We start from the raw sequence: 57,671 nt of genomic DNA on the forward strand, positions 1-57,671 counted from the left end.
AGCCAACTCCAGACCCGAAGCCCGATCCCGGGCCTCTCGACCTGTCAGTCGACAAAGGGGTTATCACACAGCCTGGGCCCATAGCTGACCTACCGCAAGCATTGCGGCGTAGTCCGCTTCTGCCTCAAGGCAGACTTGCGGACTATCGGCTTCATTGCCCCGCCGACCCGCGCTCAGGCGCCCTTCCGCACACAATTCCTCACGTTGTCTGACGGGCAAAACACACCACATACAGGTCAAGGCGTAGGTCCGCAAAGATTCTGATTGACCGAATTCGCATATTCGGTTAAACCGCAAACCATCCCGGCCCGCCAAAGGGGCGTTTCGCGATCGTCACGATACGCAGGCCGGGATGCGATGGACGCGGCAGCGCCGGCGCGTGACGGGATGGCAGGGCGGGCTACGCCTGTGAGCCATCGCGATCCGCGCAATCGACACGGCGCGGTCACAGCGTTTCTTTTCGGCTTCGGAGGCGAGCACGCGCGAGCTTTCGAATGCTTGGGGAGGGACGTCCGCGGACGGCAAAAGCGTGTGGTCCTGACGCCCGGGGTCTGTGCGTCAAGGCTTGCGGTGGTGTGAGCTGCCCGACCGGGTGCGCGCATCGATCATCCGCAAGGCGACGGGGGCAATAGTGCATCGCTCCCCGGGGAGAGCGCGCCATAAGCCGTAAAACCATTGCGCAGGGAAGGCCGGGATGTCCCGGCATCACCTGTGGTCACCCCGCGTGCGTCTCTCGCGTGCGGACCCTGGGTGCCAGCCGGCGCCCGGCCTTCCCTGCGCCCTTTCTTCTCGATGAGGGCGAAACGGACAGCAAAGCTCGGGCGCCGGCGCCGCGAGACCGCGAACGTGTGTGCGGACCCGTTAGCAAGGCGCATTCTCGCCCATGATCGGTGATGTTGCCGCGCCGCCCCCAACTTCACCTTGCGCTGCGGCAAAAAACTTGCACACTCGGCTGAGCCGGGCAGTCAAGCGAGCTCGAACCAGGGGAGCGAGCCATGTCCCTCCAGACATTACCTTCCGACGCCGCCGATCAGCGCCCCAATCGCCCGGAGGACGTCCAGGCGCTGGAGGCGGATGCCCGGCTGAGGGACGACATTCGCCTGCTCGGACGCATCCTGGGCGACACGGTGCGCGACCAGGAGGGCGCCGAATTGTTCGACCTGGTCGAGCGCATCCGCCAGACCTCGATCCGGTTCCACCGCGACGAGGACCGGCTCGCCCGCCGCGAGCTCGAGCAGATCCTCGACAGCATGTCGACCTCCGAGACGGTGCGGATCGTCCGCGCCTTCAGCTATTTCTCCCACCTCGCCAACATCGCCGAGGACCAGAACAACATCCGCCAGATGCGCGCGCGTACCGCGGCCAAGAACGGCGGCTCGGGCGTGCTGGCGGACACGCTGGCCCATGCCAAGGCCGCGGGCATCGGCCCCGATGCCTTGCGCAACTTCTTCAAGACCGCGCTCGTCAGCCCGGTCCTGACCGCGCACCCGACCGAGGTCCGCCGCAAGAGCACCATGGACCGCGAGATGGAGGTAGCAAGCCTGCTCGACCGCCGCGAGCGCGTCGCGCTGACCGCTGACGAGGCCGCCGCCAGCGACGAGCAGCTCCGCCGCGAAGTGCTGACGCTGTGGCAGACCAATCTCTTGCGCCGGACCAAGCTCACCGTGCTCGACGAGGTCGCCAACGGCCTGTCCTTCTACGACTACACCTTCCTGCGCGAGGTGCCGCGGCTGATGAACGTGCTGGAAGACCGGCTGGAGGAGGGCGGCGAGCAGGCGACGAGCGAGCTCGCCTCGTTCCTGCGCATGGGCAGCTGGATCGGCGGCGACCGCGACGGCAATCCCTTCGTCACCGCCGACGTGATGCGTGGCACGCTGCGACTGCAGTCGAGCCGCGTGATGCAGTTCTATCTCAACGAGCTGCATGTGCTCGGCGCCGAGCTGTCGATCGCAGCCCATCTCGCCGACGTCTCCGAGGAGCTGCGCACGCTGGCGGAGCGCTCGCCGGACACCTCGCCGCACCGGAGCGGCGAGCCGTATCGCCTGGCGGTCTCCGGCATCTATGCGCGCCTGACGGCGACGGCCGAAGCGCTGGAGGTCGAGATCACCCGCCGGCCGGTCGGCAAGGGCAGGCCTTACGAGAGCGTCAGGGAGCTGCAAGCCGATCTCGACGTGCTGCACCGCTCGCTGATCTCCAACAACGCCCGCGTCATCGCCCGCGGCCGGCTGCGGCTGCTGCGCCGCGCGGTGGACTGCTTCGGCTTCCACCTGGCGCGGCTCGACATCCGCCAGAACTCGGCCGTGCATGAACGCACCATCGCCGAGCTGATGGACGCCGCCAATCCCGGCATGTCCTATCTTGCGCTCGGCGAGGACGCGCGCATCTCGCTGCTCACCAACGAATTGCGCTCGACGCGCGCGCTGGTGTCCCCGTTCGTCAAGTACAGCGACGAGACCATGGGCGAGCTCAACGTCTTCCATGCCGCCGCGGAGGCGCATGCGAAGTTCGGCTCGGACGCGATCCCCCAATGCATTATCTCGATGTGCAAGGGCATGTCCGACATGCTCGAGGTCGCGGTGCTGCTCAAGGAGGTGGGCCTCGTCCATCCCTCCGGGCGCAGCGCCATCAACATCGTGCCGCTGTTCGAGACCATCGAGGATTTGCAGGCGTCAAGCGGCATCATGGACCGCATGCTGTCGCTGCACGATTACCGCCGCCTGGTCGACAGCCGCGGCAGCGTGCAGGAGGTCATGCTCGGCTACTCCGACAGCAACAAGGACGGCGGCTTCGTCACCTCGGGCTGGGAGCTCTACAAGGCCGAGATCAACCTCGTCGACGTGTTCGAGCGCCACCACGTGCGCCTGCGGCTGTTCCACGGCCGCGGCGGCTCGGTCGGCCGCGGCGGCGGGCCGAGCTACGACGCCATCATCGCGCAGCCCGGCGGCGCGGTGAACGGCCAGATCCGCATCACCGAGCAGGGCGAGATCATCTCGTCGAAATATTCCAACGCCGAAGTCGGCCGCAACAATCTGGAGATCCTCGCGGCGGCGACGCTGGAGGCGAGCCTGCTGCATCCGCGCCAGAGCGCGCCGCGCCGCGAATACCTCACTGCCATGGACGAGCTCTCAAGTCTCGCCTTCAAGGCCTATCGCGGCCTCGTCTACGAGACCGACGGCTTCGTCGATTACTTCTGGGCCTCGACCGTCATCAACGAGATCGCGACGCTGAACATCGGCAGCCGCCCGGCCTCGCGCAAGAAGACCCGCGCGATCGAGGACCTTCGCGCCATTCCATGGGTGTTCTCCTGGGCGCAATGCCGCCTGATGCTGCCGGGCTGGTACGGCTTTGGCAGCGCGGTCGAGCAATGGATCGCCGAGCATCCCGACAAGGGCATGCCGTTCCTCAAGGAGCTCTACAAGGAATGGCCGTTCTTCCGCATGCTCTTGTCGAACATGGATATGGTGCTCGCCAAGAGCTCGATCGCGATCGCCTCGCGCTATGCCGAGCTGGTGCCGGATGAAGGCTTGCGCGAAAAGATCTTCGGCCGCATCCGCCGCGAATGGCATTCATGCATCGAGACGCTGCTGGACATCATGGGCCAGGACCGGCTGCTACAGGGCAACCCGCTGCTCGAACGCTCCGTGCGCCACCGCTTTCCCTATCTCGACCCGCTCAACCACGTACAGGTCGAGCTGCTCAAGGAGCACCGCGCGCAGAACCCCGACGAGCAGGTGCTGCGCGGGATTCAGCTGACGATCAACGGCATCTCGGCGGGGCTGCGCAATACGGGTTGATCGGCGAGTTGCGAATGGCGAGTAGCGAATAGACCCCTATTCGCCATTCGCCACTCACTATTCGCTACGTCAACAGAAATGCGCCCCCTGCGTCTCCACATAGACCGCATAGAGCGACTGGCTCGCGGTCATGAACAGGCGGTTGCGCTTCCTGCCGCCGAAGCAGACATTGGCGCAGGTCTCGGGCAACAGGATCTGTCCGATGCGCGCGCCGTCGTTCGGTGCGAACACCTGCACGCCGTCATAGCCCGGTCCGACCCAGCCGGCGCCGACCCAGATGTTGCCTTCGGTGTCGACACGCAGGCCGTCGGGGAAGCCCGACTTGCCGTCGAGCTTCATGTCGATCAGCCGCTTCGGGTTCGACAGCTTCGGCCCGTCGATGTCGTAGGACCACACCACGTTCTCCGCCTGCGGGTAATGCGTGATGCCGGTGTCGCAGACATAGAGCTTCTTGTAGTCGTGAGAGAACGCGATGCCGTTCGGCTTGAACGGCTCGTCGGCGACCTTCGCAACCTGTCCGGTCTGCGTGTCGAGACGATAGACCGCTTCCTTCTGATAGGGCTGGAGCGAACCGGTATTGGCGAGCTTGCCCTCGTAGATGCTGATTGCGCCGTAGCCGGGATCGGTGAACCAGATCGCCTTGTCGTTGGGATGCACCACCATGTCGTTGGGGCCGTTGAGCGGCTTGCCGCCGGCCTGCTCGGCCAGCGTGGTCACCGAACCGTTATGCTCGTAGCGGACGAGGCGGGTGCGCTCGGCGCTGATCTGGCGGCCCTCGGTGTCGAACGAGTTGCCGTTGGCCTCGTTCGACGGCTTGTGGAACTGCTCGGAGATGTGGCCGTCGTCGTCGAGATAGCGCAGCTGCCGGTTGGCGGGAATGTCGCTCCAGACGAGATATTGTCCTTGCGCATTCCACGCCGGTCCCTCCGCCCACAGGCAGCCGGTGTAGAGCCGCTTGATCGCGGTGTTGCCGACCTTGGCCTTGAAGCGCTTGGGGTCGATGGCAATGATGTCGGGGTCGGGATAGCGCTGCGGCTCGGCACTGGCGCCGAAGTCGCGGGCGTCAGCTCGCGAGGCGAGCAGGGCCGTTGCGGCCACTGTGGCCGCGCCCTTGAGGAGAGTGCGGCGGCCAAGACCGCCACGCTCGCTTGCAGTCGTATCGTCGGAGTTGGTCAGTATTCTTGTCATGGTTTCCTCCCAAAGTTTTGTTGGGAGGCCACCATCCGCCTGCAATCAGCGTAAAGCGGAGCGATCTCTGATCGAGGTAACCAGAGATCGCAGGGCAGGGATGCCGGAAATGCGGCTGGACGGGATCCTTACACGGGATCCCAGGGGAAAATGTCGGCGGAGCGATCGAGCTTGTAGAACGAGCCCTTCAGCGCCGGCATGCCGTGTTCGGCGATCGATTGCGGCGTCCAGCCTTCGCTCCGATGCACCGAGCGCAGCGGGCGGTTCTGGCTGAACAGGAACAGCTCGTTCATGCGCGCGCCGAAGATTTGCCCGCTGACGTCCTTGGCGGCGTCGGAGAGCAGATAGGCGCAGACCGGCGCGATCTTCTCCGGTCCCATCTGCTTGATCTTCTCGACGCGTGCCTTCTCGGCTTCGGTCTCGGTCGGGATGGTGCCGATCATGCGGGTCCAGGCGAACGGCGAGACGCAGTTGGAGCGGACGTTGAAGCGGCCCATGTCGAGCGCGATCGACTTCGACAGGCCGACGATGCCGAGCTTGGCGGCGGCGTAGTTGGCCTGGCCAAAATTGCCGATGAGGCCCGAGGTCGAGGTGAAGTGCACGAAGGAGCCGCTCTCTTGTTCGCGGAAAATCCGCGCCGCGGCGTGCGAGACGTAGAACGAGCCCATCAAATGCACCTTGATGACGGCCTCGAAGGCTTCCACGCTCATCTTGTGGAAGATCATGTCGCGCAAGATGCCGGCGTTGTTGACGACGCCGTCGAGCCGGCCGAAATGATCGGTCGCGGTCTTCACGATCTTGCTGGCGGGGATCGCTTCCGCCACCGACTCGAAATTGGCAACCGCCGTGCCGCCGCGCTTCTTGATCTCCTCGACCACCTCCTCGGCGGGAGAAGCGCTCGAGCCGGCGCCGTCGGCGGCGACACCGGGATCGTTGACGACGACCTTGGCGCCTTCCGCCGCGCAGAGCAGCGCGATCTCCCGCCCGATGCCGCGGCCTGCGCCGGTGACGATGATGACCTTGTCTTGCAGTGATTTTGTCATGGTAGCCTCTCTATGTTGTCTTCACGGCCGCAGCTAACCCAGTTCGTCATGCGCGGGCTTGACCCGCGCATCCATCTTCAGAAGAGGATGGATTGCCGGGTCAAGCCCGGCAATGACGGTTGAGCACTGTCGCGCCGCTTTACCTCTCGTTCGTAAACACGATCGTGCCTGATGCTGCGAACATGCCGCCGACACCATGGCACACCGAAATCTTCGCGTTCGGCACCTGCGCCGGCGCGATGCCGCGCATCTGGCGCACGCTCTCCTGGAGCGCGTACATGCCGTACATGCCCGAGTGCATGTAGGAGAGGCCGCCGCCATTGGTGTTGAGCGGCAGCTTGCCGCCGGGGCGCGTGTTGCCATCCGCGATGAATTTTCCGGTCTCCTCATGCGGCAAGAAGCCGAGGTCGCCGAGGCCGAACAGCGGCAGATGCGCAAAGGCGTCGTAGATCATGAGATGGTCGACGTCCTTGTGCGCGATACCGGCTTCCTTGAACGCCAGCGGCCCCGCGGTCTTGAACGCGCGCGAGGAGTTGAAGGTCTCCATCTGGCTGACCATCGGCGTTTCCACGCTCTCGCCGGTGCCCATGATGTAGACGGGCTTGCGCGGAAAATCCCTGGCGCGGTCGGCCGAGGTCAGGATCAGCGCGCCGCCGCCGTCGGTGACGAGGCAGCACTGCAAAAGTCGGAACGGATAGGCGATCATGCGCGAGTTGAGGACATCGGCGACCGTGATCGGGTCCTTCATCATCGCGCGCGGATTTTTCGCCGCCCATTCCCGCTGCACCACCGCGACCGAAGCAAGCTGCTCATGGGTGATGCCGTAGGTCTTCATGAAGCGCAGCACGGGGATCGGGAACATGCTGGGCGGACCGTAGACGCCATAGGGCGCCTCGAACTGGCCGTTGAGGCTGTCCGCCGGCGTCGAGCGCGGCAGCTTGCCGATCATCGACTTGCCGCTTTCGGCATGGGTGATCAGCACGGTCTTGCACAGGCCGGCCTCGATCGCCGCGGCGGCATGACGAACATGCAGCATGAAGGAGCAGCCGCCGACCGAGGTGCCGTCCACCCAGGTCGGCTTGATGCCGAGATAGTGGCAGACCTGCTGCGGCGTTTCGACCGCGGTGGCGAAGCCGTCGATGTCGGACAGCTTCAGCCCGGCATCGGCGATGGCGTTGAGCGCCGCGTCCGCGTGAAGCTGGAGCTGCGACATGTTGGGGACGACGCCGAGTTCGGTGGTCTCGGCCGCGCCGACGACGGCAACCTGGTTGCTGCGCATGGCTTACCCCTTCGCCGGACGGAAGACGGGAAGGGTGATCTTGTCGTCGAGCTCTTGGAAGGCGACCTCGAGCTTCATGTCGAGCTCGAGCGCCTCCGGGGTCTGCGGGCAGTCGATGATGTTGCTCATCATCCGCGGTCCCTCGGCAAGCTCGACCACGGCGATCGCATAAGGCGGCGTGAAGCCGGGCGCGGCGGGACGGTGGTTGATCACGTAGCTGTAGAGGAAGCCCTTGCCGCTCGCCTTGAAGATGCTGATCTTGCGCGAGGCGCAGGACGGGCAGAACGGGCGCGGCGGGAAGTAGACATGCGCGCAGGCGTCGCAGCGTTGCAGGCGCAATTCGCCCGCTTTCGTGCCGTCCCAGAAATGCTGGGTTTCCGGCGTCGGTTTCGGTCGCGCGCGCTGCGGTTCGGCCATGTCGGAAAACCTCCCAAGGGACAGGCTTTACGCCGTCCGTTTCGATCTTGATGCGACAATTGACCATGGCGCGTCAACGGTCCAGCAATGCGCATGCATGCCATCATGCGCACAGTGCTTGTGTCGAACTGAGCCGGCGCTATAGATTGCCCGCGCAATATTCCGTGAGACAGACATGCCCGATTTTCCGACACTGGCGACGCTCGCCGAAGACCTCGAAAGCGGCCGCACCACCTCCCGCAAGCTGGTCGAGGCCTGCATCGCCAGGATCGCCGATCCCTCAGGCGAGGGCCAGCGCACCTTCATCCATGTCGACAAGGACGCCGCGCTCGCGGCGGCGGATGCGATGGACGCCTTGCGCAAGGTCAAGGCGGCGCCGTCGCGCTATGCCGGCATCCCGATCTCGATCAAGGATCTCTTCGACATCAAGGGACAGACGACCCGCGCCGGCTCCCGTGCGCTCGACGATTCCGATCCGGCGGAGCACGATGCGGCAACGGTGGCGCGCCTGCGCCAGGCCGGCTTCGTCCTGATCGGCCGCACCAACATGACCGAGTTCGCCTATTCCGGCATCGGCATCAATCCGCATTACGGCACGCCGAAGGGCGCCTGGAACCGGGCCGAGGGCCACGTGCCCGGCGGCTCGTCCTCGGGCGCAGCGGTCTCCGTGCTCGACGGCATGGCGCACGGCGCGCTCGGCACCGATACCGGCGGCTCCTGCCGGATTCCGGCCGCCTTCAACGGCATCGTCGGCTACAAGCCGACGCAGCGGCGCGTGCCGCTCGACGGCGCGGTGCCGCTGTCGTTCTCGCTCGACAGCATCGGGCCGCTGGCGCGATCGGTCAGCTGCTGTGCCATACTCGACGCCGTGCTCGCGAACGAGCCGATCGTTGCGCTGAGGCCTCGCCCGGTGAAGGGCATGCGGCTGGCGGTGCCGACCACGATCGCGCTCGACGACCTCGACAAAGCCGTGGCCGAGACGTTCGAGCGCGCGCTGAAGTCGCTTTCCGACCACGGCGCCATGATCGAGCGCATCGAGATGGCGGAATTCCACGATATCGGTCCGATGAACGCCAAGGGCGGCTTTGCGGCGTCCGAGAGCTACGCCTGGCACCGCTATCTCATCACGTCCAAGGGCGACGTCTATGATCCCCGCGTTTCCGTGCGCATCATGCGCGGCGAGGCACAGAGCGCGGCCGACTACATCGACCTCCTCAACGAGCGCCGCTCGCTGATCGCCCGCGTCAATGCGCGCATCGCGCCCTATGACGCCTTGGTGCTGCCGACCACGGCCAACACGCCGCCGAAGATCGCCGACCTCGCCGACGACAAGGCGTTCACCACCCAGAACCTGCGCGCGCTGCGCAATTGCACCCTGATCAACATGATCGACGGCTGCGCCATCTCGCTCCCTGCGCATCGCGAGGGCGACGTTCCCGTCGGCCTGATGCTGGCGGGTGCGGGCGGATCGGACCGCCGTATCTTCGAGCTTGCTGCCGGCATGGAGGCCGTAATTCGTGTTTGACCTGACTTTCACCGTCGACGCCCAGGACACCACCACGCCGCTGACGCTGGCGATCGACCGGATGGTCATCGCCGGCTGGACCGGCCGCGATCCCGTCGCGCGGGACAAGCACATCGCCGAGCTCGAGGCCGTCGGCATTGCCCGTCCGGCCTCGACGCCGATCTACTACCGCGCCTCGGCGCGGCGGCTGACCATGGAAGACCGCATCGAATGCTGCGGCGGCGACTCGTCCGGTGAAGTCGAGTTCGTGCTGATCGGCTGGCAGGGCCGCGTCTTCGTCGGCTGCGGCTCCGACCACACCGACCGCAAGGTCGAGGCCTACAACGTCACCGTCTCCAAGCAGATGTGCGACAAGCCGATTGCGGCGACGCTGTGGGAGCTCGAGGACGTCATCGGCCATTGGGACAGGATGATCCTGCGCTCCTACGCCTGGATCAAGGGCGAGCGCGTGCTCTACCAGGAGGGCACGCTGGACGCGATGCTGCCGGTCACCGACCTCATCGCGCGCGGCTTCGATGGCAAGAAGCTCCCCGACGGCTGCGCCATGTTCGGCGGCACCTTCGCCGCCAAAGGCGGCATCCGCCCCGCCGACCGGTTCGAGTTCGAGCTGGAGGATCCCGTGCTGAAGCGGATGATCAAGCACGGATATGACGTGGTGACGCTGCCGGTGCTGGGCTAGGTTCCATCCGGAAATCGGGTGGTTGTCGCGCCCGCGATCTGCGACACCTACCTCCGTCATTCCGGGGCGCGACGAAGTCGCGAGCCCGGAATCCATTCATCCGCGGTCTCTGCGGCCCGATGGATTCCGGGCTCGCGCCCAAGAGGGCGCGCCCCGGAATGACGGATGTGGATAGGATGATCGCCATGGCTGTCGCCAAACGTATTGCCGCAACTGATTTGGGAACCGACCTCACCGCGCACGTCGAAGCCCTCGACTGGCCTCAAATCACCTCCGAGCTCGACTCCCAGGGCTGCGCCGTGCTGAAGGCCCTGCTGACGCCGGACCAATGCCGCGCTGTCGCCGCGCTCTATCCGGACGACACGCACTTCCGCAGCCGCATCGTCATGGGCCGCCACGGCTTTGGCCGCGGCGAGTACAAGTATTTCTCCTATCCGCTACCCGACCTGATCGCGCAGCTGCGCCCGGCGCTCTACGCGCATCTGCAAGGCGTCGCCAATCGCTGGAACGAGGCGATGGGGATCGACATCCGCTACCCCGCCGCGCATGCGGCGTTCCTGAAGCGCTGCCACGAGGCGGGGCAGGCGCGTCCGACACCGCTGCTGCTGCAATACGAGACTGGCGATTACAACTGCCTGCACCAGGACCTCTATGGCGAGCACGTGTTCCCGATCCAGGTCGCGATCCTCTTGTCCGAGCCCGGCCGCGATTTCACCGGCGGCGAGTTCGTGCTGACCGAGCAGCGCCCGCGCATGCAGTCCCGCGCCGAAGTGGTGCCGCTGTCACAGGGCGACGCCGTCGCCTTCGCTGTGCATCACCGCCCGGTGCAGGGGACGCGCGGCACTTATCGCGTTAACCTCCGTCATGGCGTCAGCCGCATCAGGTCCGGCCAACGCCATACGCTAGGTGTGATCTTTCATGATGCCAAATGAGCACAGGAATTGACGGCGGATTTGTTTGATGGCGTCGCCGAGGCGCAGCCGTCACGCGAGGAGATCGCGGACGGCGCCGTGCTGCTGCGTGGCTTCGTCAAGCCGATCGAGAGTGAGCTGATTGCCGCGGTGCGTGCGATCGTTGCACAGTCGCCGTTCCGGCGGATGACCACGCCCGGCGGCTATCAGATGTCGGTGGCGATGACCAATTGCGGTGCGCGCGGCTGGATCACCGACCACACCGGCTATCGCTACGACCCGGTCGATCCGCGAACCGGCGCGCCATGGCCCGCGATGCCGCCGGTGTTTTGCGATCTGGCGCGCCGGGCTGCGGAGCAGGGCGGTTTCAGGGGCTTTGCGCCCGATGCCTGCCTCGTCAATCGCTACGAACCCGGCACGCGGCTGTCGCTGCATCAGGACAAGGACGAACTGGACTATGCGGCACCGATCGTCTCGGTCTCGCTGGGGCTGCCCGCGACCTTCCTGTTCGGCGGCATGGCGCGCAGCGACAAGCCGCGCCGCTTCCGGCTCGTCCATGGTGACGTCGTGGTCTGGGGTGGCCCTAACCGGCTCGCCTATCACGGCGTGGCGCCGCTCGCCGAGGGCGAGCATCCGCTGCTCGGGCGGCAGCGCATCAATCTGACCTTCCGCAAGGTGCTCTGAAGCATTTCCTCGAACCTTGCCGTCGTCTAAGCTTCAGCGAGGGGGAGGCGGCGACATGACCACTGCACAGGTCTCGACTGGCGCGAGCGCAAACGTGGCTCGCACGGGACTCTATCTGGCCGTGCTGCAACTGGTGTTCACGCTGGGCCGGACGACCTACGTCGTCTACCTGCCAAGGCTCGCGGCGGATGTCGGCCTCGCGCCGGCGGCGGTGATCCTCATCCTGATGCTGGACCAGGCCATCTTCACCATCGCCGATACCGCGATGGGAATTGCGGCCGACAGGATCGCGCCCGTCGTCGGGCGGCTCGGCCTGTTCGTCGGCGTGCTGGCGGCGATCTCCTGCGCGGCCTTCGTCGCGCTGCCTTTCGTGGCCGGGACCGGCGCGGGCGCGCAGGTCTGGTTGATCGCGCTGATCGTGGTCTGGTCGATCACGTCGTCGGCCCTGCGCGCGCCGCCGCTGACCTTGCTCGGCAAATACCGCGCCCGGCCGCAGGTGCCGTTCCTCGCCGCGCTGGCCATGCTGGGTTATGGCGTTGCCGGCGCCGTCTCGCCCTATCTCGGCGTGGTGCTGCGCGAGCACGACGCGCGGCTGCCCTTCGTGATCTCCGGCGCGGTGCTGCTGCTCACGGCGCTCGGGCTGTCGCGGATCGAGTACGATGTGGCGCGCGACACCACCTCGCCGGCGCCGGCCGAGGCGGCCAAGCCGCTGGGCCTGGTGCCGCTCGCCTTCATCGTCGCGATGGTGGCGCTCGCGCTCGGCTATCAGTTGCACTTCGCCATGAACAGCGCGCCGTTCTATCTGCGGTTCGCCAAGCCGGACGAGCTGCAATGGCTGATGCCGGTGTTCTGGATCGGCTTCAACATCGCGATGTTTCCGGCGAGCCTCGTCGTCAAGCACCGCGGCGGCCTGATCGTGATGGGCGCCGCCGGATTGCTTGGAGCGGTCGCGATCGCGGCGGCGGAGCTTGCCGGCAGCCTCAACACGCTGATCGCCGCGCAGTTTCTCGCCGGCGCCGCCTGGGGCTGCATGCTGATGAGCGCGATCTCGGCCGCGCTGGCGATCGGCTCGACCGGTGCGGAGGGAAAGGTCACCGGCCTCGTGTTCTCGGCGTTGGCCCTCGGCACCTTCGCGCGGATGGCCGCGGTCGCCGGCGGCTTGCAGAAGATGCCTGATTACGCGCCGCTGCTGCACTGGGCCCCGGTCGCCTGCTGGTCGGTCGCAGGCGCGGGCCTGTTGGTGATCGCGGCGGCGCGGCTTCAGGGCGCGACCGGCCTCAAGGCTTCGGCGGGTGGATGAACGCCCACGGGCTGATTTCGGAGTCCCGCGTCACCTCGACCGAAATCAGATACGGCCCGCCATGGGCGAGGGCCTTCTCCATCGCCGCCCTGAACTGATCGGGCGCGGTGACGCGCGCAGCCGCGACGCCGAAGGACTCCGCGAGCTTGACGAAATCCGGGTTGACCAGATCGGACGCCACCACGCGGCCGTCGAAGCGCTCGCGCTGGTCGCGGCGGACATTGCCATAGGCGTTGTTGTTGAACACCAGCGTCACCACGCCGATGTTGAACTGCACGGCGGTGGCAAGCTCCTGCACGCCGAACATGAAGCCGCCGTCGCCGGTGATCGCCACCACCGGCTTGTCGGGATTGGCCACCTTGGCGCCGAGCGCGGTCGGGAAGCCCGAGCCGAGCGTGCCCTGATAGCCTGACGTGATGAAGGTGCGCGGCTCGTAGATCGGAAAGCCGTACCAGGAGGCGAAGCCGACCTGCGACAATTCATCGGTGACGATCGCGTTCGGCGGAAGCACCTCGCGCAGGACGTTCAGATACGCCATCTGCGGCTGGATGCGCTGGATTTCGGCTTGCGCCGTCGCAGTGGCCTCGCGGATCGCGGCGCGGCGGCCGGCGGTCTTGCTGTAGCCGGCCTTGCTGACGGCCGCGGCGAGATCGGCGGTTGCAGCCTTGGCATCGGCGACGATAGCGGTGTCCGAGATGAAGCGCCGCATCTCGACCGGATCGATGTCGATGCGGATGCTCTTCAGGCCGTCGGGGCGATAGGGCCAGCGCGACATGGTCGGCAGCTCCAGCCGCGAGCCGATGCCGATCATGAGATCGGTGTTCGGCCACAGCTTGTAGGCGGCGGCCATGGTGAGGCCGAGCTCATGCGCATTGGAGACGATGCCGCGGCCGCTGCGGAAGGCGACCACGGGCGCATCGATCATCTCGGCAAGCTCGAGGATCTCCGCACGCGCCTCGATCGCGCCGCTGCCGACGAAGATCATCGGCGCCTTGCTGGCCTTGATCAGCGCGGCCGCCTGCCTGATCAGATCAGGATCAGGCAGCGGCGCGGGCAGCGGCTCCAGCACCTGTGCAGCCGCCGTGTCGGCGCGCTGGGTGAAGATATCCCAGGGCATCTCGACCGAGGCGGGACCGCGCCGCCCGGAGGTCATCTCCTGGAAGGCGCGCGCCACGGTGGTCGGCGCGTTGCCCGGCGTTTCGATCCGGTCCGCCCACTTCACATAAGTGCGCAAGGTCGCGAGCTGGTCCGGCATCTCGTGCAGATGGCCGCGGCCCTTGCCGAGGAATTGCGTCGGCACCTGGCCGGTGACGCACAGCACCGGCTCGTTGCAGCCGTACGCCGTGAGCAGTGCCGCGCTGGCGTTGAGCACGCCGGGGCCGGGCACCACGCTGAACACGCCGGGCCTGCCGCTGGAGCGCGCATAGCCGAACGCCATGTAGCCGCAGGCCTGCTCATGCCGCGCGCCGATCACCTTGAGCTGCGCCTGATGGAAGGCGTCGAACAGGCCGTAGATTTGCGCGCCGGGCAGGCCGAACACGGTGTCGACGCCATGGGCGACAAGGCCACTTACGATCGCTTCGCCGCCGGAGAGGGTGGTCATTCTGCTATTCCATTTCAATCGTTGGTCAGGCTTCGTCGACGACGCCGTTACGCAAGCGTCCGATGCCTTCGGCCTCGACCTCGATCACGTCGCCCGGCTTTAGGTACCGCGGTGGATCGAACCGCGCACCGGCGCCTGTCGGCGTGCCCGTGACGATGACATCGCCGGGGACGAGCGTTGCGAAGGTCGAGATATAGCTGATGAGGTAGCGGAACGGAAACATCAACCGGCTGGTACGGTCGTCCTGCCTGAGCTCGCCGTTGACATGCGTGGTGAGCCTGATGTCGGCGATCTGGGATTCCTGCGTGTAGGGCACCAGCCACGGGCCGAGGCTGCCGCTGGAATCGAAATTCTTGCCCTGCGTGACGTTGAACTTGGCGTGGCGCAGCCAGTCGCGCACCGAGCCTTCGTTGCAGAGCGTGAGGGCCGCAATGTGGTCGAGCGCGGTGCTTTCCGGAATGTGCCGGCCGGCCTTGCCGATCACCAGCACGATCTCGCCTTCATAATCGAGCTGCGCGGAGGCACGCGGGCGCACCAGCGGCGTATCATGGCCGACGAAGGAGCGGGGCGAGCGCATGAACATGCTCGGATATTTCGGCGCGTCCTGGCCGTCCTTGTACTCGGCGTTGCGGTCGGGATAGTTGACGCCGATGCAGATGATCTTTTCCGGCGCAGGCACCGGCGGCAGAAAGGTGATGTCGCTAGTCGCATGATCCGGCGCGCGGCCGGCCGCTTCCTCGGCGAGGCTCGCAAGCTTGCCGGCCGCGATGACTTCGCGCAGCGTGGGATAGTCCTTGGCGTGGCGCGGGGAGAGATCGACGAGGCCGCCCTCGAGGACGGCGCCGTAGCTGGTTTCACCCTTGACGGAATAGGTGGCGAGGCGAGGGAGCTTCATGCGCAGCTCATTACTTCTTTGTCGTCCCGGCGAAGGCCGGGACCCATACCGCGGAATCTATCGATTGAATAAGGTCGGAGTACCGAACAACGTGTCTTCGCCAAACTCCTCCCTGTGGTTATGGGTCCCGGCTTTCGCCGGGACGACGGGTGGAGTGGGTTTTCGAAACTCACTAACATCAATCCGCCACCAGCACGTCGGCCACGAATTTCGGCTCGCGCACGGCCTGGCCGGTGAAGGGCGAGCCCTGCTCGAACCAGGAGCGCGGGGCAGGTGCGCCCCACAGCGTCTGGCGGCGCGGATCGCGCAGCGACCAGCGCAGCGGCTCGTGGTCGTGATCTCCCGTGAAATAGTCGCTGGTGTAGAGCTCGAGGCGGTGTCCATCAGGGTCGCGGACATAGAGGAAGAATGCGTTCGAGATGCCGTGGCGTCCGGGGCCGCGTTCGATGTTCTTCACGAAACCGGAGGACGCCATGACGTCGCAGAGATGGATGATGTTCATCGCCGTCGGCGTCCAATAGGCGAAGTGATGCAGCCGCGGGCCCTTGCCGTTGGTGATGGCGAAGTCGTGGACGTTGCCCTTGCGATGCATCCAGGCGGCCGCGATACGACCGTTTGGCCCGTCCTCCTCGGCGTATTCGGTGAGGCGGAAGCCGAGCCGCGCGTAGAACTCGACCGTGTCCTGCACCTCGGCCGCGAAGACGTTGAAATGATCGAGCCGTTGCGGATGGCAGCCCTTGTAGAGGTCGAAGCGGCGAAGCAGATGCGGCCGCCGGTCCATCGTCGCGTAGAGCTCGATCTGGAAGCCGAAGGGATCGGTGAATTGCAGGGTGCGGCCCTGGAAAGCCTGGTCGACGAAGGCGTAAGCGAGGCCGTTCTCGGAGAGGAACGCGGCGGCCTTGTCGAGGTCTTTGTCGTTGCCAACCTTGAAGCCGAGCCGGGCGCAGGCGGGAGCAGCCGCCTTGCGCAGCACCAGCGAGTGATGCTGATGCTCTTCGGCCGCGCGCAAATACACGACCTTGTCGTCGGCATCCTCGACATGCAGGCCGACGGTGGTCTCGTAGAACGCGCGGCTGAGCTTCAGATCGGTGACGTCGAGCACGACGTGGCTCGAACGGATGATGTTGAAGGGCGGCTCGAAGACGTGTTGCGGTACCGGCATTGGCGTTTCCCCTCTTTAGGCCCCCGTCATTCCGGGATGCGCCGCAAGGCGCAGACCCGGAATTTCGAGGTTCCGGGTTCGACGCTTCGCGCCGCCCCGGAACGACTGTTTCCTCAAATTCCCAGTTTCTGAATCTTGTGCGTGCCCCGCGCCAGCGAGACGTGCTTGGTTTCCATGTAGAAGTCGAACGAATAGTCGCCGCCGTCGCGGCCAATGCCCGAGGCCTTCATGCCGCCGAACGGCGTCGGCAGATGGCGGACGTTTTCCGAGTTCAGCCAGATCATGCCGGCCTCCAGCGCGTCGGCGACGCGCAATGCGCGGCCCACGTCGTTGGTCCAGACATAGCCGGTCAGGCCATAGCGGATGTCGTTGGCGATCGCGATCGCATCCGCTTCGTCGCGGAAGGGCAGGACGGTGAGGAAGGGGCCGAACACCTCCTCCTGCGCGACGCGCATCTTGCCGTTCGCGCCGGTCACCAGTGTCGGCTCGACATAATGTCCGCCGCCCGGTCCGTCATAGGCCTTGCCGCCGACCGCGATCGTCGCGCCGTCCTTCCGCGCGACGTCGAAATAGGAGCAGACCTTGGCGAGATGCCGCTCGTGGATCAGCGGCCCGATTTCAGTCGAGGGATCGAGGGGATGGCCGACCTTCAACGCCTTCACGCGCGCGGTCAGCTTCTCCACGAATTTCTCCGCGATGCTTTGCTGAATCAGCAGGCGGCTCGACGACGTGCAGCGCTCGCCATTGAGCGAGTAGATCATGAACACGACGGCATCGAGCGCGCGGTCGAGATCGGCGTCGTCGAACACGATCACCGGGTTCTTGCCGCCGAGCTCGAAATGCACGCGCTTCAAGGTCGGCGCGCCCTGAATCATGATCGCCGAGCCTGTCGCGCTCTCGCCGACGAAGCCGATCGCCTTGATGGCGGGATGCTCGGTCAGCGCCTTGCCGGCTTCCTCGCCGAAGCCGTGCACGGTGTTGAGGACGCCGTCGGGCACGCCGGCTTCCTTGACGAGCTTCGCCAAAATAGCCGCCGTCACCGGTGACCATTCGGCCGGCTTGTGCACGACGGTGCAGCCGGCGGCCAGGGCAGGGGCGATCTTCCAGGTCGAGAGCATGAACGGTGTGTTCCACGGCGTGATCACGCCGACCGGGCCGATCGGCACGCGGGTCGAGACGTTCCAGTGCTCGTCGCTCGGCGTGTTGAGGCCGTCTCTGGCCTCCGCACATTTGTCGGCGAAGAAACGAAAATTCTCGGCGGCGCGGATCGCGGCCTTGGCCATGAAGCGATAGGCTTGGCCGGTGTCGATGCATTCCAGCACGGCGATGTCGTCGGCATTGTCCTCGATGGCATCAGCCACGCGATGCAGCAGCTTGCGTCGCATCGCAGGCCCCATGTCGCGCCAGGACTTGAAGGCAAGCGCAGCGGCGGTCGCCGCAGCGTCGATGTCCTCGGCATTGCCGCGGGCGACGCTCGCGAGCACAGCGCCATCGACCGGTGACTTGGTCTCGAAGGTCTCGCCTGAAATCGAGGGGACGATCTTGCCGTCGATCATGTGGCCAATCCCGTCGGCGCGCAGCTTCTTCAGCAGTGGCGCGACGCGGTCGCGGTTGGCCTGGAACACATCGGCTTTCGGGGTGGGCTTATCCATGGGCGGCCTCCACTTTCAGGGCGTCGTGGATGTTGTTGCGCTTCCAGCTGGTGTCCTTGTCGTTGATCTGCATGTCGAACGACAAGGCGAACTTGCTGGCGGCGAAGACGGGATCGAGATGCCGGGAGAGGGCCTGGAAGACGTGCTCGCCGGCTGTCTGGCGGGTGGGGAGGTCGCGGCCCTCGCCGATGCGGAGCACCATGTCGAGAAAGCCGTAATCCTGCCTGTTATCCGCAATCGCATAATGCTCGCACCTGACAGCGCGAACGCGGATGCCGCCGAGCGGGAAGATGCCGGTCTCCACCGCTGCCTTGCGCACCACCTCGCACACCGCGCCGATGTCGAGACGGCCATCGAGATTGGCCGAATATTCGATCGTGAAATGCGGCATGGCGGTTTCACTCCCTGTCTTTTTGTTCGCCTAGGCGAAGTAGCAGCTCACCGAGCCGTAAGCGCCATAATCGGCCTGAATTGTGTCGCCCTTGCGGGTCTCGATCGGACGGATGAAGGAGCCGGCCAGCACGACCTGGCCGGGCTCCAGCGCATGGCCGAGCGGCGCGATCTTGTTGGCAAGCCAGGCAACGGCGGTGGCGGGATGATTGAGCACGCCGGCGGCAAGGCCGGTCTCTTCCAGCTGGCCGTTCCTGAAGCAGAGCGCGCCGATCCAGCGCAAATCGGCATCCAGCGGGCGGATCGGCCGCCCCCCGAGCACGATGCCGGCATTCGCCGCATTGTCGGCGATGGTATCGTAGATTTTTCGCGTGGCCTTGGTCTTGGGATCGACGCGCTCGATCCGCGTATCCAGGATCTCCAGCGCCGGCACCACGAAGTCGGTGGCGTTGAGCACGTCGAACATCGTGCAGTCGGGGCCAGCGAGGCGCTTGCTCATGACGAAGGCGAGCTCGGCCTCGACGCGCGTCGCGATGAAGCGCTCGGTCGGAATGATCCCGCCGTCGGCGAAGAACATGTCGTCGAGCAGCACGCCGGAATCCGGCTCGTCGATGTTGAGCGCGCTCTGCATCGCCTTCGAGGTCAGGCCGATCTTGTGGCCCTTGACGAGGCGCCCCTCGGCGATCTTGACGTCGACCCAGGCCTTCTGAATCGCGTAGGCGTCAGTGATGGTGATGTCAGGGAAATCCTGCGAGAGCTGCCGGATCTGCGTGCGGGTCTTCTCCGCCTGGTGCAGACGCCTCGCGCAAGCTTGGATATCGTCGTTGGAAAGCGCCATCTGTGATCTTACAAATCGTGGTGCGGGGAGATACTTAACATGTTAAGTGAATGCGTCAAACAGAATCTGGCCTTGCTGCACTGCAAACATTTTGCGGCTTGAAAGGGCGTCATGACGAAGAGACCCGCCGATCCCGCCAACGCTAGCGCGCCTGCCGCACGGCAGGTTCCGATGCGCGACTTCTCGCGCTCGCTGCCGATGTCGCTGCTCAGGGCGCGCGAGGCAGTGATGCGGCAGTTTCGTCCCTCGCTGCGCGAGCACGGCCTGACCGAGCAGCAATGGCGCATCCTGCGTGCGCTGGCGGCCATCGAGGCGGCTGAGGTCACGGAACTCGCGCGCACGGCGTTCCTGCTCGGCCCGAGCCTGTCGCGCATCCTGCGCGATCTAGAGGCGCGCAATCTGATCGAGCGCAAGACCGCGAAGGCGGACCAGCGTCGCAGCATGGTCTCGATCTCGAAAGAGGGGGTGAAGCTGATGGCCTCCGTCGCGCCGACCTCGGAGGCAATCTACGCGGAGATCACCAGCCGCTTCGGCGCCCGCAAGCTCGCCGAATTGCAGGAGATGCTCGGCGAGCTCGAACGGAGTCTCGCGGGGCTTGGCGCCGGCAACGAGGCAAGTGCCGAGGAGTGAGGGCCGGGACCCGATCGTGCCGGACTTTGCGACCAGGGTCGTCGCCGAGGGCAAGGTGCCGGTGGCCGGCCGTGGCGGCAAGAAGCTGCCGAAGGGCGCGCTGATCGGAACCGGGGCCACCTCGGGCGTCCGCCGCTTCGCCAACGGCTTGCTGGCGTTCCATGTCGATCCCAAGGTGGTCGATACCTCCCATGTGTTCGATGCAGAGGTCTCGCGCTATGTCGACTTCATCCGCGCCACCAGGCCGGTGTCCGGGGGCGATCAGGTGCTGATTCCCGGCGATCCCGAGCGGAAAACCAGGGCCGAGCGCACCCAAAACGGCATCCCCTTGCCGGATGACACCTGGGCGGCGATAGTGAATACCGCCCGCGAGGTCGGCGTCAGCGAAATCAGCATCCAGAGGGCGACCGCATAGGTCTTGCGTCATTGCGAGCGTAGCGCGGCGCTCCGGTTCGCGGTAACAGCGACGTCGCGCTGTCGCGGCGCTCGTCATGGTGACGACGGTCCAAACAACAAAGAAGGAAGGCAACGTGGCGAACAAGGTCAAGGAAATCTGGAAGTCGGGCAAGGCCGTGGTCAACGCGTGGCTCGCGATTCCCTCCGGCTTCTCGGCCGAGATGATCGCGCAATGCGGCTTCGACAGCGTCACCGTCGACATGCAGCACGGCGTGCAGGACTATCTGTCGATGGTGCAGTGCTTCCAGGCCATGGACAAGCATCCGGTGACCCCGATGGTCCGCGTGCCCTGGAACGAGCCCGGCATCATCGGCAAGGTGCTGGATGGCGGCGCCTATGGCGTGATCTGCCCGATGGTCAACACGCCGCAGGAAGCCAGGAACCTCGTCTCCTATTCAAAATATCCGCCGCAGGGCGTGCGCTCCAACGGCCCGATCCGCGCCGGCATGTACGGCACCGCGGGTTCCTACCAGAAGACGGCGAACGCCGACACCATTCTGCTGCCGATGATGGAGACCAAAACCGCGGTCGAGAACATGGAAGCGATCCTCGACGTCGAGGGCATCGACGGCGTCTATATCGGCCCGTCCGACCTCGGCTTCTCCTACGGCCTCGAGCCCAAGCTCGACCGCACCGAGCCTGAGATCCTCGCGATCTACGACAAGATCATCAAGGAGTGCGGCAAGCGCGGCCTCAACCCGGGCATCCATTGCAGCGGCGCCGAAGGCGCGGCGCGCGCCATCAACATGGGCTTCAAGCTGGTGACGCTCTCGAACGAGGTCGGCCTGATGACGACCTACGCCAAGATGCAGGTCAACGCGACCCGCAAGGATTCCGCCGGCAAGGCCTAAGAAACTCGCGAATGGCGAATGGGGAGTAGCGAATATAAGGCTACTCCCTTTTTCCATTCGCCACTCGCTACTCACTATTCGCCCAAGGAGAGACACATGACCATCAGCCCCGTCATTCGCCTGCATCCCGATGATGGCGTGCTGATCGCGCGCGCGAGCCTGCCGCCGGGAACATCGGTGGCCGACGGCGTGACCACGGTCGAGCGCATTCCCTCCGGCCACAAGGTCGCGATCAAGCCGATCGCCGTGGGTGAGCCGATCAAGCGCTACGGCCAGATCATCGGCTTTGCCACGGTGCCGATCGCGCCGGGCCAGCACGTGCACACCCAGAATTGCGGCATGGGCGATTTCGCCAAGGACTATGCCTATTGCGCCGACGTCAAGCCGACGCCGAATTTCGACCTGCCGGCGACGTTCGAAGGCATCCGTCGCCCGGACGGCCGCGTCGCCACGCGAAACTATATCGGCATCCTCACTTCCGTGAATTGCAGCGCGCATGTCGCGAGCCTCGTCGCCGACGTCTTCAAGAAGAACCCCTTCACCGGCGACAATCCGCTGGCCGATTTCCCCAATGTCGACGGCGTGGTCGCGCTGACGCACAAGACCGGCTGCGGCATGACGCAGAACGAGCCGCTGGCGCTGCTTCGCCGCACGCTCGGCGGCTACGCGCGCCATGTCAATTTCTCCCACGTCATCGTGCTCGGCCTCGGCTGCGAGGTGAACCAGATCGGCGGCCTGATGGAAGAGCAGAAGCTCGCCGGCCGCCTCCGCGCGATGGACATCCAGGAGGTCGGCGGCACCCGCAAGACGGTGGAGGCGGGCATTGCCTTCGTGCGCGAGGCGCTGGCCGACGCCAACAAGGTGAAGCGCGAAACGGTGCCGGCAAGCGAGCTTACCGTGGCCCTGCAATGCGGCGGTTCCGACGGCTATTCCGGAGTATCCGCCAACCCGGCGCTGGGCGCCGCCAGCGACCTCGTCGTGCGTCACGGCGGCACCGTGATCCTGTCGGAGACGCCCGAGACCTACGGCGCCGAGCATCTGCTCACCCGCCGCGCCGTCAGCCGCGAGGTCGGCGAGAAGCTGGTCGATCTCATGCGCTGGTGGGACGCGTACACCGAGCGCGAAGGCGCCGAGATGAACGCCAATCCGAGCCCCGGGAACAAGGCCGGCGGCCTCACCACCATCTTGGAAAAGTCGCTCGGCGCGATGGCCAAGGCCGGCACCACCAACCTCGTCGAGGTGCTGCGCTATGCCGAGCCCATCACCAAGAAGGGTTTCGTGTTCATGGACACGCCTGGCTACGATCCCGTCGCGGCAACCGGGCAGGTCGCCGGCGGCGCCAATCTGGTCTGCTTCACCACCGGCCGCGGCAGCGTGTTCGGCTGCAAGCCGGCGCCCTCGATCAAGCTCGCCACCAACACGCCGATGTACAAGCGCATGGAAGAGGACATGGACGTCAACTGCGGCACCATCCTCGAAGGCGAGGAGAGCGTCGAGCAATGCGGCCAGCGCATCTTCGAGCTCATCCTCAAGACGGCCTCGGGCCAGCCGACCAAGAGCGAGAGCTTCGATTTCGGCGGCGCCGAGTTCGCCCCCTGGGTGCTGGGCGCGACGATGTAGTCGCGTTTGGCGCGCGGCGCAGTGCAAACGCAAATCAAAAGCCGTCGGAAGCGGTGCCCGCGACGATATCGGCAACCCGTGTGGTTGGCCGAGATGCAACGATCGTTCGCTACGTAATGATACGGAGGCGGGCGCCTCGCGCAGGCGTTTCCGGGATTACGTCTGGTTAACACTGTTGCCATAGACAGGGGGCGTTGCGCTCCGCAGCGTTGCGGACCGGCCTTTATCCGAGGATCGAACCGATGCAAGCGATACGTCCCACTGGGGTGGAAAATCTCCTCGGTGAGGAGGAGCTGATCGTATCGAAGACCGATCTCAAGGGCCGCATCACCTACGCCAATGACATTTTCCTCCGCATGGCGAAATACAGCTATGCCGAGCTGATGGGCGCCCCCCATAGCCTGATCCGCCACCCCGACATGCCGCGCTGCGTCTTCAAGCTGCTCTGGGACACGCTTCAGTCCAGGCAGGAGATCTTCGCCTACGTCGTCAATCTGGCGAAGGACGGCAGTCATTACTGGGTGTTCGCCCACGTCACGCCGACGTTCGACGAGCGCGGCAATATCGTCGGCTATCACTCCAACCGTCGCAAGCCGGATCCGGCGCAGGTCGAGCGCATCAAGCCGATCTACAAGACGCTGTGCGCGGAAGAGGCGCGGCATGCCAATGCCAAGGACGGCATGCATGCGAGCTTCAATGCGATGGTCGGCCTGCTCAAGCAACAGGGTGTCGGTTACGATGAATTTGTGCTCTCTCTCTAAGGCACAGGGAGCGACCGCGCTCGCGTGTGTTCTCGCCGTCGTTGCGTTCGTCCTCTCGCTCCTGGGCGTGGCCGGAATCTCCGGTGCGGCACTGCCTGGCGCGACGGTCGTGCTGCTCGGCCATGCAGTCTGGTGCCAGCGTCGCACGGCGGTGGCCGTCGATGAGGTCGCGGATGTGTGCCGCAAGGCGGCGCGCGGCGATCTCGAGGCGCGCATTTTGAGTGAGCGGCAGGCCGGGCGGATCGGCGCGATCCAGAAGTCGGTCAACGACATGCTCGACATCACCGATGCCTTCCAGCGTGAAGCCTCGGCGTCGATGGACTATGCCAGCCGCGGCAAGTATTTCCGCAAGATCCTGGCGCGCGGATTGCCCGGCTCGTTCCGCCGTTCGGCCGCCGTCATCAATTCCGGCACCGACAGTCTCGGCCGCAGGGTCGTCGAGATCGCGGACCTCGCACAGCAGTTCGGCACGCATCTCGACCAGGTGGCCGGCACCCTCATGGGGGCCGCGACCGATCTCGAAACCGACGCCGGCCAGATGGCGGCGGCGGCCGAGAAGACCAGCCGGCAGACCTCCGGCGTGCTCAGCGCGTCCGATCATGCCTCGCGCAACGTCGCCACCGTCGCCAGCGCCGCGGAACAGCTTGCGTCCTCGATTTCCGAGATCGGGCGTCAGGTGACCGGCTCGACCGCGAGCACCGGACGCGCCGTGAACGAAGCCAATCGCGCCGGCAGCGAGATCCGCACGCTTGCGGATGCAGCGATGCGGATCGGCGACGTCGTCAAGCTGATCAGCGAGATCGCCGAGCAGACCAACCTCCTGGCGCTCAACGCCACGATCGAGGCGGCGCGTGCGGGCGAGGCCGGTCGCGGCTTCGCGGTGGTGGCCTCCGAGGTCAAGAGCCTCGCCAACCAGACCGCGAAGGCGACCGAGGAGATCAGCGCCAAGGTCGGCGAGATGCAGCAATCGACGACCAATTCGGTCGCAGCGGTCGAGGCGATCGCGCAGACCATCGCCGAGATCGACGGAATCACCGCGTCGATCGCGACCTCGATCGAGCAGCAGGGGCTTGCCACCCGCGAGATCGCCCGCAACGTCCAGGAGGCGTCGGCCGGCACCTCACAGGTCTCCTCCAACGTGACAGGCATCAGCGAAGCCGCCGCCGACACGGGGCGGGTCGCGAGCCGCGTCAACAGCGCCTCCGAGCGCGTCCATGGTGAGGTCGAGACGCTCCGGCGCGAGGTCACGCAGTTCCTGCAGCGGCTGACGTCGGCGGCGTAACGTCACCCCACACGAGGTCGTCATGCCCGGGCTTGTCCCGGGCATCCACGTTCTTGCGACCGCAAAAGAAGGTCGTGGATGGCCGGGACAAGCCCGGCCATGACGCCGTGGGGGCTCTAGAGCGCCAACTCTCAAGTCTTATGCGATTGCCCCCGGACGACCGGGATACTTCCTAGGCACCCTCTGCCCGTTGTTAGTGCTTGATCGCACTGACGTCAGGTGTTCTGCTCAAAAAAGCTGCTGGAGCACCGCACCCCGTGTCGATCTACGTCGCATTACACCACGTCACGCACTACAAATACGACCGCCCGATCGATCTCGGCCCGCAGACGATCCGTCTGCGGCCGGCGCCGCACACACGCACGCCGATCCTGAGCTATTCGCTCAAAGTCACGCCTGCCAACCACTTCGTGAACTGGCAACAGGACCCGCAGGGCAACTGGCTGGCGCGCTACGTTTTTCCGGAGAAGACGACCGAGCTGAAATTCGAGGTCGATTTCACGGCGCAGATGACCGTGGTCAACCCGTTCGACTTCTTCGTCGAGCCCTATGCCGACAGCTTCCCGTTCGAGTACCCCAAGGACCTGAAGACGGAGCTGGCGCCCTATCTCGAGACTGTCAAGCCGGATCGCCTGTTCGCGAAATTTCTCGACACGATCCCGCACGAAGCCCCGAACACCGTCAACTTCCTGGTCGATCTCAATCGCGAGCTTCAGAAGCACGTCCGCTACATCATCCGCATGGAGCCGGGCGTGCAGACGCCGGAGGAGACGCTCTCCGCTGGCGCCGGCTCATGCCGCGACTCCGCCTGGCTCCTGATCCAGACGCTGCGCCATCTCGGGCTCGCCGCCCGTTTCGTCTCCGGCTACCTGATCCAGATCCGTCCCGACATCGATCCGATCGAGGGACCGCCCGAGGTCGAGAACGACTTTACCGACCTGCACGCCTGGGCCGAGGTCTACCTGCCGGGCGCGGGCTGGATCGGGTTCGACGCCACCTCCGGCATGCTGGCGGGCGAGGGGCATATCCCGGTGGCCGCGACGCCGCATTATCGCTCGGCCGCGCCGATCTCCGGCGGTGCCGGCTTCGCCGAGGTCGAGTTTGCCTTCGACATGAGCGTCAAGCGCATCCGCGAGGCGCCGCGCATCACCAAGCCGTTCTCCGACGAATCCTGGGCGCGCCTCAACGATCTCGGCGAGCAGGTCGACGGCGATCTCGCCGACCAGGACGTGCGGCTCACCATGGGCGGCGAGCCGACCTTCGTCTCGGTCGACGATCTGGAAGCGGGGGAGTGGAACACGGAGGCCGTCGGCCCGACCAAGCGCGCGCTCGGCGACGATCTGATCCGCCGGCTGCGCGCGCGCTTCGCGCCGGGTGGCCTGCTGCATTACGGCCAGGGCAAATGGTATCCCGGCGAGAGCCTGCCGCGCTGGGCCTTCGGCCTGTACTGGCGCAAGGACGGCGTGCCGATCTGGAAGAACGTTGACCTGATCGCCAAGATCGAAAATCCGCGGCCAGCCGGGACGAAGGACGCTGAGGCCTTTATGGAGGGCGCGGCGCTGCGGCTTGGGCTCGATCCTGGCTACATCATGCCGGCCTTTGAAGACACCGCACTCTGGCTTCAGAAGGAAGCCGAGCTTCCCGTCAATGTCGATCCGACCGACTCCAAATTGTCCGATCCGGAGGCACGTGCGCGGATCGCGCGGGTGTTCGAGCAGGGCCTCAACACGCCGCGCGGCTTCGTGCTGCCGGTGCAGCGCTGGAACGCGCCGCCGCGCTGGCGCAGCGAGCGCTGGACGCTCCGGCGCAACCATCTGTTCCTGACGCCGGGCGATTCCCCGCTCGGCCTGCGCCTGCCGATCGGCTCGCTCGGCTACGTCCCGCCGAACCAATATCCCTACATCATCGAGCGCGACCCGATGGAGCCACGTGGCAAGCTGCCGGTGTTCACGCTCGCCGCGCGCCCGGAAGCTCCGCCACGGGTCGCGCCCGAGCATCTCAACACGTCGGTTCCGGTGCGCACCGCGATGTCGGTCGAAGTCCGCGACGGCGTGCTCTGCGCCTTCATGCCGCCGGTCGAGCGCATCGAGGATTATCTCGAACTGGTCGCGGCGCTGGAAGCGACCGCCGAGGAGATGCAGCTCCAGGTCCATGTCGAAGGTTATCCGCCGCCGTTCGACCCGCGCATCGAGGTCATCAAGGTGACGCCCGACCCCGGCGTCATCGAGATCAACATCCAGCCGGCCAAGAGCTGGCGCGATGCGGTCGACATCACCTCCGGCCTCTATGAGGACGCGGCGAAGGTGCGCCTCGGCGCCAACCGCTTCCTGGTCGACGGCCGCCACACCGGCACCGGCGGCGGCAACCATGTCGTGGTCGGCGGCTCCTCACCGCAGGACTCGCCGTTCCTGCGCCGGCCCGATCTGCTGAAGAGTCTGGTCTTGTACTGGCAGCGGCATCCGTCGCTGTCCTACTTCTTCTCCGGCCTCTTCATCGGCCCGACCAGCCAGGCGCCGCGCATCGACGAAGCGCGGCACGACAGCATCTACGAGCTCGAGATCGCGCTGTCGCACGTGCCGCCGCCGGGTTACCAGACGCCGTTGTGGCTGGTGGACCGGCTGTTCCGGCACCTGCTCGTCGACATCACCGGCAACACCCACCGCGCCGAGATCTGCATCGACAAGCTCTATTCGCCCGATGGTCCGACGGGACGGCTCGGCCTCGTCGAATTCCGCGCGCTCGAAATGCCGCCCGATCCGCGCATGTCGCTGGCGCAGCAGCTGCTGATCCGCGCGCTGATCGCAAGGTTCTGGCGCGAGCCGCAACAAGGCAAGTTCGTGCGCTGGGGCACCGCGCTGCATGACCGCTACATGCTGCCGCATTTCATCTGGGAAGACTTTCTGGACGTGCTCTCCGAGCTGAAGCAGTTCGGTTACCCGTTCGAGCCGGAATGGTATCTGGCCCAGCTCGAATTCCGCTTCCCCGCCTTCGGCCGCGTCCATCACGGCGGCGTGACGCTGGAGCTGCGTCAGGCGCTGGAGCCCTGGCACGTGCTGGGCGAGGAGGGCTCGGCCGGCGGCACCGTGCGCTATGTCGACTCATCGGTCGAGCGGCTTCAGGTCAAGGCGGAGGGTTTTGTCGAGGGCCGCCATATCGTCACCTGCAACGGCCGCCGCCTGCCGATGACCTCGACCGGCCGCTCGGCGGAGGCCGTGGCCGGCGTCCGTTTCAAGGCCTGGCAGCCGGCCTCCGGCCTGCACCCGACCATTCCGGTTCACGCGCCGCTGACCTTCGACCTGATCGACACCTGGAACGGCCGCTCGCTCGGCGGCTGCGTCTATCACGTCGCCCATCCCGGCGGCCGCAGCTACGACACCAAGCCGGTCAACACCTACGAGGCCGAGGCGCGGCGGCTGGCGCGCTTCCAGGACCACGGGCATACGCCGGGGCCGATGCAGCCGCCGCCCGAGGAACGCACAAATGAGTTTCCGCTGACCCTCGACTTGCGGACCCCGCTCCTGCAATGAGTATGATGGTGGGGCAGGGAGAGGCGCATGGGCGAGGGCGCAGCCGAAGGGGACGACAAGGCGGGTAGGGCGCAAAGCCAGCGCCGCCTCGCGCAATGGGTCCGCGACTATCGCCGCCTGCCCGGCATTCCCGACGAATTCCTGGGGCCCGACGGCGCCCCGCGCGCGGTCTGGAGCCGCTTCTTCGACGCCTTCGGGGCGCTTGCGCCCGACGAGATCGAGCGGCGGTTCGGCATGGCCGACCGTCACCTCCGCGAGGCCGGCGTCACCTACCGCGCCCCCGGCGACAGTGCCGACCGGCCGTGGTCGCTCAGCCATCTGCCGCTGCTGATCGACGAGGCCGACTGGAAGCAGCTTTGCGCCGGCATCACCCAGCGCGCCGAGCTGCTCGAGCTCGTGCTGCGCGACATCTATGGCGAGGGCCGGCTGGTCGCGGAAGGCGCGCTGCCGGCGGCCGCGATTGCCGGCAGTCCCGAATATCTCCGTCCCGTCTGCGGCGTGCCGCCGCCGGGCGGGCGCTACCTCTCGCTCTATGCCGCCGATGTCGGCCGCGGGCCCGACGGCCGCTGGTGGGTGCTCGGCGACCGCACGCAGGCCCCATCGGGCGCGGGCTACGCGCTGGAAAACCGCCTCGTGCTCTCGCGTGCCTTCTCCGATCTCTACAAGTCGATGAACGTGCCGCGCGTCGCGCCGTTCTTCGAGGCGTTTCGCGACAGTCTTCGCGCACGCGCCGATCGCGACGAGCCGCGGATCGGCGTGCTCACCCCCGGCAGCTTCAGCGAGACCTATTTCGAGCACGCCACGCTGGCGCGCTATCTCGGCTTCCTCCTGGTCGAGGGCGACGATCTCGCCGTCAGCGACAACCGCGTCCACATCCGTACCGTCGCGGGCCTCAAGCGGCTCGACGTGCTGCTCCGCCGCGTCGATTCCAACTCGCTCGATCCGCTCGAGCTCGATGCGTCTTCGCGGCTGGGCGTGCCCGGCCTGATCGACGTGCTGCGCAAGGACGGCGTCGTCGTCGCCAACATGCCGGGCTCCGGCGTGCTGGAGGCGAGGGCGATGCTCGGCTTCCTGCCGGCGCTTAGCCGCCGCCTGCTCGGCGAGGAGCTGAAGATGCCGCACATCGCGACCTGGTGGTGCGGCCAGCGCTCGGCGCGCGAGGAGGTGCTGTCGCGGCTCGACGAGGTCGCGATCGAGGGCGCCTACCGGCGCGGCGTTCCCGGTTTCGACAGCAACGGCCCGGTGCTCGCGAGCGAGCTCGACGCCGGCGGGCGCCAGCGCCTGATCGACGCCATCGGCACGCGCGGCATGGACTATGTCGGCCAGGAGGTGGTGCGGCTCTCGACCATGCCGGTGTGGGAGCAGGGCCAGATCACGCCGCGTCCCTTCGTGCTGCGCGTGTTCGCCGCCGCCACGTCCGACGGTTGGGCCATCATGCCCGGCGGCTTCTGCCGCATCGCCGAACAGGCCGATGCGCGCGCGGTGTCGATGGGCGACGGCGCCCGCGCCGCCGACGTCTGGGTCGTCTCGGGCAAGCAGGTCTCGACCGCGACCCTGCTGCCCGCGACCGACAAGGTGCGGATCCGCCGCATCGCCGGCGTGCTGCCGAGCCGCGCCGCCGACAATCTGTTCTGGCTCGGCCGCTATCTCGAACGCGCCGAGGCGACGCTGCGGCTGGTGCGCGCGCTCGGCTCGCCGAGCGGGCCCAACAAGGGCACCGCGGCCTCGCTGCAATCGGCCGAACGCATCCAGCGCCTGCTGGTAGCCTGGGGCGCGATCTCGCAGACCTCGCGCGCGGCGCCGGGGCGGATCGCCGCCGAGGCGTTGCAGAGCGCGGAGCGTTTCGGCTCGGCCTTGTCGCTGGTGCGCGCGGCGCAGCGCACCGCGACCTCCCTGCGCGAGCGGCTGTCGCCCGATGCCTGGCAGGTCATCACCGAGATGACCGAGCGCCTCGCCTACGAGGTCGAGGACGACGACAGCGTGCTGAGCGCGGCCGAGCTGACCTTGCAGGAGCTGGCGAGCTTTGCCGGCCTTGCGCAGGAGAACATGAACCGCGCCGCCGGCTGGCGCTTCCTCGACATCGGCCGCCGCACCGAGCGCGCCATCAACACCACACGCTTCGCGCGCCAGTTCGCCTATGACGAGGCCGGCGACGAGGATCTCGACATCCTGCTGACGCTGGTGGATTCCCAGATCACCTATCGCTCGCGCTATCTGCTGGCGCCGATCCTGGCGCCGGTGCGTGACCTCGCGGTGCTCGACGGCTACAACCCGCGTTCGGTCGCCTTCCAGGTCGCGACGCTGAACGAGCACATCGCGGCGCTGCCGAGCCTGAAGGAGCACGGCCTGATCGAGCAGCCGCAGCGCCTCGCAGTCGCAGTGCAGGCGATGCTGGCGACGGCCGAGGCCGAGAAGCTCGAGGTCAAGACGCTGTTCTCGCTGGAGCAGGATCTGCTCAGCCTCGCCGAGGCGATCGGGCTGCATTACTTCCCGCATGGCCCGAACGCCAGCCGGCCGGAAAAGCTGACGGGGCTGGCGTGATCTACGACATCCGTCACGTCACCAGCTACGAATACGAGAGCCCGGTCAGCTTCGCCCGCTGCACGCTGCGGCTGGAGCCGAGGAGTGGCGGCGGCCAAGAGCTGATCTCGCACCATGTCGAGATTCGTCCGCGCCCCTCCGAGCGCAACGTGCGGCGCGACTTTTTCGGCACGCTGACCGAGAGCGTCGTGATCGAGGCCGCGCATCGCAACTTGCGCATCGACTCGCGCTCGCGCGTCTCGGTCTCGCGCCGGCCGCCGGCGCGCGATGCTGGCAGCCCGGCCTGGGAGAGCATTCGCGACATTGCCTTCGAGGCGACCAGCCTCGGGCCGTCATCGCCGGTCGGCTACGTCTTTGCGAGTCCGCTGGTGCCGGTGCTGCGTCCGGTCAGTGCCTATGCGGCGACGAGCTTTGCGCCCGGCGCGGGCATCCTCGCCGGCGCGGTCGATCTCATGCACCGCATCCGCACCGAGTTTCGCTACGATCCCAAGGCGACGGTGATCTCGACGCCGCTCAACGAGGTCTTCGACAAGCGCCATGGCGTCTGCCAGGACTTTGCCCATGTGATGATCGCAGGACTGCGCGGGCTCGGGCTGCCGGCGGCCTATGTCAGCGGCTATCTGCGCACCATTCCGCCGCCGGGCCAGCCGCGGCTGCAAGGCGCCGACGCCACTCATGCCTGGGTGTCGCTGTGGTGCGGGTCGGAGCTCGGCTGGGTCGATCTCGATCCGACCAACGATCTTCTGGTCGCCAATGACCATATCGTGCTCGCGGTCGCGCGCGACTTCTCCGACGTCTCGCCGGTCGATGGTATCATCGTCGGTTCGCCGAAGCAGAAGCTCGGCGTCGCCGTCGACGTGCTGCTGGTGGAATGACCGCGGGCCTCCGCCATGCCGGCACCGTCCAGGACGATGCAGGCGCATGCGCCGGCCGGCGGTCCATTCCGGTGCCCTCTCGCCGACGTCCGGCGGCCGCAGTCCTGCTCGGCCCGTCCTGGGTGCATCGCGCCGTAACCGCAACCGCGATGTCGCAGCACGCAACTGCAACATATTTCCGTATTTTTGTTCCGGGATTTGGTCACCCGGCCCAAGATGGGCTATGCTGGCCTCTGCGTCGAGGACAAGAATGAGACGTCGGGAGTTGACGTGGGACACCACCGACAAGCGGGGCTGCATCCATGATCACGTTGCCGAGACTGGCAGCCGAATCCCTGGAGAAGTTGCTGGGCACATTCATGCGTCGCCGGTACGACGAGTCCTCTGCCAGGGTGCTGGAGGGCTCGACGCGCACCGCGATGGAATGCATCGGCAACAGCGACGCGCTGTACCACAACATCGAGCATACGATGCTGGTGACGCTGGCCGCCCAGGCCATCCTCACGGGACGTAATCTCCATGCCCATCTTGCGGCGGAGGACTACCTCCATATCCTGATCGCCTGCCTTGCGCACGACATCGGCTATGTCCGCGGCCTGTTTCCGGAGGATGACGAAGACGGTTTCATCATCGACGAGGCCGGGACCAAGGTGTCGCTGCCGCGCGGCGCCTCGGATGCCAGCCTGATGATGTATCACGTCGATCGCTCGAAACTTTTTGTGCGGCGGCGGCTGCCGCCGATCCGCGGTATCGACAGCGAGCGCGTCGCCCGCGCCATCGAGGGAACACGCTTCCCGGCCCGCGAAGGGCAGGAGTATGACGACGATGCCTCGATCCTGCGCGCCGCCGACTTCATCGGCCAGCTCGGCGATCCCAACTACCTGCGCAAGGCCAATGCGCTCTATTACGAATTCGAAGAGGTCGGCATCAACCGCCAGCTCGGCTACGATTCGCCCGCCGACATCGTGAACCGCTATCCGCAATTCTACTGGAACAGCGTCGCACCGCATATTCAGACCGAGATCGGCTACCTCAACAAGACCGAGATCGGCCGGCAGTGGATCGCCAACCTCTACAGCAACGTGTTCCGCGCCGAACGCGAGATCTCGCTGTCGGGCCCGCAGAAGTAGGGGACGCTTCTAGCCTTGTAGCCCGGATGAGCGAAGCGATATCCGGGTCCGGTGTCGCCAACCCCCGGATGTCGCTCCGCTCATCCGGGCTACGAAGTCGCAACTCCGTAAGAAAACCATGCAACAAAAGACCATCACCACGGATGTCCTCGACATCGCCTATCTCGAATATGGTGCGCCTGATGGCTGGCCCTGCATCATGGGCCACGGCTTCCCCTACGACGTGAACGCCTATGCCGAGACTGCGCCGATCATCGCGCAGGCGGGCGCGCGGGTGCTGGTGCCCTGGCTGCGCGGCTACGGGCCGACGCGGTTTCGTTTCCCGGAAACGCTGCGCTCCGGCGAGCAGGCGGCGCTGGGCGCCGACCTGCTGGCCTTCATGGACGCGCTTCGCATCGAACGTGCGGTCGTCGGCGGCTATGACTGGGGCGGCCGCGCGGCCTGCGTGGTTGCGGCGCTGTACCCCGCGCGCGTTGTCGGGCTCGTCTCCGGCAATTCCTACAACATCCAGGACATCGCCCGCTCCATGGAGCCGGGCTCCCCGGCGCATGAGGCGGCGCTCTGGTATCAATATCTCTTCCACAACGAGCGCGGCCGCCGCGCGCTGGAGCGCAACCGGCGCGGCTTCGCCCGCCAGCTCTGGTCGATGTGGTCGCCGACATGGGCCTTTGACGATGCGACGTTCGAGCGGAGCGCGATCTCGTTCGACAACCCTGACTTCGTCGATGTCGTGATCCACTCCTACCGCCACCGCTACGCGCTGGTCGCGGGCGATCCCGCCTATGCCGGGATCGAGGAAAGGCTTGCGGCACAGCCGCCGATCCGCGTCCCGACGATCGCAATCGACGGCGACAGCGACGGCGTCAATTCCGGCACCGCCCATCACGCGCGCAAGTTCGAGGGCTTTTTCGAGCGGCGCGTGTTCGCAGGCGCCGGTCATAACCTGCCGCAGGAGCGGCCGGCCGAATGGGCGCAGGCGGTGGTTGGCGTGCGCAGGGCCGCTGCCGGGCCCTGATTTTCACGATCGCAGGAACTTTTCGCCGGTCCCGCCGTCCAATCCCGAGCTGCGTGTTGAGCTGCGTGTTGAGCTGCGAGGGAGATGACCATGAGCGAGGAAAGCAAGCCGAGCGGACCGGATCTGACCAAGGGCGTGGCGCTCACCGCGTTCAAGGACGGCAAGCTGCTCGGCCATGTCGGCAAGGAAGATGTGCTGCTGGTCCAGGCGGGCGGCGAGGTCTTCGCGATCGAGCCCGCCTGCAGCCATTATCACGGCCCGCTCGCCGAAGGCCTGGTGGTGGACGACACCATCCGCTGCCCCTGGCATCACGCCTGCTTCTCCTTGCGATCAGGCGAGGCGACGCGCCCGCCCGCCTTGAACGCGCTGGCGGTGTGGGAGGTGACGCGGGAGCAGGACAGGATCATCGTTCAGCGCAAGCTTGAGGCACCGAAGCCGCCGGCGACGCACCGCAGCGCGCCGGCGCCCGAGAAATTCGTCATCGTCGGCGGCGGCGCGGCCGGCTTTGCGGCGGCCGAGATGCTCCGGCGCGAGGGCTTTGCCGGCGCCATCACCATGCTCAGCAATGACGGTGCCACGCCGGTCGACCGGCCGAACCTCTCCAAGGACTATCTCGCCGGCAACGCACCGGAGGATTGGCTGCCGCTGCGGGGCGAGGACTATTATCAGGATGCGGGCATCGATCTCGGGCTCGACACCAATGTTTCAGCCATCGATCCGAAGGCGCGCAGCGTGACGCTGGGCAATGGCGACAAGCTGCCGTTCGACCGGTTGCTGCTTGCGACCGGCGCCGAGCCGGTCAAATTGCAGATTCCCGGCGCCGACCAGCCCCATGTCCACACCTTGCGCTCCGTCGCCGACAGCCGCGCCATCATCAAGGCGGCCGGCAGCGCCAAGCGCGCGCTGGTGATCGGCGCCAGCTTCATCGGGCTGGAAGTCGCGGCCTCCTTGCGGGCGCGCAAGCTCGAAGTGCACGTGGTCGCCCCGGAGGAGCGGCCGATGCAAAAGGTGCTCGGCCCCGAGATGGGCGACTTCGTTCGCTCGCTGCATGAAGAGAACGGCGTCAACTTCCACCTGGAGGACACGGTCGAGAGGATCGACGGCACGCGCGCCACGTTGAAGAGCGGAGCCGTGATCGAGGCTGACCTGATTGTTGTCGGCATCGGCGTCAGGCCGCGCCTTGCGCTCGCCGAGCGGGCAGGGCTTGCGACCGATCGCGGCGTGAGCGTGAATGAATATCTCGAGACCAGCGTCCCAGGCATCTTTGCCGCAGGTGACATCGCGCGCTGGCCCGATCCGCATTCAGGCCAGAACATCCGCGTTGAGCACTGGGTGGTGGCGGAGCGGCAGGGCCAGACCGCGGCACGCAACATGCTGGGCCGGCGTGAACGCTTCGATGCCGTGCCGTTCTTCTGGAGCCAGCACTACGATGTGCCGATCAACTATGTCGGCCACGCCGAGAGTTTTGACGACATCGTGATCGACGGCAGCATCGCAGGCAAGGACTGTCTGCTGAAGTACCGCAGTCGCGGCCGCGTGCTTGCGGTCGCCTCGATTTACCGCGATCTCGACAGTCTCAAGGCCGAGCTCGACATGGAGCGGCGGGGTTCGTGAGCCGCTGCCGTCGCGTGGCGGTGCCCCCGGCGAGCCAATTCACCTGCCGGATTGTCGCAGGAGAGGAGCCGGGACGGCCGGGCGGCTTCCCTCGCGCTTGTCGCACGTATAGATTGCATGCGCTGCAAAAAAGGGGGAAACATCGCTGACGTTCGATTCGAGCCGTCCCTTTCTCAAAAGATGGTTCCTTTGGTAGCGATATGGACAGCGCGGCCAAGACCGTGGTTCACAAGACTGCAAATCGATCGCTCAGTGTCGCGGGCGTCCTGATCGCCTTCGGCATCGGCAGTGCGTTTCTGCTTGGCGCCGGACGACAGGACTATCCGGAACTCCACACCATTCTCGACACCAGCATCGCCCTCGTCACGGGGCTGCTGGCATTGCTGCTCTGGGATACGGGCACGCGCATCGAGCAGCCGCTGTCCAGGCGGCTCGCGATCGCCTTCGGCGCGACCTTCGTCATGGAATTCCTCCACGTCCTGGTGATCGTGGAATGGTCGGGGTCGCTGGCTTTCGTCATGCAGCTGCGGGAATTTCTCCGGCCGGCGACATGGCCGCCGGCCGCCCACATCCTCGCGATCGGAATTCTCGCCGCGATCTGGTCGGAGCGGCGGGACCGGGTCGGGATGCCGGCCTTTGCGCTGTTCATGGTCGTCGTCGCCGTGCTGCTGGTTGCGATCTTCCAGCGCCTTCCGCCATATCGTCCTCCGGGCCTGCTCGATATCACCCGTCCGGTGTTGATCCTGGCGCCGCCATTGTGGGCGATCACCTGCGTTCTGTGCTGGCGGTTGCGAGCGACGGACCGCATCTTCGGGCCGCTGGCCCTGATGGGCGCGGTCGTCCTGCTCGGCCACGTCGCGATGCTGTACTCGCAGGCACCACACGACACCGAGGCGATGGTCGCTCACCTCGGCAAGGTCGCCGGGCGCCTCGTCCTGCTGCTCGCGATGATGCAGATGGCCTCGTCGGACATGCTGGAGCGGATGCGGGCGCAAGCCCAGCTCGCGCGCTTGAACGAGGAGCTGGAAGTGCGTGTCGAGGAGCGGACCGCGCAGCTCGCAGCGTCCAATCTTGCGCTGGAATCCGAGGTTCTCGTGCGCAGGCACGCGGAGCAGAAGGCCCAGGCGCAGCTCGCCCGGTTGAGCCTGCTGCACCAGATCACCCGCGCGATCGGCGAGCGGCAGGATCTCAACAGCATTTTCCAGGTGGTGGTCCGCAGCCTCGAAGACCAGTTGCCGGTGGAATTCGGCTGCCTGTGCTTTCACGACGCGGTCGATCACGTGCTGACGGTGGAATGCGTCGGGATCAAGAGCGGCGCGCTGGCCATGGAGCTGGCGATGCCCGAGCGGTCGCGGATCGACATCGACGAGAACGGCCTTTCGCGTTGCGTGATGGGTCAACTCGTCTATGAGCCTGATATCACGCGGTCGTCCTTTCCGTTCCCGGCCCGGCTCGCGCGGGGCGGGTTGCGCGCGATGGTGCTGGCCCCGCTCCAGGTGGAGAGCCGGGTGTTCGGCGTCCTCGTCGCGGCGCGGAAGGAGCGGGACAGCTTCAGCAGCGGCGAATGCGAGTTCCTGCGGCAATTGAGCGAGCACGTCGCGCTCGCCGCCCATCAGGCGCAACTCCATGGCGCTCTGCAACAGGCTTACGAGGATCTGCGGCAGACCCAGCAGGCCGTGATGCAGCAGGAGCGGCTGCGCGCCCTTGGGCAGATGGCGAGCGGCATTGCCCATGACATCAACAATGCGCTCTCGCCGGTGTCGCTCTACACCCAATCGCTGCTGGAACGGGAGCCGAACCTGAGCGCGCGCACGCGCGATTATCTGGAGACGATCCAGCGGGCGGTCGAGGACGTGGCCCATACCGTGGCGCGCATGCGCGAGTTCTACCGGCAGCGCGAGCCGCAACTGACGCTGATGCCGGTCCATCTCAATCAGCTCGTGCAGCAGGTCGTCGACCTCACGCGGGCGCGGTGGAGCGACATGCCGCAGCTTCGCGGAACCGTGATCGCGCTGCGCACCGAGCTCGCGGAGCAATTGCCCGCGATCTCCGGCATCGAGAGCGAAATCCGCGAAGCGTTGATCAATCTCATCTTCAATGCGGTCGATGCGGTGCCCGGCGGCGGCACGCTAACGCTGCGCACGAAGCTTGCCGGCGGCGCGGACGGGCACGGCCAGGTGCGGATCGAGGTCAGTGACGACGGCCTGGGCATGGACGAGGAGACCCGCCGGCGCTGCCTCGAACCGTTCTTCACGACCAAGGGGGAGCGCGGAACGGGATTGGGCCTGGCGATGGTCTACGGCGTCCTACGGCGGCACAACGGCGAGATCGAGATCGACAGCGCCGTCGGTCGCGGCACCACCGTGTCGTTGAACTTTCCAGTCCCGCAAGCCGCGCCCGCCACGCCGTCGCAGGACAGGCTGGAATCCAGCGGGCCCTCCCGGCTGCGCCTGCTGCTGGTCGACGACGATCCGCTCCTGCTCAAATCATTGTGCAATACGCTGGAGGCGGAGGGGCACGTCGTGACGACGGCCAATGACGGCGTCGCGGGCATCGCCGCGTTCCACGCTGCCTCCGCGCGCGGCGAGATCTTCGCCGCCGTGATCACCGATCTCGGCATGCCTGATGTCGACGGCCGCAAGGTGGCGGGCGCGATCAAGGCTGCCTCGCCCGCCACGCCCGTGATCATGCTGACAGGATGGGGCAAACGCCTGATGTCCGAGGATGACATTCCGGCCCATGTCGACCACCTCCTGAGCAAGCCGCCGAAGCTTCGCGAATTGAGGGAAACGCTGGCGCAATGCTGCGAGCCCGGCCGCGCCCAGGGCGCGATAGAGGTGAGCGAATAGGAAATGCCGACCGCAAAGAAGGCCCGCATCCTGGTGGTTGACGACGAGGCGGCGCAGATGCGGGCGCTGTGCGACACGTTGCCCGGCGAGGATTACGAGCCGGTCGGCTTCACCGACGCCCAATCCGCGCTGGCGGAGCTGCGGCGCTCGAAATGCGACCTCCTGCTCGCCGACCTGATGATGCCGGGCATGGACGGCATCGAGCTGCTGCGGGCCGCGCGGGAGATCGATCCGCATCTGGTCGGCATCATCATGACCGGCGACGGAACCATCGCGACGGCGGTCGAGGCCATGAAGGCGGGGGCGCTCGACTACATTCTCAAGCCGTTCCGGCTCAGCGTCGTCATTCCCGTGCTGGAGCGCGCGCTCGCGGTGCGGCGCCTGCACCTGGAGAATGCGGAGCTGGCGCTGCGGGTCCGCGAGCGCACCCTCGAGCTCGAAGCCGCCAACCGCGAGCTCGAGGCATTTGCCTATTCCGTCGCGCACGATCTGCGCGGTCCGCTCTCGGTCATCGTCGGCTATGCGGAGACGCTGATCGAGGATCATTCCGCGCAATGGCCGGATCAGCCGCGGCAGCTGGCCGGCGCCATCCTGGCAGGCGGCGAGCACATGCAGCGCCTGATCGAGGGACTGTTGCGTCTGTCGCGGTTCGGCCGCCAGCCGCTGTCGAAGGGGCCGGTCGATGCCGGGGCACTCGTCGGCGAGGTCGTGGACGAGCTGCGCCGGCAGCACGGCGGCCGCGAGGTCGTCGTCCATGTGGGCGAAATTCCCGGCTGTGTCGGTGATCAGGCGCTGCTGCGGCAGGTGCTCGTCAATCTGCTCTCCAATGCGTTCAAGTTCACCCGCGCCCGCGAGAAGCCGCTGGTCACGGTGATCGGCTGGACCGAAGGGCAGGAAACAATCTATTGCGTGCGCGACAACGGCGCCGGCTTCGACATGCAGCAGGCCGACAAGCTGTTCGCGGCGTTTCAGCGATTTCACGACTCCGATCAGTACGAGGGCACGGGGATCGGCCTCTCGATCGCATCGCGCATCGTGCAACGCCACGGCGGACGCATCTGGGCCAGTGCCGAGGTGGGCAAGGGCGCGGCGTTCTACTTCAGCATTCCGGACTGAAGCGTCGCATTCGATCTTGATTTGCGTCAATGTTGGCACCGCAAAGCGCTGCTTTGCTGGCTGTCGCCCCTGCACCACGCGTGCTATCCTGCCGTGCGTTGGGGGGCCCGCGTACAGGAGTGGCCGCCATGACTAGTGCCTCGGATACGTCTCATCATCCAAGCCTCGGCTCGGGCATCGCGGCGCTGCATGCCAAATGGGGCTGGATCGTCGCGCTCGGTGTCGTCTATCTCATCGCCGGCTTCGTCGCGCTCGGCAGCATGGTGATGGCGACGGTGGCGAGCGTGATCGTGGTCGGCGCGATGATGATCGTCGCCGGCGCGGCCGAAATCATCGGCGCGTTCCAGATGAAGAGCTGGGGCAAGTTCGTGATCTGGGCCTTGCTCGGCGTGCTCTACGTCATCGCCGGATTCCTCACCTTCGAGAATCCTCTGCTCGCGGCAGTCCTGCTGACGCTGTTCCTGGGCGCGTCGCTGATCGCCTCGGGCGCCGTCAGGCTGTTTCTCGCCTTCAGCATGAAGCGCGAAAGCCCGTGGATCTGGGTGGCGCTCTCTGCCGTCATCACGTTGCTGCTCGGGCTTCTGATCCTGGCGCGCTGGCCGGTTAACAGCGTCTATATCCTTGGCCTGTTTCTCGGCATCGACCTGATCATGGCAGGTGCCGGCTGGGTCAGCCTGGGCTTCAGCCTGCGGCGACGCCACTAACCAGCAACTCGACGCAAGACCGTGTTGCGGAACTCCGCTGATCTGACGCGCTGACAAGAAGCAGCGCGCCGCGAGCTCGCCTGATGGCGTCGCGCGGCGACAATCATCGGGGAGAATCCATGAAAGCCGCTTTGGCCCTGGCCGCAGCATTGGCTGCCGCCTGCCTGTCCACGCCCGCTTCCGCGCAAAGATCCTATGGTCCCGGCGTCAGCGACACCGAGATCAAGATCGGCAACACCATGCCCTATAGCGGCCCCGCATCGCCGCTCGCGATCACCGGCAGGGTCATTTCGGCCTATTTCGACGAGATCAACGAGAAGGGCGGCGTCAATGGCCGCAAGCTCAATCTCTTGTCGCTCGACGACGCGTTCTCGCCGCCCAAGACCATGGAGGCGGCGCGGCGGCTGGTCGAGGGCGACGGCGTCGCCTTCATCTTCGCGACCATGGGCACCGCGCCGAGCTCGGCGATCGCGAAATACCTCAACAGCAACAAGGTGCCGCAGCTCTTTTTGATCAGCTCGGCCTCGAAGTGGAACGACCCCGCCAACATGCCGTGGTCGATGGCGCTGCCCTGGGCGCCGAACTACACCAGCGAGGCCGCGATCGACGTCGCCTATGCCCGCGCCAAGAACCCCAACGCGCGCTTTGCGGTGCTCTATCAGAACGACGACGCCGGCAAGGAATATCTGCGCGGTGTCAAGGAAGCGCTCGGCGCGGACGCCGACAAGGCGCTCGCGATGGCCTCGAGCTTCGAGGTCGCCGATCCCACCGTCGATTCCCAGGTGCTGACGCTCGCCAACACCAAGGCCGATGTCTTCATGATCTATTCGGTGACGCCGCGCGCCTGCGCGCAGGCGATCCGAAGGGCGCACGAAGCCGGCTGGCAGGCGACGCGCTTCCTCGCCTCTGGCTGCGCCAACAAGGCGACCGTGATGGTCCCGGCCGGTCTCGATGCCGGCAAAGGCGTGCTGTCGCTCGGTGCGCTCAAGCCCTTCGTCGAACAGCCCAAGGACGATCCGGCGATGACGGCCTATATCGACTTCATGAAGAAGCGCCTGCCCAATGCCGACATCAACAACGTCGCGGGCCTCTACGGCTACACCGTCGCCGAGGCCCTGGTGGTCCTGCTCAAGCAGTGCAAGGACAATCTGACGCGCGAGAACATCATGGCGCAGGCGGCCAACTTGAAGAATGTGCCGCTGTCGCTGCTGATGCCCGGCATCACGCTCAACACCACGCCGCAGGATTTCCGCCCCATCAAGGACGGCTATATGCTCCAGTTCGACGGCAGCGACTGGGTCGTGGCGAGCGAACTGCTGCGCGGGACGTGATGCGCGAGGCACCACGTCTCAGGTGAGCGTTGGGGTGCAGAAGCATCCACGGCGTCATGGCCGGGCTCGTCCCGGCCATCCACGTCTTGCCTCTGGCGCAAAAGAACGTGGATGCCCGGGACAAGCCCGGGCATGACGACCTCAGATGTTGCGAACAGGAGACCCCCAATGCACTTTCAACACTCCGCCCGTTCGCTGGAGCTTCAGGCGCGCGTCCGCCAGTTCATGCGGGCGCATGTCGAGCCGGTCGAGGAGCTCTATTACGAGCAGGTGAAGCCGGAAGCCGCGCGCTACCGGACGCCGCAGGTTCTCCAGGACCTGAAGCGGCTGGCGCGCGAGCAGGGCTCTGGAACCTGTTCCTGTCAGGCGAGCACGGTCCGGGCCTCACCAACCTCGAATACGCCCCCGTGAAGGAGATCATGGGTCGCATCCTCTGGGCGCCCGAGGTCTTCAACTGCTCGGCGCCCGATGTCGGCAACATGGAGGTGCTGGCGAACTACGGCACGCCGGCGCAGCAGGAGCGCTGGCTGACGCCGCTGCTGGAGGGGCGCATCCGCTCCGGCTTCTCGATGACGGAGCCGCAGGTCGCCTCCAGCGATGCCACCAACATCCAGTGCGAGATCAAGCGCGACGGCGACAGCTACGTCATCAACGGCCGCAAATGGTTCACGTCAGGCGCGATGAACGAGGATTGCGAGATCCTGATCGTGATGGGCAAGACCGCGTCCGACCATCCCGACCGCCATCGCCAGCAATCCATGATCCTGGTGCCGAAGAATACGCCCGGCGTGCGCATCGTCCGCGACATGCTCACTTACGGCTATGACGACGCGCCGGTCGGCCACCCCGAGATCGTCTACGAGAACGTCCGCGTGCCGGCCGAGAACATCCTGCTCGGCGAGGGCCGCGGCTTCGAGATCGCGCAAGGCCGGCTCGGGCCCGGCCGCATCCACCATTGCATGCGGCTGATCGGCTGCGCCCAGCGCGCGCTGGAATTGATGTGCCAGCGCGCGGTGTCGCGCACAGCCTTCGGCAAGCCGCTCGCCGAGCAGGGCTCGGTGCGCGAGGACATCGCAAACTCCTTCTGCGAGATCGCGCAGGCGCGGCTCTTGACGCTGCAAGCCGCCGACAGGATGGACCGCGAGGGCAACAAGGCCGCGCGCGACCTGATCGCCGCGGCCAAGATCGTGGTGCCCAGCATGGCCGCCCGCGTCATCGACCGCGCCATCCAGATCCACGGCGCCGCCGGTGTCTCGCAGGACACGTTCCTCGCCCGCGCCTACGTCTACGCCCGCTTCATCCGCATCGGTGATGGCCCGGACCAGGTGCATCTGGCGGCGGTCGGCAAGGAGCTGATCAGGCGGGGCGGGGTGATGGCGGGGTAGGGGTGTTGTCCTCGTTGCGGCACGTCCGGCAACCTCAGGAACGCGCGATCGCTCGATCGGAGTCGGCTCCGCGACGCCCGTCGCTGGTACCAACGACGTTGCCGCTATCCAGAGTTGGAGGGTCCATCACTTAGGCCGGCCTTGCGAAGTCCGTCGAGGAAATGATCCCGGTCGACGGGGTCTCTATACCTGTTGGCGCGCATCCGGGCGAGGTCGAGCGTGTTGAGGGGCGGAGCTTCGCCGTTCTCACTCAATTCCAGACATCTCTCTCGAATGAATGTGCGCGCCTCGAAACTCGCTTCCGTCAGTCGATCGGTTTGCGCGTAGCATGCCGCAAGCAGCGCGTGCGACCAGCGGTCGCTCGATCGCGCTTCCCTGAGAACGTTGATCGCCTGTTCGTATTCGCGCGCGGAATAGAGCGCCAGCGCGTGGTACCAATGGTATATATTGGGTGGAAATGGATTTAGCCGTTTGGCCGATTTGATCCAGGCAAGCGCGTCCCGCCAGCGCCCCCAGTAGACCAGAATATTTGCAAAAGCCGCGGCGACATCAGCGTCGTTCGGATTGAGCGCCAGAGCGCGTTTGAAATGAGTTTCGGCCTCTTGATCGCGGTTTTGCAGGAAAAGAAGTTGTGCGAAGACGCCGTGCGACCAGGCATCGTTCTCGTCGAGATCGAGGGCGATCTCGATCTCGCGACGACCATCATCCAGTGGAGTGGCGGCGGGTGATTCCAGAAACGCAGCGCAGACGACCGTCCAGGCTATATTGGCGTGAGCGCGCGCATAGGCTGGATCGAGCTCCACGGCCTTCCTGAAATAGCCTTCCGCCTCATCCATGCTCCTGACGGTCAATTGACGCCATTTTTCGTTTCCCAGCAGGACGAGATCGTAGGCCGTGATGCTCGAGGTCTGCTTGCCTCGCGCGATCTCGCGGCCCGCGTCCTCGAGCCGGCCGGGCAGCGCCGCAACGATCTTGCCTACGATTTCGTCCTGGATGGCGAAGATGTCTTCGATCTCGCGGTCGTAGCGCTCCGTCCAGAGGGTGAAGCCGCTCGCGGCATCCAGAAGCTTGACGGTCACCCGCACCCGTTTCCCGATCCGGCGTGCGCTCCCTTCCACCACATATCGCACGCCGAGCTGGCGGCCGACCTCTCTGATGTCGGACGAGCTGGCCCGGTAAGCGAAGCTCGAATGGCGGGCCACGACGAAGAGCGACCGGAAACGCGACAATTCCGCAATGACGTCTTCCGTGATCCCGTCGGAGAAGTAGTCCTGCGCGGGATCGCCGCTCAAGTTGGAAAACGGCAGCACGGCGATCGATGGCTTGTCGGGGCTTGCGGACGGGAGCCACGTTTGCCGGCTGTCATCGGGCAAGGTGGCGGCCGGCGGGCCGACATAGCGGTAACCGCGGCGCGGCAGCGTCTCGATCCAGGTGCTGCCGCCTTCGACGGCTGCAAACGTGCGGCGCAGGGCGGCTATCTGTACGGTCAGATTGCTTTCCTCGATCGCCAGCCCCGGCCAGGCCGCCTCCATCAAGGCGTCCTTGGCAACCGGCTTACCCGCTCTTTCCAGAAGCAGCCGAAGCAGTGCGACCGCTCGCCCTCCGAGAGCAACCGGCTCGGCTCCGCGAAACAGTGTGTCGGCGTCTGTCTCGAGACGAAATGGACCAAACTCGTAGATCGTCGCCATTGCCTAGAGAGACCATTTTTGGCGAAATTTGCAACTTTTTCCGATCCGATTCAGGAAGCGATCCGGCGCTCCGTGAGAAGATGGTCTGGGCATTCGTGGCGAGGAGAAGATCGGATGGAGCAGCCGCAGCCATACGACGACCCGATGGGCAAATCGAACGCCGAACCGCGGTCCACCCCACAGCTACGGCTCAAGGGCAATGTGGTCCTCGAGGGGAGCGCCGGTTACGACGAGGCGCGCAAGGTCTGGAATGGCGCCATCGACAAGCGGCCGGCCATGATCGCCTATTGTGCCGGTGCCGAGGACGTCGCTCGAGCCGTCGCGTTCGCAAGATCTCATCGCATCTGCATCGCGGTCCGCAGCGGCGGCCACAATGTCGCCGGCCTGTCGGTCTGCGACGGCGGCATGGTCATTGACCTGTCGCACATGAAGCAGATCGAGGTCGATCCGGTCCGCCGGATCGCCCGCGCTGAGGCCGGCCTCAATCTGGGCGAGTTCGACAGGGCGACACAGGAGCACGGCCTGGCGACCACCATGGGCGTCAACAGCGATACCGGTATCGCCGGGCTCACGCTTGGCGGCGGCTTTGGCAAGCTCGGACGCAAATACGGGCTGACCTGCGACAACCTGATTGCCGCCGAAGTGGTGACAGCCGAAGGAAAGATCCTGAGGGCCAGCGCGACCGAACACCCCGACCTCTTCTGGGGCCTTCGGGGTGGCGGCGGCAATTTTGGCATCGTGACCGCATTCGAATATCGGCTTCATGCCATCGGCACTTCGCTGCTCGTCGCGTCAGCACTGCATCGATACGACGATGCGCGCGAGGCCATGCGCTTCTATGATGAATTCGCCCGCCGCGCGCCTGACGAAGCGGATGTCGATGCAGCCCTGGTCACGCTGCCGTCCGGCGAACGGTTCTTCAGCATCACCGGATGCTATGTCGGCTCGCATCATGACGGTGAACGCGCCCTTTCGCCGATCGTCAGGTTCGGCTCGCCCGTCGAGACCCGCCTCACACCTGTCCCTTATCTCGAGGTTCAGTCGGGAGGCGATGCCCTGTTTCCGCGCGGACGTCGCTATTACTGGAAGGCGCAGTTCCTGCGCGAGATCAGTGCGGGCGCGATCGACGCGCTGCTCGACGCCTATGCGAAAGCGCCCAACACCTCGTCCTTGCTGGTTTTTCAGCACGTCGGCGGCGCAATCGCGCGGGTTCCAACGCCCGACTCGCCTTACGCAAACCGCGACGCAGCGTTCGACTGCTTTCCGGTCGCGATCTGGGATGATCCGGCCGACGACGACGCCAACATGCGGTGGGCGCGCGAGCTGTGGAGCGCCGTCAGGCCCTATTCGACCGGCGGCGTCTACGCCAACAATCTCGGCGATGAGGGCGAGGATCGTGTCCGCGACGCCTATGGCGAGAACTATGCGCGGTTGGCCGCGCTCAAAACCAGATATGATCCGACCAATCTCTTCCGCCTGAATCAGAATATCCGGCCGGCGACATAGTTCACGGCATCGGGGAAGATCCAAATGCGAAGCCGCTGGACCATTCTTGCTGTCCTGTTCATCGCGCGGGCCGCCATCGCTTTCCAGTTTCAGAGCATCGCGGCCGTCGCGCCACAGCTCAGCCAGAGCCTGGGTGCGAATCTGGCCGATATCGGCGTTCTGATCGGGCTCTATTTTGCGCCCGGCGCTGCGCTCGCGTTGCCCGGCGGCGCGATCGGCCGCCGCTATGGCGACAAGGTGACGGTTCTCGCCGGGCTCCTGCTGATGCTGGCAGGCGAGCTGCTGATGACCACGTCAACGTCATGGAGCACGCAGATCGCGGGCCGGCTGACGGCCGGCATCGGCGGCGTTCTCCTGAACGTTCTGATGACCAAGATGGTCGCGGACTGGTTTGCCGGTCGGGAAATCGCCACCGCGATGGCCATTTTCATCAACTCATGGCCGGCTGGTATCGCAGCCGCTCTCATGCTGTTGCCCGCCGTCGGAGCCACGTTCGGGCTCCATGCCGTCAATCTCGCCGTCGCAGGGGTGATCCTGATCGGCCTCTGCCTCATCGCTTCGGTCTATCGCGCGCCAGATGCGACCGCCGCCGTTGAAGGCGAGCGCGGCAGCCTGACCGCCGACACGATCTGCGCCGTGATTGCCGCCGGCCTGATCTGGTGCCTCTACAACATCGGTTTTGCGATGATCTTCAGTTTCGGCCCGTCGATGCTCGTCGAGCATGGCTGGTCGGGCGCAGCAGCCGGATCAACCATCAGTATCGTGCTCTGGCTCGCCGCCCTTTCGGTTCCGCTCGGCGGCTTCCTCGCCGATCGGACCAAGCGCGGCGAGGCTGTCCTCGCGACAGGCTGCATCGCCTTCGCCCTCCTGACACTTCTCCTGTCGCGAAGCGGCACGGTGCTTCCCATCGTCATTGCTCTTGGAATCCTCTGCGGCCTGCCCGCCGGTGCGATCATGAGCCTGCCTGCGCGTGTGCTCGATCAGAAGATGCGGCCGATCGGAATGGGAATATTCTACACCGTCTTCTACGCCGGCATGCTGGCCGGACCTGCGATCGGAGGAAAGCTCTCCACGTCGGCCGGCTCTGCGCGCGCCGCGCTCGACTTCGGCGCCGTCGTGCTCCTGGCTTGTCCGGTTGTCCTCTGGCTGTTCCGCCGTATCGTTGCCCGCCTCTCCACAAATGAGGCGGGTCGTTCCTGAGCAGGCAATGGCGCATCCGGGCCAAACCAAACACGTCTCTGCAGTTCTCGCGGTCTTTGCAGGTCGCCCGCCGATCAGAGATGTAAGCCAGGGCGCGTGCTCACGAATTCGTCGAGACGGCGATTTATTGCCGTCAACCTCTATCGATCATCCAACGGTTGACCGCTTGGTGGAAGTTGAGAGGGCCCGGAACGGTCATGTGCGTCTTGACGTACGTGAAACCCGCCTTTTGAAGCGTGCGGTTCGGAGCCACATTAAACGCATTGGGCTCACAGAAGAGTTGCTTCAACTCCAGAACCTGGAAATAGAGTTCGACGGTCTTTCGGACACACTCTACGCCAATCCCCTGCTTGCGCAGCGAGGGATCCGTGATGCGCAAATGCATATTTGCGTGCTGGCCAATGCGGATCTTGTCAGCGGTCGAGAACCCCAGGAACTGATCGTCGGAGAGCCAGCTTACCAGAAAGCCGTTTCTCTGCTCGACAGGCCGGTCGAACATTTGCTCGTAAAGTCGCTGCCATTGCAATGCCGGTGGCAGTCGCGTCGGGTCGACCCCGAGCATTTCCAGGTGCCCGGACCGCCCGCGGATGCCGTCGAGATGCTCCCCTCGTCGCGGTTCGATGGTCTATTGACGAGCGCCGATCGACTTAGGATACGTGAGGGCTGGGGCGCGGAGGCGGATGCCGCGAGCCGGGCATGAGGGCACGTATCCTTCGGGGTACGCCACCCGTCCTGGGCACGTCGGCGAAGGCGCGATCGGATCGGACGGGCGATCGCAGGCGTGTGATCTGGAGGCAGTCCTTCGAATGACAGCGATCGACAACGTTGAATGCATAACGCTTTTCGTGCCGGACCTGGACAGCGCTAAAGCCTTCTACGAGGCTGTATTCTGCGGCAATTTTATCTACGAGGACGAGACCTCCGCGGTGCTCAAGCTGCGGAACCTGATGATCAATCTTCTCGACGAGCGCGCCGCGCCGGAGCTCATCAGGCCGCGTCCGGTGGGGGGGCCGGGGGCACCTCCGCGCCTCCCGTTGACCGTGTTGGTTGACGACGTCGATGCGTGTTGCGTGAAGCTTGCCGAGCGGCAAGTGCCGATCCTGAACGGACCGATCGACCGACCGTGGGGACGTCGGACCGTAGCGTTCCTGGATCCCGCCGGCCATGCGTGGGAGCTGGCTCATCCACTCTAGGCAGCAAGGTTGCCGCCGGTCAGAGAGATGCAAGCTCGTCGAACGCCGGGCTATTCCGGCAATCCGGCATCCCGCAGCGCGCCGCCGAGAGCCTCCGCGAGCGCTGGCGCACAGTTTACGCCAGCAAACTGACGGCTGTAGCGAAAGGCCGGCTGAAGCTCGAGCACACGCGCGGCGGCCGCCCTTGCTTCGTCCAGCCGGCCAAGTTTGGCCAGCGCGGCGGTCAATTGCACATAAGTGATGCTGTGGGCCGGATTGGCTTGAACGGATTTGTAGGCCGCACGACAAGCTTCGTCGTAACGTCCGCGCAGCAGATGGCTCATTGCTTGCGCGTCAAACGCGGCCCAGGCCCACGAATCGAACGGGCTCAGCCGCAGACCCTGCTCGCTCCACTCGATCGCGCGCTCCGCTTCGCCGCCCCATCCCAGGATAACGCTGCCGAGAATGTAGGTCAGCGCCGATGATGGGCTGATGGCGAGGGCAGCTTCCAATGCTGCAAATGCGGCGGCGCGATCGTGCGCATCCATGCCGATGGAAAATCCGGCCCATGTCAGCGCGAGCGCATCGTCTTGTCCATGGACAATGGCCGATCGGGCGTGGCGGATCGACGCGGCGCGGTTGACCTCCTGCAAGCCGGCGCGAAGGAACAGGCAATGGTGACACATCGCGGCATTGCCATGCGCCAGCGCATAGGCCGGCTCGCGTGCGATCGCACGCTCGAGAAGCGCAAGCGCTCTCGTCACTTGCTCCGGCATGCCTGAATCGACGTCAGGCTGGGCCCGCAGTACGAGATCGTAGGCATCGAGACTGTCAGGTCGTTTCCGCCTGACACGTTCGATTTCGGCTTTCCGCACGCTCGGCGCAATCGCGCCCACCGCCGACAGCGCGATCTCGTCCTGAATTGCGAAAATATTGTCGGAGCTGCGGTCGTACCGCTCGGCCCAGACGTGGGCGCCGGTCGAGGCGTCGATCATTTGGCCGGTCACGCGCACGCTACCGCCGGCCTTGCGCACGCTGCCTTCGAGCACATAGCGCACGCCAAGCTCGCGGCCGACCTGCTTCACGTCCACGGCACGGCCCTTGTAGGTGAAGGTCGAGTTTCGCGCGATGACGAAAAGCCAGTTGATGCGTGCGAGACCGGTGATGATGTCGTCGACCATCCCATCGGCGAAGTACTCCTGCTCCGGATCGCCGCTCAGGTTCGAGAACGGCAGAACGGCGACGGACGGTTTGTCAGGCAAAGCCGGAGCCGACGCGGCGCGGGCGGCAGCCGATGCATCGGGAGCATTGGTGACGACGGCCGGTCCCACATACCGGTAGCCGCGCCGCGGCAGTGTTTCGATCCAGCTCTCGGCATCCGCCTCCGCCAGCACCCGGCGCAAGGCTGCGATCTGAACCGTGAGATTGTTATCGGCAACTGCCAATCCGCCCCAGGCGGCCTCGACCAGGGCGTCCTTGGACACCGGTACGCCCGCGTTTTCGAGTAGCCGGCGCAGCAGCGCGACGGCGCGCTGCCCAAGCATGGTCGGCTCGGCCCCTCGGTACAGAATGCCCGCCTCGGGGTCGAGGCGGAACGGGCCGAACTGGTAGAGGTCGCCCCCGACTGTCATTCGACGCTTTTAGCAGATTTTTGGGAACGGATTCACGACATCCCGGCACGAACGGCCGATGTTGCACAAGTGCTTGCAGGAATTAGCATTTGGTCGATGGAGGATCACATGAGCGCCGATGCCGTCATTCGCATGCCCAATGAGACGAAGGGGGTCATCCTGCGTGGTCATCCCATGGTGTTCCTCGTCACCGGCGAAAATACCAGGCACACGAGCATGTTTGACTGGACCATCCCGGCAGGGTTCGCCACCGGGCGGCATGTTCACCGGGTGCAGGAGGAGACCTTCTACCTGCTCGAGGGCGAGTGTGAATGGCATGTCGGCGACAGGACGATCCGCGCAACGCCTGGCACCTATCTGTTCATCCCGCCAGGGGTGCCGCACAACATCACGAATGTCAGTGCGAAGCCGGCTCGCGTGCTGATGACCGTTTCTCCGCCCGGCCACGAGCATTATTTCGAAGAGCTCGCGAAACTCGCAGCGCAAGGTGCACCGGATCCAAAGGCGCTCGCCGATCTGCGAAACCGCTACGACACCGATCAGCTGACGACTTTGACGACGCGCGCGTAAGCCTCGTCCCGGCAGGGTTCGTTTGCCGCTAAGGCTAGACGCACACCCCTCCGGTAAGACGACCGGGTCCCGGGCGCCATGATGACATCATGCCTGTGTTTTGCCCGACGAGTCAAATTTGTTTCGTAAAATCAGAAATAGCCAAACCGCATGCGTTGTCATAGCTGCGGGCCTTGCAACGATTTTTGCTATTGTTGACGGTCTTGCGCCGGCGAGGCCGGATCAACATCGAAGATCTGATCGATCTCTGATCCTACTCTGTCTTCACCGGTACACGAATGCCAGTCTGCGCGTTGCTCGGTTCATAGACCGACATTCATAAAAAGACCGAGTTGCTCTACGTCCGCAAATGTCCGGAGCCAGCGTGCAGTTTTTTAGGATAGCTGAGCTCTCGCTTATCAATTCTGCGGGGCTCCATCCCTTGTCTATGCTGCGATGCAGTGGTGGTCTTTGAACTGAGGCGCGACAGGTATCGCCCAGGAGAGCAATTGCTCGCCAGGCGAAAATCTGATCCTATTCTTTTTCGTTGGGAAATACTCCTCTGACAACGATTGAACGAAGGAGACAATGATGCGCTCGATCCTCCTCGCCGCGCTAGGCATTACCGCCTTCTCCGCAACCATGGCCATCGAGACACCCGAGGCAAATGCTGTTGTCTATTGTGCCGCTGGTGTCTACCGCGCCGGCTGCGTGGTCCGGCCTGTCGTCGCGCCCGTCGTCGCACCAGTAGTCGGTGTCCGAGGTGTTGCACGGCGGACCACCCGCCGTGTCGTCCGGAGATCGGACATGATGCTCAAGCACGACATCTTCCTTATCGGTTACCTCGAAAACGGCCTCGGCTTCTATCGCTTCACCTACAATGGCGGCAACAAATCCTATGTCGGCGTGATGGCGCAGGAAGTGCAGACGATTATGCCCGCCGCGGTGCTGCGCGGCAGCGACCACTACCTGCGAGTCTCTTACGACATGCTCGGCGTAAAGTTCCAGACCTACGACCAGTGGATTGCGTCGGGTGCTCATGTCCCGGCCGGCACGCCAGCGCCGACTTGCCACTGCGAGCTGGCCACGTCCGCCCCAAGGGAAGAACGGACACCGCATGCGCGGCTGAATTTATCAGTACAGCCCTGGTTTACGGAAGGTTCGACCGAACACCCATGATGACATCATGCCGGTGTCTTGCCCGACGAGTCAAATCGGCTTCGTAAAATCAGCAATCGCCACGCCGGCAGCCAAGCCGTTGATATCGCCGGCCCCGGCTACTGTGCATGGGGTTGTTTTCGCGTTTTTTAGTTTGCAGCGCGCCCATCGCCGGCTTCACGGCGGCGAACCCGCTGCTATCCCGCCTTGGCGGTGCGGGCATCCGACCGCAAATTCTGGAAGAACTTCTCCACCTCGCGGGACAGCGTCTCGGCGGTCGCAGTCAGGCTGCTCGCCGCGGTCAGCACGGAGGATGCCGCCGTATCGGTCTCGCCGATGGCGTCGCGCAGCGAGGTGATGTTGGCGACCAGCGTCTCGTTGCCCTGGGCAGCCGATTGAGCGTTGGAGGAGATCTCGCGCGTGGCCTGGTCCTGCTGGCCGACGGCGCCGGCAATCGCCGTGGTGACCTCGTTGATCTCGCGCACCGCGCCGCCGATCTCGCGCACGGCGTCGACCGCGTTGCGGGTGGAGGCCTGGATCATGGAGACGTTCTCGCCGATCTCGGCGGTCGCCTTGGCGGTCTGGCCTGCGAGCGCTTTCACTTCGTGCGCGACGACGGCAAAGCCGCGGCCGGCATCGCCGGCGCGCGCGGCCTCGATGGTGGCGTTGAGCGCGAGCAGGTTGGTCTGCTCGGCGATCGCCTGGATCAGGTTGAGCACGCCGTCGATGCGCTGGGTGGCGGCGGCGAGGCTCTCGATCTCGGAGATCGATTTCTCGGTGCGCTGGCCAGTCTGCTCGACCGCGCCGGCGCTCTGCCGGACCTGCCGGCCGATCTCTTCGACGGAGGCCGACAGCTCCTCGGCCGCGCCTGCGACCGCCGTGACGTTGTGCGAGGCCTGCTCGCTGGCGTTTGCCGCCATACCGGCCCGGTTGCTTGCATCCGCGGTGACGCGCGTGATGGTCTGCGCGGTCTCGCGCATGACCGAGGCGTTGTCGCTGAGGCCGCGCATGATCGCGCCGATCGCATCGCGAAACTCCTCGACGGATTGCTCGATATGGCGGGCGCGCTGCTCGCGCGCGGCGGAATCCTGCGAGACCTGCGAGGCGAGGTTGCGGTTGCGCCCCATCGCGTCCTGGAAGATCTGGATCGCGCGGGCGAGCGCACCGATCTCGTCGGCGCGGTGGCCGTACGGCACCACGACGTCCTCGGCGCCATCGGCGACCTGCTTGATGGTGGCGGTGATCGAGGCGAGCGGCCGGGCGATCGAGCGGGCGATGATGACGATGCCGATCACGACGAGCGCCAGCGCCACGCCGGCAAGGCAGGTCAGGACGAAGGACAGGGTGCGGTTGGTTTCGATCTGCTGGGCGATCTGCCTGGCGCGCTCGGCATAGACCTTGGACAGCGCCTCGAGATCCTTGTTCAGCGCCGAGCGCACGGCGCGGTTGGCGTCGTTGTCGCCCCATTCGCGGCCCGCGGCCGCGTTGATCTCGATGCCGCGGCGGACCAGCTCCTTGCGGAACTCGACGAACTGCTCGATGCGCTTCCTGAAGGTGGCGAACTGCTCGGCATCGTCGTCCCTGACGATGGTTTCCCAGCGCTTCACGACGTCGAGGATCTGCGCGTTGAACTTGAGCAGGCCCTCGCCGTATTTCTTCACGACGGCGGGCTCCGTCGACATGTAGACGCCGCGCGATTCCATCACCACCGCATAGACCAGCGAGTTGACGCGCTCGACGTTCAGCGCGGCCGCGTTCGCCGTCTCGATCGCGCTGGTCAGGTCGGCGTTGCGGCGGCTGTTGTAGTCGGACAGCATCGCGATCGCCGCCGTGAGCAGTGCGAACAGCGCGAAGATCGCATAGAGCTTGGTCGCAAGCGTGAAGCGGCCGGCCATGCCGGCGGCATTCCCAGATTGGTCGATGGTCATGGTTTTCAGGGGCCCGAATGGCCTGAAGCGGCCGGTGAGCGCGGTCGTGTAGAATCTATGCAAAATTATGCGGAACGAAGATGGACGCGGCGTTAACGCGCGGCTCAGGAGCGCTTGCCCCGGCTTGAAGGAATGTGAGATATCTCAGTGATTTGGAGCGGCCTCATCGGTTTCCGGCAGATCGGCCCCGCGGATCGCTCGGCATGCCCGAAACATTGGCATGCGCGCCGGCCGCCAGTCGCGTATTCCTGACGCCGGGCCGCCCTTGAGATCGATCTGGAGTCGGCCGTTGGCCGACGAACCCCGGAGGGGACCTTGGTCTACCGCCATACAATCGACGCCACGACCTATGCCTTCCCGGATCTGCGCGACCTGCTCGCCAAGGCGACGCCGCCGCGCTCCGGCGACCGGCTGGCCGGAATTGCCGCTGCTAGCGCCGAGCAGATGATCGCGGCGCGGATGGCGCTCGCGGATGTCCCGCTCGGACAATTCTTGCAGGAAGCCCTCATCCCCTACGAGACCGACGAGGTCACCCGCCTCGTCATCGACAGCCATGACGCAAGGGCCTTTGCGCCGGTGGCTTCGCTGACGGTTGGCGCCTTCCGCGACTGGCTGCTGTCGGACGCCGCGACGCCCGAGATCCTGCATAAGCTCGCCCCCGGCATCACGCCGGAAATGGCGGCCGCGGTCTCGAAACTGATGCGCAACCAGGACTTGATCCTGGCGGCGCGGAAATGCGAGGTCACCACCGCCTTCCGCAACACCATCGGGCTGAAGGGCCGGATGAGCACGCGGCTCCAACCCAACCATCCGTTCGACGATGCCCGGGGCATCACCGCCTCGATCCTCGACGGCATCCTGCTCGGTGCCGGCGATGCCTGCATCGGAATCAATCCCGCCAGCGACGATCCGGCCGTCATCGCCCAGTTGCTGCGCCTGCTCGACGAGATCATCGCGCGGCTGAAGATCCCGACGCAAGGCTGCGTGCTGACCCATGTCACGACGACGCTGTCGCTGATCGGGCAGGGCGTGCCGGTCGACCTCGTCTTCCAGTCGGTTGCCGGCACCGAGGCTGCCAACCGCAGCTTCGGCATTGACCTTGCCTTGCTCCGGGAAGCGCAGCAGGCCGGGCTGGCGCAGCGGCGCGGCACGGTCGGGCAGAACGTGATGTATTTCGAGACCGGCCAGGGCTCCGCGCTGTCCGCCAATGCCCATCACGGCGTCGACCAGCAGACCTGCGAGGCCCGCGCCTATGCGGTCGCGCGCGCCTATGCCCCGCTCCTGGTCAACAGCGTGGTCGGCTTCATCGGCCCGGAATATCTCTACGACGGCAAGGAAATCATCCGGGCGGGGCTGGAGGATCACTTTTGCGGCAAGTTGCTCGGCCTGCCGCTCGGGATCGACATCTGCTATACCAACCACGCCGAGGCGGACCAGGACGACATGGATAATCTCCTGACGCTGCTGGCCGCCGCCGGCGTCACCTTCATCATGGGCGTCCCCGGTGCCGATGACGTCATGCTGAACTACCAGTCGACGTCTTTTCACGACGCGCTCTATGTCCGCGACGTCTTCGGCTTGCGCCGTGCGCCGGAATTCGACGACTGGCTGGCGCAGTCGGGCATCGTGGGCGCCGATTTCCGCCTTGCCGGCGATGCAGGCCTGCTGCCCGATTTTGCCTCCCGGCTGATCGCGTGAGGTGAGGGAGGCGCCAACTCGCCCCAGGAAACCATTGGCCCCTCTCGGAATTATGCTCACGCCACAATATTGAGAAATTCCGGCGACAGCATTACGCTATATGTCTGGCTGGCAATTTCCGCAACCAGGTCGAGCGTGGCGGGGGAGCTTTGATGCGAGCTGAAAGCAACGGTACGTCGCGGCGGATTCTTTGCGTGTTTCCGCGTTACACATCGTCGTTCGGTACGTTCGAGCATTCCTATCCGCTGACCGACGGCGTCAGCGCCTTCATGCCGCCGCAGGGATTGCTGCTGATCTCCGCCTACCTGCCGAAGGACTGGCAGGTCAAATTCGTCGACGAGAACCTGCGCCGCACCACGAAGGAGGAGTTCAGCTGGGCGGAAGCTGTCTTCGTCAGCGGCATGCACATCCAGCGCCAGCAGATGAACGACATCTGCCGCCGCGCCCATGAATTCGATCTTCCGGTCGCGCTCGGCGGGCCCTCCGTCAGCGCCTGTCCGGATTATTATCCGTCGTTCGACTATCTGCATGTCGGCGAGCTCGGCGACGCCACCAACCAGCTGATCGAGATCCTGTCGCGCGACATCTCGCGCCCCGAGGCCCAGGTGGTGCTGACCACCAAGGACCGGGTGCCGATGACGGAGTTTCCCATCCCGGCCTACGAGCTTGCCGACGTGAAGAAGTACTTCCTCGGCAGCATCCAGTATTCCAGCGGCTGTCCCTATCAGTGCGAGTTCTGCGACATCCCCGGCCTCTATGGCCGCAACCCGCGCATCAAGTCGCCGGGGCAGATCATCGCCGAGCTCGACCGCCTGCGCGAATGCGGCATGACCGACACGGTCTATTTCGTCGACGACAATTTCATCGGCAACCGCAAGGCGGCGCTGGACCTGTTGCCGCATCTGATCGAATGGCAGAAGCGGACCGGCTACGTCGTGCGGCTCGCCTGCGAGGCGACGCTCAACATCGCCAAGCGCCCCGAGATTCTCGAGAAGATGCGCGAGGCCTATTTCATCACCATCTTCTGCGGCATCGAGACGCCCGATCCCGATGCGCTGAAGGCGATGCAGAAGGACCACAACATGATGGTCCCGATCCTTGAGGGCATACGCACCATCAACTCCTATGGCATGGAGGTGGTCTCCGGCATCATCATGGGGCTCGACACCGACAAGCCGAACACCTCGGAGGCGCTGCTCGAATTCGTCGAGGAGTCCCGGATTCCGCTGCTCACGATCAACCTGCTCCAGGCGCTGCCGAAGACGCCGTTGTGGGACCGTCTGGAGCGGGAAGGGCGCTTGATCGAGGACGACGGCCGCGATTCCAACGTCGACTTCCTGCTGCCCTATGACGACGTCGTCGCGTCCTGGAAGCACGCCATGGGCGTCGCCTACGAGCCGGAGAAAGTTTACGCGCGCTTCCAGTATCAATGCGACCACGTTTATGTGCATCGTCTCAAGATGCCGGTGCCGGACGAGATGAAGACCTGGCCCAACATCAGGCGCGGTCTCGTCATGCTGCGCAACATCTTCTGGAAGGTCGGCGTGCTCGGCGACTACAGGCGCGTGTTCTGGAAATTCGCGCTGGGTCGCATCAAGCGCGGCGACCTCGAGGGCCTGATCGGCTGCACCTTGATCGCGCACCATCTCATCACCTTTGCGCGCGCGGCCTCCAGCGGCAAGCAGAACGCCTCGAACTACTCGATCCGGCTGCGCGAGGCTTCCGTTCCCGCCGAATGACGCAACATGTCTGATCCGGCCGTCCCGCGCCGCCCGACCCTCGATCTGCGGTCGTTCACGCCCGCGCGCGTTGCGCTGGGCCGCAGCGGCGCGAGCGTTCCGACGCGGGCGTTGCTCGATTTCACGCTGGACCACGCCCGCGCCCGCGATGCCGTGCACGCGGTCCTCGATGCGCCGCTTCTGGTCGGAGATCTCGACGCGCTCGGTCTCGCCGTCACCGAGGCGAGGAGCCAGGCGGTCGACCGCAGGGACTATCTGCGGCGGCCGGATCTGGGACGGCAGCTTGATGCCGGCTCGGTCGAGGCTCTGGCGCGAATCGCCTCAAGGCCATGCCAGCTTGCGATCGTGATCGGCG

General features: G+C 65.6%; 43 protein-coding genes and 2 pseudogenes (1 of these 45 running past the window's edge). 31 read left to right on the plus strand and 14 right to left on the minus strand.

The features are described 5' to 3' along the window. Positions 1-995: 995 nt before the first annotated feature. On the plus strand, positions 996-3,794 hold the full coding sequence (gene ppc, locus XI09_RS30175; protein ID WP_271570086.1) for a phosphoenolpyruvate carboxylase: 2,799 nt from the start codon (positions 996-998) through the stop codon (positions 3,792-3,794). A 69-nt stretch (positions 3,795-3,863) separates the two neighbouring features. On the opposite strand, the gene XI09_RS30180 is transcribed toward ppc, so the two are convergent. The 4 genes from XI09_RS30180 to XI09_RS30195 form a co-directional block, all read right to left on the minus strand. Next, positions 3,864-4,982: an SMP-30/gluconolactonase/LRE family protein gene (locus XI09_RS30180; RefSeq protein ID WP_271570087.1), complete on the minus strand. Its 1,119-nt coding sequence runs from the start codon at positions 4,980-4,982 to the stop codon at positions 3,864-3,866. Positions 4,983-5,110: 128 nt separating this feature from the next. After that, entirely contained in the window at positions 5,111-6,025 is a 915-nt protein-coding gene (locus tag XI09_RS30185) for an SDR family oxidoreductase (protein WP_271570088.1), read from the minus strand. A gap of 139 nt (positions 6,026-6,164) precedes the next feature. Then, positions 6,165-7,304 carry a thiolase C-terminal domain-containing protein gene (locus XI09_RS30190; protein ID WP_271570089.1) on the minus strand — a complete coding sequence of 380 codons (1,140 nt, stop codon included), beginning with the start codon at positions 7,302-7,304 and terminating at the stop codon, positions 6,165-6,167. A 3-nt stretch (positions 7,305-7,307) separates the two neighbouring features. Next, entirely contained in the window at positions 7,308-7,721 is a 414-nt protein-coding gene (locus tag XI09_RS30195) for a Zn-ribbon domain-containing OB-fold protein (protein ID WP_271570090.1), read from the minus strand. A 175-nt stretch (positions 7,722-7,896) separates the two neighbouring features. On the opposite strand from XI09_RS30195, the gene XI09_RS30200 reads away from it, so the two are divergent. From XI09_RS30200 to XI09_RS30220, 5 genes are all read left to right on the plus strand, one after another. Further along, complete coding sequence (locus tag XI09_RS30200) at positions 7,897-9,246, plus strand: amidase (RefSeq protein ID WP_271570091.1); 1,350 nt, start codon at positions 7,897-7,899, stop codon at positions 9,244-9,246. Next, positions 9,239-9,925, plus strand: a complete 687-nt coding sequence (locus XI09_RS30205) for a DUF2848 domain-containing protein (protein ID WP_271570092.1) — start codon at positions 9,239-9,241, stop codon at positions 9,923-9,925. Before XI09_RS30200 ends, XI09_RS30205 begins: the two co-directional genes overlap by 8 nt. A 185-nt stretch (positions 9,926-10,110) precedes the next feature. Then, on the plus strand, positions 10,111-10,857 hold the full coding sequence (locus XI09_RS30210; RefSeq protein ID WP_271570093.1) for a 2OG-Fe(II) oxygenase: 747 nt from the start codon (positions 10,111-10,113) through the stop codon (positions 10,855-10,857). Positions 10,858-10,866: 9 nt separating this feature from the next. Next, complete coding sequence (alkB, locus tag XI09_RS30215) at positions 10,867-11,520, plus strand: DNA oxidative demethylase AlkB (RefSeq protein WP_271570094.1); 654 nt, start codon at positions 10,867-10,869, stop codon at positions 11,518-11,520. Positions 11,521-11,575: 55 nt separating this feature from the next. Next, on the plus strand, positions 11,576-12,820 hold the full coding sequence (locus XI09_RS30220) for an MFS transporter (protein ID WP_271570095.1): 1,245 nt from the start codon (positions 11,576-11,578) through the stop codon (positions 12,818-12,820). Here the strand turns inward: XI09_RS30220 and XI09_RS30225 are convergent. The 6 genes from XI09_RS30225 to hpaH form a co-directional block, all read right to left on the minus strand. Then, positions 12,798-14,423, minus strand: coding sequence for a thiamine pyrophosphate-dependent enzyme (locus tag XI09_RS30225; protein ID WP_271570096.1), 1,626 nt, complete (start codon positions 14,421-14,423; stop codon positions 12,798-12,800). The two genes, XI09_RS30220 and XI09_RS30225, sit on opposite strands and share 23 nt — an antisense overlap. A 25-nt stretch (positions 14,424-14,448) precedes the next feature. Continuing rightward, positions 14,449-15,318 (minus strand): fumarylacetoacetate hydrolase family protein, encoded by an 870-nt coding sequence (locus XI09_RS30230; RefSeq protein WP_271570097.1) that lies wholly within the window; start codon positions 15,316-15,318, stop codon positions 14,449-14,451. 178 nt (positions 15,319-15,496) lie between these two features. Then, on the minus strand, positions 15,497-16,480 hold the full coding sequence (hpaD, locus tag XI09_RS30235) for a 3,4-dihydroxyphenylacetate 2,3-dioxygenase (RefSeq protein ID WP_271570098.1): 984 nt from the start codon (positions 16,478-16,480) through the stop codon (positions 15,497-15,499). 113 nt (positions 16,481-16,593) lie between these two features. Next, complete coding sequence (gene hpaE, locus XI09_RS30240) at positions 16,594-18,132, minus strand: 5-carboxymethyl-2-hydroxymuconate semialdehyde dehydrogenase (RefSeq protein ID WP_271570099.1); 1,539 nt, start codon at positions 18,130-18,132, stop codon at positions 16,594-16,596. Continuing rightward, complete coding sequence (locus tag XI09_RS30245) at positions 18,125-18,523, minus strand: 5-carboxymethyl-2-hydroxymuconate Delta-isomerase (RefSeq protein WP_271570100.1); 399 nt, start codon at positions 18,521-18,523, stop codon at positions 18,125-18,127. The genes hpaE and XI09_RS30245 overlap by 8 nt, the downstream gene beginning before the upstream one ends. 30 nt (positions 18,524-18,553) lie before the next feature. Further along, on the minus strand, positions 18,554-19,360 hold the full coding sequence (gene hpaH, locus XI09_RS30250) for a 2-oxo-hept-4-ene-1,7-dioate hydratase (RefSeq protein ID WP_271570101.1): 807 nt from the start codon (positions 19,358-19,360) through the stop codon (positions 18,554-18,556). A gap of 111 nt (positions 19,361-19,471) precedes the next feature. On the opposite strand from hpaH, the gene hpaR reads away from it, so the two are divergent. From hpaR to XI09_RS30335, 17 genes and pseudogenes are all read left to right on the plus strand, one after another. Next, positions 19,472-19,990, plus strand: a complete 519-nt coding sequence (hpaR, locus tag XI09_RS30255; RefSeq protein ID WP_271570102.1) for a homoprotocatechuate degradation operon regulator HpaR — start codon at positions 19,472-19,474, stop codon at positions 19,988-19,990. Beyond that, positions 19,929-20,405: pseudogene (locus XI09_RS30260) on the plus strand (Ldh family oxidoreductase); the annotation flags it as partial. The gene hpaR and the pseudogene XI09_RS30260, both read left to right, overlap by 62 nt. 115 nt (positions 20,406-20,520) lie before the next feature. Continuing rightward, complete coding sequence (locus XI09_RS30265; protein ID WP_200495192.1) at positions 20,521-21,297, plus strand: HpcH/HpaI aldolase family protein; 777 nt, start codon at positions 20,521-20,523, stop codon at positions 21,295-21,297. 96 nt (positions 21,298-21,393) lie between these two features. After that, positions 21,394-22,917 carry a UxaA family hydrolase gene (locus tag XI09_RS30270; protein WP_271570103.1) on the plus strand — a complete coding sequence of 508 codons (1,524 nt, stop codon included), beginning with the start codon at positions 21,394-21,396 and terminating at the stop codon, positions 22,915-22,917. A 242-nt stretch (positions 22,918-23,159) separates the two neighbouring features. Next, positions 23,160-23,678, plus strand: a complete 519-nt coding sequence (locus XI09_RS30275; protein WP_271570104.1) for a PAS domain-containing protein — start codon at positions 23,160-23,162, stop codon at positions 23,676-23,678. After that, positions 23,656-24,960 (plus strand): methyl-accepting chemotaxis protein, encoded by a 1,305-nt coding sequence (locus XI09_RS30280; protein WP_271570105.1) that lies wholly within the window; start codon positions 23,656-23,658, stop codon positions 24,958-24,960. Before XI09_RS30275 ends, XI09_RS30280 begins: the two co-directional genes overlap by 23 nt. Positions 24,961-25,217: 257 nt before the next feature. Next, positions 25,218-28,487 (plus strand): transglutaminase family protein, encoded by a 3,270-nt coding sequence (locus XI09_RS30285; protein ID WP_271570106.1) that lies wholly within the window; start codon positions 25,218-25,220, stop codon positions 28,485-28,487. Between the two features lie 27 nt (positions 28,488-28,514). After that, positions 28,515-31,028 (plus strand): circularly permuted type 2 ATP-grasp protein, encoded by a 2,514-nt coding sequence (locus XI09_RS30290; RefSeq protein WP_271570107.1) that lies wholly within the window; start codon positions 28,515-28,517, stop codon positions 31,026-31,028. After that, positions 31,025-31,903, plus strand: a complete 879-nt coding sequence (locus XI09_RS30295) for a transglutaminase family protein (protein WP_271570108.1) — start codon at positions 31,025-31,027, stop codon at positions 31,901-31,903. Before XI09_RS30290 ends, XI09_RS30295 begins: the two co-directional genes overlap by 4 nt. A 302-nt stretch (positions 31,904-32,205) precedes the next feature. Further along, positions 32,206-33,033 carry an HD domain-containing protein gene (locus XI09_RS30300; RefSeq protein ID WP_271570109.1) on the plus strand — a complete coding sequence of 276 codons (828 nt, stop codon included), beginning with the start codon at positions 32,206-32,208 and terminating at the stop codon, positions 33,031-33,033. 118 nt (positions 33,034-33,151) lie between these two features. Beyond that, on the plus strand, positions 33,152-34,048 hold the full coding sequence (locus tag XI09_RS30305; RefSeq protein WP_271570110.1) for an alpha/beta fold hydrolase: 897 nt from the start codon (positions 33,152-33,154) through the stop codon (positions 34,046-34,048). A gap of 90 nt (positions 34,049-34,138) precedes the next feature. Beyond that, complete coding sequence (locus tag XI09_RS30310) at positions 34,139-35,662, plus strand: FAD-dependent oxidoreductase (protein ID WP_271570111.1); 1,524 nt, start codon at positions 34,139-34,141, stop codon at positions 35,660-35,662. Between the two features lie 200 nt (positions 35,663-35,862). Next, positions 35,863-38,511: a hybrid sensor histidine kinase/response regulator gene (locus XI09_RS30315; protein WP_271570112.1), complete on the plus strand. Its 2,649-nt coding sequence runs from the start codon at positions 35,863-35,865 to the stop codon at positions 38,509-38,511. 3 nt (positions 38,512-38,514) lie between these two features. Further along, positions 38,515-39,627, plus strand: a complete 1,113-nt coding sequence (locus XI09_RS30320; protein WP_271570113.1) for a sensor histidine kinase — start codon at positions 38,515-38,517, stop codon at positions 39,625-39,627. Positions 39,628-39,755: 128 nt separating this feature from the next. Continuing rightward, positions 39,756-40,331 (plus strand): HdeD family acid-resistance protein, encoded by a 576-nt coding sequence (locus XI09_RS30325; RefSeq protein ID WP_271570114.1) that lies wholly within the window; start codon positions 39,756-39,758, stop codon positions 40,329-40,331. 119 nt (positions 40,332-40,450) lie between these two features. Next, positions 40,451-41,662 (plus strand): ABC transporter substrate-binding protein, encoded by a 1,212-nt coding sequence (locus tag XI09_RS30330; RefSeq protein ID WP_271570115.1) that lies wholly within the window; start codon positions 40,451-40,453, stop codon positions 41,660-41,662. 168 nt (positions 41,663-41,830) lie between these two features. Next, a pseudogene (locus XI09_RS30335) lies at positions 41,831-43,047 on the plus strand (acyl-CoA dehydrogenase family protein). Positions 43,048-43,151: 104 nt separating this feature from the next. Here the strand turns inward: XI09_RS30335 and XI09_RS30340 are convergent. Beyond that, positions 43,152-44,735, minus strand: coding sequence for a winged helix-turn-helix domain-containing tetratricopeptide repeat protein (locus XI09_RS30340; protein WP_271570116.1), 1,584 nt, complete (start codon positions 44,733-44,735; stop codon positions 43,152-43,154). Between the two features lie 114 nt (positions 44,736-44,849). Here XI09_RS30340 and XI09_RS30345 point away from each other — a divergent pair, with 114 nt between their 5' ends. Together XI09_RS30345 and XI09_RS30350 are read left to right on the plus strand one after the other, a co-directional pair. Then, positions 44,850-46,241: an FAD-binding oxidoreductase gene (locus tag XI09_RS30345; RefSeq protein WP_271570117.1), complete on the plus strand. Its 1,392-nt coding sequence runs from the start codon at positions 44,850-44,852 to the stop codon at positions 46,239-46,241. A gap of 24 nt (positions 46,242-46,265) precedes the next feature. After that, on the plus strand, positions 46,266-47,441 hold the full coding sequence (locus tag XI09_RS30350; RefSeq protein WP_271570118.1) for an MFS transporter: 1,176 nt from the start codon (positions 46,266-46,268) through the stop codon (positions 47,439-47,441). A gap of 133 nt (positions 47,442-47,574) precedes the next feature. On the opposite strand, the gene XI09_RS30355 is transcribed toward XI09_RS30350, so the two are convergent. Next, a complete protein-coding gene (locus tag XI09_RS30355; protein WP_271570119.1) occupies positions 47,575-48,003 on the minus strand; it encodes a GNAT family N-acetyltransferase in 429 nt (142 codons plus the stop codon). 244 nt (positions 48,004-48,247) lie between these two features. Here XI09_RS30355 and XI09_RS30360 point away from each other — a divergent pair, with 244 nt between their 5' ends. Then, entirely contained in the window at positions 48,248-48,634 is a 387-nt protein-coding gene (locus XI09_RS30360) for a VOC family protein (RefSeq protein ID WP_271570120.1), read from the plus strand. A 50-nt stretch (positions 48,635-48,684) separates the two neighbouring features. On the opposite strand, the gene XI09_RS30365 is transcribed toward XI09_RS30360, so the two are convergent. Then, complete coding sequence (locus XI09_RS30365; RefSeq protein WP_271570121.1) at positions 48,685-50,244, minus strand: winged helix-turn-helix domain-containing tetratricopeptide repeat protein; 1,560 nt, start codon at positions 50,242-50,244, stop codon at positions 48,685-48,687. A 108-nt stretch (positions 50,245-50,352) separates the two neighbouring features. Here XI09_RS30365 and XI09_RS30370 point away from each other — a divergent pair, with 108 nt between their 5' ends. Next, positions 50,353-50,814, plus strand: a complete 462-nt coding sequence (locus XI09_RS30370; RefSeq protein ID WP_271570122.1) for a cupin domain-containing protein — start codon at positions 50,353-50,355, stop codon at positions 50,812-50,814. A gap of 567 nt (positions 50,815-51,381) precedes the next feature. After that, positions 51,382-51,972, plus strand: a complete 591-nt coding sequence (locus tag XI09_RS45815) for a tail fiber domain-containing protein (RefSeq protein WP_333939141.1) — start codon at positions 51,382-51,384, stop codon at positions 51,970-51,972. A 176-nt stretch (positions 51,973-52,148) separates the two neighbouring features. Here XI09_RS45815 and XI09_RS30380 read toward each other — a convergent pair whose 3' ends face one another. Further along, positions 52,149-53,879, minus strand: coding sequence for a methyl-accepting chemotaxis protein (locus tag XI09_RS30380; RefSeq protein WP_271570123.1), 1,731 nt, complete (start codon positions 53,877-53,879; stop codon positions 52,149-52,151). A 315-nt stretch (positions 53,880-54,194) separates the two neighbouring features. On the opposite strand from XI09_RS30380, the gene XI09_RS30385 reads away from it, so the two are divergent. From XI09_RS30385 to eutC, 3 genes are all read left to right on the plus strand, one after another. Continuing rightward, positions 54,195-55,577 carry an ethanolamine ammonia-lyase subunit EutB gene (locus XI09_RS30385; protein ID WP_271570124.1) on the plus strand — a complete coding sequence of 461 codons (1,383 nt, stop codon included), beginning with the start codon at positions 54,195-54,197 and terminating at the stop codon, positions 55,575-55,577. Positions 55,578-55,729: 152 nt separating this feature from the next. After that, the gene (locus XI09_RS30390; RefSeq protein WP_271570125.1) at positions 55,730-57,316 is read left to right on the plus strand and encodes a B12-binding domain-containing radical SAM protein; all 1,587 of its coding nucleotides are present in this window, start codon (positions 55,730-55,732) and stop codon (positions 57,314-57,316) included. A 6-nt stretch (positions 57,317-57,322) separates the two neighbouring features. Beyond that, positions 57,323-57,671 carry the 5' end (the start) of an ethanolamine ammonia-lyase subunit EutC gene (gene eutC / locus XI09_RS30395; protein WP_271570126.1) on the plus strand. 437 nt of this gene lie beyond the right edge of the window, so only the first 349 of its 786 coding nucleotides appear in the window; the start codon lies at positions 57,323-57,325; its stop codon lies off the right edge, out of view.

This window comes from Bradyrhizobium sp. CCBAU 11386 (assembly GCF_028128955.1).
Taxonomy (GTDB): domain Bacteria; phylum Pseudomonadota; class Alphaproteobacteria; order Rhizobiales; family Xanthobacteraceae; genus Bradyrhizobium.

Excerpts from the sequence above, each read along its gene's own strand:
- ppc (WP_271570086.1), top strand. The coding sequence starts at position 996 with ATGTCCCTCCAGACATTACCTTCCGACGCCGCCGATCAGCGCCCCAAT.
- XI09_RS30180 (WP_271570087.1), bottom strand. The coding sequence starts at position 4,982 with ATGACAAGAATACTGACCAACTCCGACGATACGACTGCAAGCGAGCGT.
- XI09_RS30185 (WP_271570088.1), bottom strand. The coding sequence starts at position 6,025 with ATGACAAAATCACTGCAAGACAAGGTCATCATCGTCACCGGCGCAGGC.
- XI09_RS30190 (WP_271570089.1), bottom strand. The coding sequence starts at position 7,304 with ATGCGCAGCAACCAGGTTGCCGTCGTCGGCGCGGCCGAGACCACCGAA.
- XI09_RS30195 (WP_271570090.1), bottom strand. The coding sequence starts at position 7,721 with ATGGCCGAACCGCAGCGCGCGCGACCGAAACCGACGCCGGAAACCCAG.
- XI09_RS30200 (WP_271570091.1), top strand. The coding sequence starts at position 7,897 with ATGCCCGATTTTCCGACACTGGCGACGCTCGCCGAAGACCTCGAAAGC.
- XI09_RS30210 (WP_271570093.1), top strand. The coding sequence starts at position 10,111 with ATGGCTGTCGCCAAACGTATTGCCGCAACTGATTTGGGAACCGACCTC.
- XI09_RS30220 (WP_271570095.1), top strand. The coding sequence starts at position 11,576 with ATGACCACTGCACAGGTCTCGACTGGCGCGAGCGCAAACGTGGCTCGC.
- XI09_RS30225 (WP_271570096.1), bottom strand. The coding sequence starts at position 14,423 with ATGACCACCCTCTCCGGCGGCGAAGCGATCGTAAGTGGCCTTGTCGCC.
- XI09_RS30230 (WP_271570097.1), bottom strand. The coding sequence starts at position 15,318 with ATGAAGCTCCCTCGCCTCGCCACCTATTCCGTCAAGGGTGAAACCAGC.
- hpaD (WP_271570098.1), bottom strand. The coding sequence starts at position 16,480 with ATGCCGGTACCGCAACACGTCTTCGAGCCGCCCTTCAACATCATCCGT.
- hpaE (WP_271570099.1), bottom strand. The coding sequence starts at position 18,132 with ATGGATAAGCCCACCCCGAAAGCCGATGTGTTCCAGGCCAACCGCGAC.
- XI09_RS30245 (WP_271570100.1), bottom strand. The coding sequence starts at position 18,523 with ATGCCGCATTTCACGATCGAATATTCGGCCAATCTCGATGGCCGTCTC.
- hpaH (WP_271570101.1), bottom strand. The coding sequence starts at position 19,360 with ATGGCGCTTTCCAACGACGATATCCAAGCTTGCGCGAGGCGTCTGCAC.
- hpaR (WP_271570102.1), top strand. The coding sequence starts at position 19,472 with ATGACGAAGAGACCCGCCGATCCCGCCAACGCTAGCGCGCCTGCCGCA.
- XI09_RS30270 (WP_271570103.1), top strand. The coding sequence starts at position 21,394 with ATGACCATCAGCCCCGTCATTCGCCTGCATCCCGATGATGGCGTGCTG.
- XI09_RS30275 (WP_271570104.1), top strand. The coding sequence starts at position 23,160 with ATGCAAGCGATACGTCCCACTGGGGTGGAAAATCTCCTCGGTGAGGAG.
- XI09_RS30280 (WP_271570105.1), top strand. The coding sequence starts at position 23,656 with ATGAATTTGTGCTCTCTCTCTAAGGCACAGGGAGCGACCGCGCTCGCG.
- XI09_RS30290 (WP_271570107.1), top strand. The coding sequence starts at position 28,515 with ATGGGCGAGGGCGCAGCCGAAGGGGACGACAAGGCGGGTAGGGCGCAA.
- XI09_RS30300 (WP_271570109.1), top strand. The coding sequence starts at position 32,206 with ATGATCACGTTGCCGAGACTGGCAGCCGAATCCCTGGAGAAGTTGCTG.
- XI09_RS30305 (WP_271570110.1), top strand. The coding sequence starts at position 33,152 with ATGCAACAAAAGACCATCACCACGGATGTCCTCGACATCGCCTATCTC.
- XI09_RS30310 (WP_271570111.1), top strand. The coding sequence starts at position 34,139 with ATGAGCGAGGAAAGCAAGCCGAGCGGACCGGATCTGACCAAGGGCGTG.
- XI09_RS30315 (WP_271570112.1), top strand. The coding sequence starts at position 35,863 with ATGGACAGCGCGGCCAAGACCGTGGTTCACAAGACTGCAAATCGATCG.
- XI09_RS30320 (WP_271570113.1), top strand. The coding sequence starts at position 38,515 with ATGCCGACCGCAAAGAAGGCCCGCATCCTGGTGGTTGACGACGAGGCG.
- XI09_RS30325 (WP_271570114.1), top strand. The coding sequence starts at position 39,756 with ATGACTAGTGCCTCGGATACGTCTCATCATCCAAGCCTCGGCTCGGGC.
- XI09_RS30330 (WP_271570115.1), top strand. The coding sequence starts at position 40,451 with ATGAAAGCCGCTTTGGCCCTGGCCGCAGCATTGGCTGCCGCCTGCCTG.
- XI09_RS30340 (WP_271570116.1), bottom strand. The coding sequence starts at position 44,735 with ATGGCGACGATCTACGAGTTTGGTCCATTTCGTCTCGAGACAGACGCC.
- XI09_RS30345 (WP_271570117.1), top strand. The coding sequence starts at position 44,850 with ATGGAGCAGCCGCAGCCATACGACGACCCGATGGGCAAATCGAACGCC.
- XI09_RS30350 (WP_271570118.1), top strand. The coding sequence starts at position 46,266 with ATGCGAAGCCGCTGGACCATTCTTGCTGTCCTGTTCATCGCGCGGGCC.
- XI09_RS30355 (WP_271570119.1), bottom strand. The coding sequence starts at position 48,003 with ATGCTCGGGGTCGACCCGACGCGACTGCCACCGGCATTGCAATGGCAG.
- XI09_RS30360 (WP_271570120.1), top strand. The coding sequence starts at position 48,248 with ATGACAGCGATCGACAACGTTGAATGCATAACGCTTTTCGTGCCGGAC.
- XI09_RS30365 (WP_271570121.1), bottom strand. The coding sequence starts at position 50,244 with ATGACAGTCGGGGGCGACCTCTACCAGTTCGGCCCGTTCCGCCTCGAC.
- XI09_RS30370 (WP_271570122.1), top strand. The coding sequence starts at position 50,353 with ATGAGCGCCGATGCCGTCATTCGCATGCCCAATGAGACGAAGGGGGTC.
- XI09_RS45815 (WP_333939141.1), top strand. The coding sequence starts at position 51,382 with ATGATGCGCTCGATCCTCCTCGCCGCGCTAGGCATTACCGCCTTCTCC.
- XI09_RS30380 (WP_271570123.1), bottom strand. The coding sequence starts at position 53,879 with ATGACCATCGACCAATCTGGGAATGCCGCCGGCATGGCCGGCCGCTTC.
- XI09_RS30390 (WP_271570125.1), top strand. The coding sequence starts at position 55,730 with ATGCGAGCTGAAAGCAACGGTACGTCGCGGCGGATTCTTTGCGTGTTT.